Origin of the sequence: Lacrimispora sp. (assembly GCF_031982545.1) — a bacterium.
Classification (GTDB): Bacteria; Bacillota; Clostridia; order Lachnospirales; family Lachnospiraceae; genus Lacrimispora.
Map to the genome: position 1 here is coordinate 1 of NZ_DALYXB010000018.1, position 57671 is coordinate 57671.

The window sequence follows — 57671 nt, forward strand, 5'->3', positions numbered from 1 at the left end:
GAATGTGCATCGGAAAGTCCTGTTTTATTGAGAGGTTATTTCACAGCCCCTTTTTCAATCTTACCGTTATTTAAAATGTATAATCTTTCAGTTCTACTTTATCCGATTCCTGATAGGGAGCCAGGGTAGAAATCATCTTTACGCTGACTTCAAACGGATTGAAGCAGTAATGGGTTTCCGTTGGTTCGATATGTATAAAATCCCCCTGCTTCAGATGGTAAGTCACCCCATCAACAACAATCTTTATTTCCCCTTCCAGAATAAAGAAATTTTCCTCCATCACATCGTGATAATGTGCGGTAAAGTCCTCGCCAGGCTGAAACTGTACCACTGCAAAATTCATACGTGGTCCTTTCATCAGATATTTTGGTCCGCTGTCTCCGAACCGATATTCCCGTTCCGATTCATTTATTATATACATACTGATTCACTCTCCTTATTTTCTGCTTTTTGCTCACAGGCCTGGGGCAGCCCACATGTTTTTGGTTATCCTGCGATCGCACAGCGTTAATTGCGTTTTATAAAATTCTCTCCATGCTTCATAGATTTCCCCATATCGTTTGTGTTTTTCTATATCCGGTGTAATGCGTTCCTCAATTACAACAAGATTCTTGGCTGTCTGCCGGATATCCGGGTATAAATTAATTCCATAACCTGCTATGATTGCAGCCCCTAAGGCTGTGGCTTCCTTTACTTTCGGAATATTAACAGGAATCCCCAGCACATCCGATAGAATCTGCGCCCATAAATGGCTGTTGGCAGCACCTCCCGCGAAGGTTATTTCCTCTGGCAGATTACCGGTGGTGCTTTGTACGAGCTCCAGATGACCTTTTGTGATCAGTGCTGCGTTTTCAAGAATTGAACGGTAAAAAGTATAATGATTAAATTTGGCAGAATCCAGTTCAAAATTGGAAAAAGATGGAGCAGCATGCTTCCATTTCATAAAATTCATAATATCTGAAAATGCACACATCATCCCATAACAGCCTGCCGGTATCTTTTCTGCTTCTTCATTTAACAGATCGTAAACATTTCTGCCGGTTTCTGCCGCCAGCTTTTTTTCAGCACCGCAAAAGCTGTCCCTGTACCAGCGCATCACAAGTCCCGGATTAAATGCCAGCGCTTCGTACTGCCAGAGAGAAGGAATGGCATGGCAGTTAACCCGGATACGGCAGTCCGGGTCCATAATGGGAGTGTCGGTGTTGTATTCATACTGCCAAAAGCTGCCGCCAAACACGGCGGCTTCTCCGGGATTTACCACTCCCACACCAATACACCCAAGCTGGGCATCACCGCCCCCGGCAACCACAGGTATGCCCTCAGGAAGTCCAGTAGAAGGCTGTAACCCGGCCATGGTTTTTCCAATCACCGTGCCGCATTCCTTTACAGGAGGGAACAAGTCGGTCCGTAATCCGCATCTTTGATTAATTTCAGGATTCCATGTCCGGGAGGCCAGGCGAAACAGCCCGGTAGTAGAGCCGTTGCTGGGCTCAACCGCCAGAATTCCCGTTAATTTGTAGATGAGCCAGTCATTAAACATCCCCAGGTATGCAACTCTTTCATATCGGTCCGGCAGCTTGTTTTTCACCCATAAAAGCCTTGGAATGGCATCCAGGGCAAAGGACTGTCCCGATTCCTGATACAAAAGGCGTTCCAGTTCCGGGTCTTTTCGGATTAATTGTTCCACTTCATCATTACTTCTGGCATCGACATTGGCACAGGCCCAGATTTCACGGCCTTCTTTGTCATAAAGAACAATCCCTTCCCTCATACAGGTGGTGGATATTGCGGCGATTTCCCGGGGATTTATATTCGTTTCCCTGATTACCCTGCGGATACAGGATGCGGCAAGTTCCCAGTTTTGTACCCAGTCAAAATCCATGCTGCCCGGATAATCCGGATCTTGTTTGTGTTCCCATTCCTCCTGAACACAGGCGATCTGACTCCCTTTTAAGTCAAACAGTACGGCACGTACACTCCCTGTTCCAGCGTCAATTGCTAAAAGATAATTTGATGACATGCAGACACCTCCATTTTGATTTTTATTATCAACCGGGATCTTCGTTAAGCAGGCTCAGTGCAGTTTCTTCATCGGTAATCAGTGTATTTAAATATCCGCCTTTTAAGGATGCCCGGATTGCTTTCACCTTGCTGCTTCCAGCTGCCACACCAATTACATTGGGCAGTGCACGAAGCGTGGACAAAGGAGTGCTTAACAGCCGCTCTTCAATATCTGTTTCAACAGGATTCCCATCCCTGTCAATAAAATGACTTAAAAGATCCCCCACTGCTCCCTGCATGGAAAGATAGAGAAAGTCGTTTTTGGTGAAAATTCCATTCTTTATAATTGTCGCGTCCTCGTTAATTCCTCCAATGCTGATCACTGTCATAGAAGCCAGATTCACCATCCGGGAGATTTCCTGCATGGATGGCTCATGACTCAGCTGGCTGCACAGTTCTTTTGTTGAAACGATTAAAGGGGCGGGATACAAATACAGTTTTGTATTAAATACGCTGGAAAAAGTATTGGGAAGATAATAGCCGACTCCCCCAGTTAATGAAACCGCGGAGAGAGGGGCTTCTGCCACAGTTGCAAGCTGATTTAAGACGCGGCTTAAGGTGTCGCCGTATCCAATGTTGATATAGGTATTTTCTGTAATCCGGTCGTTAATGTACATGGCAGCTGCTTTGGCAACGGTATCGTTGGCACAGCAATCATCAGGAGAGGAGGGTACCACAAACGCATCCTTTAAATTCCATTTTTTGATTAATTCCTGTTCTGCCTGAAGGTGATGGCTGCGCTCCTGAGAGATCTTAAACTGTATCACTCCGTTCTGCCTTGCCTTATCCAACAGCTTTATTACTTTCATGCGGGAGATGCCAAGTTTATCAGAAATCTTCTGCTGGGTCATATTTTCGATATAATAGTACCATGCTGTCTTAACAATAAGTGATTCTTCGTAATTCATTCTGTTTATCTCCGGTTTCTTAAGATTGTCACAAAAGTTGTTAATAAAATAAAATGTTTGCAACTAAACGTAGTATAGCAATTGGCATATCATCTGTCAATAGTGCTGAAATAAAAATGATCAACCTGATAAAAATCCTATAAAATAAAGTATTATTACTAAATAATATGGAATTTATAAAATAAATTAGTGCAAAAACACCACATATTTTTTGTGAAGCTATTGACAATCAAAATTAGATCATGTATCATCATGAATGTAACAAAAGTTTTGCACACAAACAAAAATATCGTATCAGCGGGTGGGGAGAATCATGAGACAATCAGAAACAGCAAGTCAGGGTCATAGTCTGTTTACTGCAGCCGGAATAACAAAATCCTTTGGTTTCAATTCTGTTTTGAAGGGGATCGATATCAGTGTAGGGGAAGGAGAAGTGCTGGCGCTAATTGGAGGGAATGGTGCCGGGAAAAGTACACTGATGAAAATTATTATGGGGATCTATCAGCCTGATGAAGGAAGCATCTTTGTTGCCGGTGAAAGGATTCATGCTTGTAAGCCGGGTGTATCTCTGTCAAAAGGAATCTATATGGTACCCCAGGAACCTATGCTGTTTCCCAACATGACAGTTGAGGAAAACATTATCATGGGCTTTCATGAAAAACCGGCAAAGCTTCGGAAAAGACTGAAGGAAATCATGGATGAGATTAACTGGGATCTGGATATTTTCAGGAAAGCAATGAGTTTATCCATAGCAGAGCAGCAGCTGGTGGAGATCTTAAGAGGGCTGATGAGACAGGCGAGAGTTCTGATTTTAGATGAACCTACCAGTGCCCTGACATTTGACGAAGTGGAAAGCCTTTTTAAGATTGTAGAAGATTTAAAGAAAAAGGGAATTGGAATCATATATATTACCCACCGTCTGACGGAGGTGTTTCAGATTGCCACACATGTGGCGATTATGAGAGATGGTGTCATTACACTGAAAGGTAAAATTTCTGAATTTACCAGGGATATGCTGGTTAAGGGGCTTTTACCGCCAGACTGCGAAGAGGCAAAAAAACAGGAGACGAATGAGATTGATTATACCGGATTGAAACCTGCTTTTGAACTGATCCATTTCTCGGGATATGGATTTTGGGATATTAATCTGAAAATCTATCCGGGGGAAATCCTGGGTGTGGCAGGACTGGTTGGTGCCGGGCGGACGGAGATGGCGCTTACTGTGTTTGGCAGAGATAAGACCATATCCGGACAGGCACTTTTAGATGGAATGGATGTAACCGGACGTTCCACCAGGGCAATTTTGAAAGCGGGAATCAACTATGTTCCGGAAGACCGCCGTTTAAATGGTCTCTTCACAATCAGCGATGTGGCGGCAAATGTCACATCTTCTCTTGTTACAGGAAAAACAATGGGAAGAATCTTCATAAATAAAAAAGTGGAATACGAAATAGCCAGAAGATATGTGGAAGGCTTCCGAATCCGGATCACCGGTTTAGACCAGCTGTCCGGCAGCTTATCCGGAGGCAATCAACAGAAAATAGTGATCGGACGATCCCTGGCAACTGGTCCGAAACTGGTAATTCTTGATGAACCAACAAGAGGTATTGATGCAGCGGCCCGAAAAGATGTATACGGGATCATACATAAACTAAAAAAACAGGGGGTTGCTGTAATGCTGATTTCTTCAGATATGGAAGAAATTGTGGAACTGTCAGACCGGGCTGTGGTGGTGTATCGGGGGCGCATCAGAGGGGAACTGAAAAAGCGTGAAATTACACAGGCCGGGCTGATGGCAGCATCTTTTGGTGTTGGGGAAGGAAAGCGGGTGGAGATATGAGGAAAATTTTAAAAAGCCGGGAGATAAACAGTTTTTTATTTCTGGCAGGTTTGATTTTTCTGGTAGGTTTAATAAATCCCAGTTTCTGGAAGCCGGCAACCATAATCAATTGCTTTAATGACAGTGTGGTATTTACGTTTCTCTCTGCAGGGATTGCATTCGTTATTCTGACTGGTGAAATTGATGTATCAATTGGTGCAGTGCTTGGGCTTTCTGCGGCTGTAGGGGCAACACTGCTTCGGGATGGTTGCGGAATTGCTGCAGCACTTTTTGCATCGGTTCTCGTAGGAACTGTGGTGGGTGTGATTAATGGAATTGGCGTGGCTGTATTAAATATTCCTTCTCTCATATTTACGCTTGGCGTCAATGGTGTCGTCAGGGGGATTATTTATGTATACACAAAGGGTGCCTGGGTTGAAAATCTCCCTGCTGATTTTACCTTAATGTCAAATCGTTTTCTTACCAAAAATGTTACATACTTTTATGGTGCTGCTGTTTTGGTTGTAATAATAGGACATATCATTCTTACCAAAACACGAAAGGGAAAATATTTTGTGGCTGTGGGAGATAATTCTGCAGGGGCAACGCTGGTAGGAATACCGGCTAATAAGATTAAAATACTGGCATATGTGCTGTGCGGAATATTTTCCTCTTTCGCAGGCATGATTTATGCTTCCAGAATTGGTTTTATTACACCCACTGCCGGAAACGGATATGAAATGAAGGCAATTGCGGCCTGCGTTCTTGGAGGGCTTAGCCTGACAGGTGGAGTGGGCAGTCTTTTAGGCGCATCCATTGGTGCAGTCATAATGTCATCAATCAGCAGAATTCTTGTTTTCCTGGGGTTTTCCTCTGATTATGACAATACGATCACCGGTTTTTTACTGCTGACCATTGTAGTAATTAATACAACAGCCCAGAATCATACAGTCAGGAAAAACCTCCATGAAATTTTATTGGCAAGGACAGCACAAAAAGGAGGGGAAAAAGCATGAAAATCTCCTTTTCACCCAAGCTGAAGCAGGTATGGAAAAAGTGGGAGTTTGTTCTGACTCTTATTATTCTATTGGAAATAATCATTTTTGCATTGAAAAACAGTAAATTTCTGATGCCCAGAGTATTGTTTGGAAGCATGAATGATATTATCTCTATCTGTATCATATCCCTTTTTGTAACCTTTGTAATGATTACGGGAGGAATTGATATACAGGCAGGATCCATTGTAGGATTGTCTTCTATCATACTGGGGGTTGCCTGGCAGGACTTTGGCTTTAATATCTGGGCGGCATCCTGTCTGGCAATGACTGCAGCAGGAGTATGCGGAGGAATATCCGGATTTTTTATTGCCTACTGCGGAGTCCAGCCCATGGTAGTGACACTGGGCGGAAGTTTTTTGTACACAGGAATCGGGCTATTGGTGTCGAAACTTTCTGCAACAGAAAGCTACAAAGGAATCGGAGGGTTTCCGGAAGGTTTTCTACGATTGTCAAAATACAGGCTGTTTGGAATCATTCCATTCCAGGTGATTATATTTCTCATCCTGGCAGTTCTGGCCTACATTCTTTTGCACAAGACCCGGTATGGAAGAGAAGTGTTTCTGGTAGGTGTGAACCAGAATGCGGCGGAATACTCGGGTATTAATACAAGGCTGATCATTATGAGTACCTACATTCTTTCGGCTGTCAGTGCGTCGGTGGCAGGCATCATTCTGACTTCTTATCTGGGGACTGCTAAAAGTGATATTGGAGCTACACTGACGCTGCCTATTATTACTGCGGTAGTTCTGGGCGGCACGTTAAGTACAGGAGGAAAGGGGAGTGTTCCCGGAACGGCACTGGCGGCAGTGGCAATCGGAACGTTAAGATTTGGCCTGCCACTTTGCTTTAAGGTAAGCCAGCAATATCTGGATATTCCCGTGGGCATACTTTTACTGGTAATTATCATTGGACGGGCATTACTAAACCGCCCCGGGTTAAGAGTGAGAACGGTAATAAGAGGGAGAATCCCTCATAAATAAAGCTTTATATAATAAGGAGGAATTTAGTATGAGAAAGGGAATGGCGCTTTTATTGGCAGGAATCCTGGCTGCATCTGCACTGGCAGGCTGCAACGGGGCGGGTGGAGCAAATAAGGAAGCCGCAGCAAAAGCAGAAAAGAAGGCATCTGATATCACCGGAAAGACTGTAGTTTTTATTCCAAAGCTGACGGGAAATGCTTTTTTTGAATCAGCAGCAAAGGGAGCTCAGAAATACGGCAAAGAATGGGGAATTAACGTGGATTACCAGGGAAGTCCCAACGCTGCTGTTGCAGATCAGGTTTCAGTGATTAACAATGCGGTAGCCAGCGGCGTGGATGCCATCTGTGTTTCGTCCGTGGATGCAACAGGCCTTGATTCGGCGCTGAAAGAAGCTACGGCTGCAGGAGTGAGTGTTGTTACCTGGGATTCTGATGTATCCAATACAGCGCGCACCCTGATGGTTTCCCAGGGCACTCCGGATATACTTGGAAAGATGCTGGTGGATATGGGTGCAGATTCATTAACGAAACGTGGAAAAGATATAAAAGCAGATAAAATTAAATACTGCTGGCATTATTCTCAGGCAACTGTTGCGGATCAGAACTCATGGCAGGCAGCAGGAGAGGCTTATATTAAGAAGACGTTTCCAAACTGGGAAAATGTAGCACCGGATAATTACTATTCTGAACAGGATGCAGAGAAAGCTGTTTCCATAGGTGCTTCCATTCTGGAAGCCAATCCGGACATCGACTTAATTATCTGCAATGATTCTACGGCTTTACCAGGGCAGTGTAAGGCGGCTCAGAATAAAGGACTTACCAAAGAGGATGTGACCATTACCGGTTTTGCTTCCCCTATGTCCATAAAAGACTACTGCAATGCAGGAGTCATTGAGCAGTGGGGTCTGTGGGATTGTCAGGTTCAGGGAGCCATTGGCTGCTACCTGGCTGCATACGTAGCTGCAGGCAACCAGTTAAAGGTAGGAGACAAGCTGGACATTCCACAAATCGGGACGGTGGAAGTAATGCCAAATAACTGCCTGGTAGAGGGAGCGGCTACCGCAGAGGTAAACAACGGCGTTGTTCTTCTCCCGGAACGGACCATATTTAACAAAGATAATATGAATAACTATGATTTTTAATTAAATGCTTTCCTATGAATGGAGATAATACATATGGCAGATCTTGATGGTGTAAAAATTGAACACAATTATTATACGGAAATTCCCTTTGGCAATGAGAAGCCATTTTATGTAAAGGGAGCGAATAATTTAGACTGGGGCATGAAAAAGCATCTGTCTAATATCTTTGAAGAAACCAGCCACAATACGGTAATGTTTGCCTTCGACCACGGGTACTTTATGGGCTCTGTGGCAGGTTTGGAACGCCTTGACCTGGTTGTGCCAAAAATCCTTCCCTATGTAGATGTCTTAATGGGCACAAGGGGGGCGATCAGAAGCTGTGTTCCTGTCTCGGGCAGAAAAGGAATTGCCCTGCGTGCAACTTCAGGCTCCTCCATGCTTGACGAAGATCTTTCCAGGGAAATACTGTCGGTGGATATTGAAGATGCAATCCGTATGAATGCGGACTGTCTGGCAATCCAGACTTTTATTGGCGCAGATGGACAGTTGTCCAGTCTTGAAAATCTTTCTAAGGCAGTTAATTTAGGGATGCGCTACAGTATTCCAACCATGGGCGTTGTGGCAGTGGGGAAACAGATGGAGCGTACAGACCGGTTCTTTAAGCTGGCTACACGAATCGTCGCGGAGTTGGGAGCCAATATTATTAAAACCTATTACTGCGAAAACTTCGAAGAGGTGGTTGCAGCCTGTCCGGTTCCTATTGTGGTAGCAGGAGGAAAGAAGCTTCCGGAGAGGCAGGCACTGGAACTTGCTTATCTTTCCATCAGCCATGGTGCAAAGGGAGTTGATATGGGAAGAAACATATTCCAGAGTGAAAATCCGGTTGAAATGTGCGCTGCGGTCAGGAAAATTGTTCATGAAGGCTTTACTGATAAAGAAGCTTTTGAATTTTATGAAGAGATGGCGCATCATTAATTTTTAACATTATTAGATTAGTATAGAGAAAAAAGGCGGCACCCTTCAAATGGTGCCGCTAATTTTATGCAATTCTCATTTAAACGGAATGTCAAAATAAATAATTGTTGCTTTCCTTATTATATGATAGAATATTTCCATTGAATGAAGGAGGGATCATTATGAAGCGACCGGAAACTGACCTCCATCTGCATCTGGATGGGTCTTTATCGATTGACGTGGTAAGACTTTTAGCAGCGCAGATTGGATATGATTTTGAAGGACAGGATATAAAGGATAGTGTATCAGTGGGGGAAAACTGTGAAAGCCTTGTGGATTATTTGAAATGTTTTGATTTACCAGGGCAGCTTCTGCAGACAGAAGAAGCTCTGACACTGGCAAGTGAGGATTTAACCAGAAACCTTGCTGCCCAGGGACTTATTTACAGTGAAATCCGTTTTGCACCTCAGCTTCATATGAGAAAAGGACTTTCAAAGGAACGTGTTTTAGAGGCCGTCATGAAAGGAATGAACAGGGGAATGGAAGGAACTGCTTTAAAAGCAGGGCTTTTGCTTTGTTCTATGGTGAACGGTTCCGATAAGGAGAATGAGGAGACCTTTGAGCTGGCTTCTTCCTATCTTGGCAAGGGCGTTGTGGGTGTTGACATCGCAGGACCGGAGGGTCTTGTTCCAATGGCACATTTTGAACCTCTTTTCAAAAGAGCCGGGCAGAAGAATATTCCATTTACCATACATGCAGGAGAATGCGGAGACTGCGAGAACATTATAAAAGCAGTTTCCTATGGAGCGAAGAGAATCGGACATGGTTGTGCTGCAATTCAGTCAGAATCCTGTATGGACCTCTTAAAAAAGGAAAAAATTACCTTAGAGATGTGCGTGATAAGCAATCTTCAGACAAAGGCAGTTCCTTCTATTGATCAGCACCCATTAAAAGCTTTTTATGACTGGGGGATCCCGGTAACCTATAATACGGATAACATGACGGTATCGGATACGACTCTGGAAAAAGAAGCAGAACTGATTCAAAAACATATGGGCTTTACAGAAGCTGATTTAAGACAGATGAACCGTTATGCGCTGGAAGCTGCATTTATCGGACAGGAAGAGAAAGAAAAAATAATTGCTTTTTTCGACAACAATACGTATAATGTATGATAACTACGTTTAAAAATCGGGGAAAACAATAATGTTACAAAAAGGTGACGGCATATGGCAGATAATCCAATGATGGAGAAAAACAAGGTGACTGAATTCGATAAAGAACACAAGGAAATGAAGAAAGTAGACATTGACCTGGAGGCGCCCGCTGATTTTACAAGTCCGCAAGCCCTTTATGAAGAACTGGTTGCGAGCATAAAGAGATATCACCCATCCGATGATATTTCCATGATAGAAAAAGCTTATCACATCGCAGCCGATGCCCATAAGGATCAGGTGCGCAAATCCGGTGAACCCTACATTATTCATCCTCTTTGTGTTGCCATCATTCTGGCCGATTTAGAGATGGATAAAGAGACCATTGCCGCAGGCATCCTCCACGATGTGGTGGAGGATACCATTATGTCCTTAGATGAACTGAAGGCAGAATTCGGGGAAGAGGTAGCTCTTTTAGTAGATGGAGTCACCAAGCTGACCCAGATTTCCTGGTCTATGGATAAGATGGAGATTCAGGCGGAGAATTTAAGAAAGATGTTCTTAGCCATGGCGAAGGACATTCGTGTCATTATCATCAAGCTGTCCGACCGTCTCCACAATATGCGGACGCTTCAGTACATGAGACCTGAGAAGCAGAAGGAAAAGGCAAAGGAGACCATGGAGATCTATGCTCCCATCGCCCATCGTCTTGGTATTTCCAAAATTAAAATCGAACTGGATGATCTGTCTTTAAAATACTTGGAGCCGGACACCTATTATGAGCTGGCAGAAAAAATATCACTAAAAAAAGATGCCAGAGAATACTTTGTAAAAAGCATTGTTGATGAGGTGGAAGAACATTTAAAGGAAGCTGGTATTGAAGCCAGTGTGGACGGACGTGTCAAACATTTCTTCAGCATTTATAAAAAAATGGTCAACCAGAATAAAACACTGGATCAGATCTATGACCTGTTCGCAGTGCGGATTATTGTTGACAACGTAAAAGACTGTTACGCTGCACTTGGTGTAATTCACGAACTGTATAAACCTATCCCCGGGCGTTTCAAGGATTATATCGCCATGCCCAAACCCAACATGTACCAGTCCCTTCATACAACACTGATCGGCAACAACGGCCAGCCCTTTGAGATTCAGATCCGCACGTATGAGATGCATCGGACTGCTGAATACGGAATTGCAGCTCACTGGAAGTATAAAGAGAGCGGAAGCGGTCAGGTTGCGGCAGGCAAAGAACAGGAGAAGTTAAGCTGGCTCCGCCAGATTTTAGAATGGCAGAAGGACATGTCCGACAACAAGGAATTCTTAAATATGGTTAAGGGTGACTTGGATCTGTTCTCCGACAGTGTTTACTGTTTTACTCCGTCAGGTGATGTAAAGAATCTTCCCAGCGGTTCAACGCCCATTGATTTTGCATACTCCATCCATAGTGCAGTCGGAAACAAGATGGTGGGTGCCAGAGTCAACGGCAAGCTGGTGAATATTGAATATGTCATTGAAAACGGTGATCAGGTGGAGATTATCACCTCTCAGAACAGCAAAGGTCCAAGCCGGGACTGGCTGAATGTGGTGAAAAGCACCCAGGCAAAAAATAAAATCAACCAGTGGTTTAAGACAGAGCTGAAAGAAGACAATATTCTCCGGGGCAAGGAGATGGTGGACCGCTACTGTAAAGCCAAAGGAATTAATTATTCAGAGATTAACAAACCGGAATATCAGGGGAAGGTAATGAAACGCTATGCCTTCCGTGACTGGGATTCTGTGCTTGCATCCATTGGCCATGGCGGTCTGAAAGAAGGCCAGGTCATCAATAAGATGGTGGATGAAAAGGATAAGAAATTAAAGAAAGACGTAACAGACACCACCATATTAAACGACATTGAGGATATGGGCAGCAGACTTCCAATTAAAAGACGTTCCGGAAGCGGAATTGTTGTTAAGGGAATTCACGATCTTGCGGTTCGTTTCTCCAAATGCTGTTCCCCCGTGCCAGGCGATGAGATTGTAGGCTTTGTAACCAGAGGAAGAGGTATTTCCATTCACAGAACAGACTGTGTCAATGTTTTAAATCTTCCGGAAGATGAGAGAAACCGCTTAATCGATGCAGAGTGGCAGGAGCCGGAAGGGGACAATACAAAAGAACGTTATTCTACGGAAATCAAAATTTTTGCCAATAACAGAATCGGTATGTTTGTTGATATTTCCAAGGTATTTACTGAGAGGCAGATTGATATCACTTCCATGAATTCCAGAACCAACAAACAGGGGAAAGCTACCATCACCATGACCTTTGAGACTCATGGCGTGGAAGAGCTTGGAAAACTGGTTGATAAACTGAGACAAATCGAAGGTGTAATTGACATTGAGAGGACTGCGGGATAACGCAGTTTTTCTCTTTTTATTCAGAAAGGTGTTGTGGACCGTGGTATATCCCGTGAAATATCTTCCACAGACAGTGAAAAGTTTAACCAGACTTACCATGCCTGTTACAGGCTTTGAGGAACGGTTTCCTTTTATGCAGATCGATAAAGACAGCTATATCGTGGGTGCGGAAATACAGTCAGGATTAAACTTTAACGTTGCACAAGGGGTTCACTGTGTACAGATCGGGAAGTACTGCGCTCTTGCTGATAAAATTACATTTCTTGTTAATTTAAATCATAATTACAAATCTGTTTTTCAGGGGAGCCCTTCTTTTATGACCACAGCGGTTCCTGACAGAACCAGAAGAAAAGGCTCCGTGCTCATTGGAAATGATGTCTGGATCGGCAATGGGGCGACGATTATGAGTGGTGTTTCCATTCACAACGGAGCGGTGATCGGAGCCGAGAGCGTGGTCACAAAATCAGTGCCTGCCTATGCAATGGTAGGTGGAAATCCGGCTAAAATTATTGGATATCGGTTTGAGGAGGAGCAGAGAAGAGCTTTAAACCGAATCGCCTGGTGGAACTGGACAGAGGAGAAGCTGATAGAAAACCAGAAGGAGTTTCTGCTGTCGGCTGAAGACTTCATTGAGAAGTTTGATCCGAGAGAAGACTGGAATCAGATCAATCCGGTGATTCCAAAAACGGACAGGAAGACGATTCTTCTGATTGCAGATTATTTAAGTCCATTTTCACTCTGGAAAAGGATTTTAACGGAATATGCGGCATCAGGTCCGGCAGATACCAGGCTTTACTTATCTATCAGTCCTTCTGCCGGTGAAGAGGGATACCGGCAGGCTTTAGCGGTGTCAGAGGAACTGAAGGCAGACAGCAGAGAGATAATAGTAAGAATGGGCACAATGGAAGATGATATCAGGTGTCTGTTTGCCGCGGCTGACTACTTCATAACCACAAGATGTGAAGATAATATTCTTTTGATGGAGTACGCAGATTATTATCAGGCAAAGCTTTTGTATGGAACGGATATTCCGGTATTTACTATTTAACGGGCAGATTAATGTGAACGATTGAAACAGGAGATAAGAATATGAGCGATTTCAGAATTAAAACATACCCGGTGGGGCAGATTGGTACCAATTGTTATATTATTTTCCGGGAACAGTTAAAAAAAGCAATGATAGTGGATCCCGGCGATGAAGGGGAATTTATTCTGGAGGAGTGCAGGAAGCTGTCTGTAACACCGGAAGCCATTTTACTCACTCATGGCCACTTTGATCACATTATGGCAGTCAAAGAGATAAAACAGGCGTTTCCGGAGATCGTAATTTGTGCCGGGGAAAATGAAAAAATGCTGTTAAACGATCCGTCCGTGAATCTTTCCGCAAGCACCGGAAGACCGTGTCTCATAGAGGCAGATCGCTACGTGACTGATGGGGAGATCATTGATACCGCAGGGATTTCGGCCCATGTGCTGGCAACTCCCGGTCATACAGAAGGCAGTGTCTGCTACTATATGAAAGAGGAAGACGTATTAATCAGCGGAGATACTCTCTTTTTAGAATCTCTGGGACGTACGGATTTTCCGACAGGAGATCAGTTGAAAATTATAAGCTCCATCAGAGGAACGCTGTTTCCTCTTCCCGGTGATACCATGGTTTATCCGGGACATGGAAGCGTTACTACCATCGGTCATGAAAAATCATATAATCCGGTGGCATTATACAGAGGATAGGGACTAAAAATGATAGGTTTAATATTAGATGATCAATCCTTTGAACAGGATATCAGGGAACTGCTTATGGCATTTTATCCGGGAGAACGTTTCCTTCATGAGGAGAAAACCGAGGAAGATTTCCGGCTCCTTGTCCATGGTGTGACTGGAGATGATTTCTTCCGGTTAAGTCTGGAAGACAAGGAGCAGGGAATAAAAAAAACTTCCGAAACCAAGGTGGACTATTCTGACCGCTTTGAAACCAAAAACCGGATAAAGCGGATGCTTTACGGTATGGCGGGAGAACTGACTGGCAGGGAGCTGCCCTGGGGAACACTTACCGGTATACGTCCGGTTAAAATAGCCATGACAAAACTTCTTTCCGGAAGCAGGGAAGAGGAAGTTTTTGATTATATGAAACATACGTATCTGACCAGTGATCAGAAGGTGGACTTAAGTTTGGAAATTGCGAAGAAAGAGTTGGATCTGCTGTCAGACATTGACTATGAAAACGGATACAGCCTTTATATCGGAATTCCCTTCTGCCCCACCACCTGTCTTTACTGTTCCTTCACATCGTTTCCAATCAGCCAGTGGGAGAAGCGGATGGATGATTACCTGGAGGCTCTTTTTAAAGAGATGGAGTTTACAGCCAGGCGAATGGCAGGAAAAACTCTTGACACGGTGTATATAGGAGGCGGAACACCGACTTCTCTCAGTGCAGAGCATTTGGAAAAGCTGATCTTCAGGCTGAAGAATACGTTTGATTTCACAAATGTAAAAGAATTTACAGTAGAAGCAGGAAGACCGGACAGCATAACACAGGAGAAGCTTGAGGTATTAAAGAAATATGGTGTAACCCGTATTTCCATAAATCCTCAGACGATGAAAGAAGAGACCCTGAAGATCATCGGCCGCCGTCATACTGTGGAGATGGTAAAGGACCGCTTTTTATTAGCCAGGTCATTGGGCTTTGACAATATTAATATGGATTTAATTATCGGACTGCCTGGAGAAGACATGGAGGATGTAAGACGGACCATGGAGGAGATTAAGTCTCTGGGGCCGGACGGCATCACCGTTCATACTCTGGCGATTAAGCGGGCAGCCCGCCTTAATATGTATAAGGAACAATACGGAGATTTAAAAATCACCGGAACTCAGGAGATGGTGGATTTAACGGCAGCCTACGCCCGGAGCATGGGACAGGAGCCCTACTACCTCTACCGCCAGAAAAATATGGCTGGTAACTTTGAGAATGTGGGATATTCAGTGCCTGGAAAAGCCTGTATCTACAACATCCTCATTATGGAGGAAAAGCAGACCATAGCAGCCTGCGGTGCGGGAACTACGACGAAAGTTGTTTTTCCATCGGAGAACCGGTTGGAGAGGGTGGAAAATGTGAAAGATGTAGAGCAGTACATCACCCGAATCGATGAAATGATAGAAAGAAAAGAAAAAATGCTTGCAAAATCAGAAATGTAATTTAAAATAGAAAGCATGATTTGCGATTTCTAAGAAAGATAGAAAATATAATAAACGGAGTGAAAAAAATGTCATTAAAAAAGAAACCGGTTACCGGAATGAAGGACATACTCCCTGCGGAAATGCAGGTGCGGGAATATGTAATGAACCAGATTCGGGAGACATACGGCGGATTTGGATTTAATTCCATTGAAACTCCCTGTGTAGAACACATTGAGAACTTAAGCAGCAAACAGGGCGGCGACAATGAAAAACTGATTTTCAAGATTATGAAGCGGGGAGAAAAACTGAATCTGGAAACAGCGCAGATGGAGAATGATCTGGTAGACAGCGGACTGCGTTATGATCTGACAGTCCCCCTTTCCAGATATTATTCCAACAATGCAGCAGTTTTACCGGCCCCATTTAAATCCCTTCAGATGGGAAGTGTCTGGAGAGCAGACCGTCCCCAGAGAGGACGTTTCAGACAGTTCGTTCAGTGTGACATCGATATCCTTGGAGATCCCACCAGACTGGCGGAGATCGAACTGATTCTTGCGACGACGACTCTCCTTGGAAAGATTGGATTTAAAGGATATACGGTAAGAATTAATGACCGTAATATCTTAAAGGGCATGGCAGCTCACTGTGGATTTTCAGAAGAAGCTTATGATCAGGTTTTTATTATTCTTGATAAGATGGACAAGATCGGTATGGATGGCGTTGCTGGTGAGTTAAAAGAAGCGGGTTATCCGGAAGAGAATGTCAATAACTATTTAGCCCTGTTTGAGACAGTGACCAGAGACGCAGCCGGTATCAGAAGTTTAAAGGAAGTATTAAAAGATGCCATGGATCCGGAGCAGGCAGAGAATCTGGCGGCTATTATTGACAGCGTGAGTGCAATTACCACCAGCCAGTTTAAGATCGAATTTGATCCCACTCTGGTACGTGGAATGTCTTACTATACTGGAACCATCTTTGAGATTCTGGTAGACGGTTTCCCAGGCTCCGTAGGCGGAGGCGGCCGTTATGACAAGATGATCGGCAAATTTACCGGAATGGATACTCCTGCGTGTGGATTTTCCATTGGTTTTGAACGGATTATCACCATTCTTATGGAAGAAGGCTTTACAGTACCTGGCAGTGAAGAACGGTTTGCATTCCTGATTGAAAAGGGTGTAAGCGATGCGGTCATGAATGAAGCAGTGAAAGAGGCCATGAATGAGCGTGCCAAAGGTAAGACAGTCCTGGTATCCCAGATGAATAAAAATAAAAAGTTCCAGAAGGAAAGCCTTATAAAAGAAGGATATACCCAGTTTAAGGAATTTTATAAAGAAGCACTGAAGGAAACGAATTAGGAGGAAATTATGGCAGAGTCAATGTTGGGTTTAAAAAGATCCCATAGATGTACGGAAGTTACAGCAGCCTGTGCAGGAAATGAAGTTACAGTAATGGGCTGGGTTCAGAAAAGCAGAAATAAGGGCGGAATTATTTTCGTTGATTTAAGAGACCGTTCCGGAATTCTGCAAATCATCTTCGAAGAGAGCGATTGCGGAGCAGAGAATTTTGCAAAAGCGGAAAAACTGAGAAGTGAGTTTGTTATCGCTGTTACTGGTGTGGTGGAGAACCGTTCAGGCGGTGTGAATGAGAATCTGACCACCGGCGCCATTGAAGTGCGTGCCAGGAGCCTGAGAATTCTCTCAGAATCTGAGACTCCTCCTTTCCCGGTTGAGGAAAACAGCAAAACAAAAGAAGAACTGAGACTGAAATACCGTTATCTGGATTTAAGAAGACCGGACATTCAGAAAAATATCATGATCAGAAGCCAGGTTGCTACCTTAACAAGAGCATTTCTGGCAGAAGAAGGCTTTTTAGAGATCGAGACTCCGACTCTCATTAAGAGCACACCGGAAGGCGCAAGAGATTATCTGGTGCCAAGCCGTGTTCATCCTGGTTCCTTTTATGCCCTTCCCCAGTCTCCCCAGCTTTTTAAACAGCTGCTGATGTGCTCTGGCTATGACCGTTATTTCCAGCTGGCAAGATGCTACCGTGACGAAGACTTACGTGCAGACAGACAGCCGGAATTTACACAGATCGATATGGAGCTGTCCTTTGTAGATGTGGAAGATGTACTGGCAGTCAATGAAAGACTGTTGAAAAAGCTGTTTAAGGAAATCTGCAATTTCGATCTGGAGCTTCCGATTACACGTATGACCTGGAGAGAAGCCATGGATCGTTTTGGTTCTGATAAGCCGGATATGCGTTTTGGAATGGAACTGAAAAACGTGTCTGAGGTTGTAAAGGATACCGAGTTTGCTGTATTTAAGGGAGCATTAGAAAACGGTGGATCTGTCCGCGGTATTAATGCAAAAGGACAGGCGGCCATTCCAAGGAAAAAGATCGATGCTCTTGTTGACTATGCAAAGGGCTTCGGTGCAAAAGGTCTTGCTTATCTGGCAGTAAACGAAGACGGAACTTATAAATGTTCCTTCTCCAAATTTATGTCAGAAGAAGAACTTAAGACACTGGCAGATGCCATGGATGGACAGCCAGGAGATCTTCTTTTATTTGCTGCAGACAGAGACAAGGTTGTATTTGACGTACTGGGTAACCTCCGTCTGGAACTGGCAAGACAGTTAGAACTCTTAAAGAAAGATGTATTTAAGTTCTTATGGGTAACGGAATTCCCATTACTTGAGTATTCCGAGGAACAGGGACGATTTACAGCCATGCACCACCCATTTACCATGCCTATGGAAGAAGACTGGGCTATGATTGATACGAATCCGGGTGCTGTACGCGCCAAAGCTTATGATATCGTGTTAAACGGTACAGAGTTAGGCGGCGGATCTGTCCGTATCCACCAGGGTGATATTCAGTCTAAAATGTTTGAAGTACTGGGCTTTACCAAAGAGCAGGCAAATGATCAGTTCGGCTTCCTGTTAGATGCATTTAAATACGGTGTACCGCCTCATGCAGGTCTGGCTTATGGTCTTGACCGTGTAATCATGCTCATGGTGGGGGCAGACAGCATCCGTGACGTAATTGCATTCCCGAAAGTAAAAGATGCGTCCTGCTTAATGTCTGAGGCACCGGCACCGGTAGATCCCAAACAGCTGGAAGATCTTGGAATTAAAGTGAGTGAAGAAACAGAGTCTGAATAAATAAAGATAAAACCTCTCTGCAAAGCGAACAAGCTAAGGCAGAGAGGTTTTTTTGTGAAATAAAGAATCAGATAAAAGGAAAATATTAACAAAATAATATGGAAATTTTACATTGATCTGATATAATATAGGAAAAAGCATATGTTAAAGGAGGATTCAAGCAATGAAAGGAAGTACAAAAAGAAGGTTTCTGTCTCTTTGCCTGTCCGTACTCATGGTTTTGTCCCTTGCTACAGGTCTATCATTTCCGGCCAGGGCTGCAGATCAGGATATTGTGATTCTGTATACCAATGACGTTCACTGCGGCATTGATGAAAAGATCGGTTATGCAGGTCTGTCTCTTTATAAAAAAGAGATGAAAGCCCAGACGCCCTACGTGACTCTGATTGATGCCGGTGATGCGATTCAGGGAGCTCCCATCGGAACGCTTTCAGACGGCGGATACATCATCGACATTATGAATCAGGTCGGATATGATTTTGCCGTGCCGGGCAATCATGAATATGATTACGGTATGCCAAGGTTTTTGGAACTGGCAGGCAAATTAAACTGCGGTTACTATTCCAGCAACTTTATTGATTTAAAGACCAATACTCCAGTGTTTGCTCCTTATAAGATGTTTACATACGGCAATACAAAAGTTGCCCTGGTAGGCGCAACCACACCGGAGAGCTTTACCAAGTCAACACCAGCCTACTTCCAGGACGGAAGCGGCAATTATATTTATGGTTTCTGTGAAGATGAAACCGGCAAAAAGCTTTACGAACAGATTCAGCAGTCCGTTAACAGTGCCAGAACAGAAGGTGCACAGTACGTTATTTTAGTAGGCCATCTTGGGGAAAACGGCACCACGGACCGATGGACTTCTGATAGTGTAATTAAGAACACAAATGGAATTGATGCATTAATTGACGGCCACTCTCATGAAGAATACTCAAAAAATATAAAGAATAAAGATGGAAAGGACGTGCTCCTTACCCAGACAGGAACTAAATTAAAGAATATCGGAAAGCTGACCATACGTCCTGACGGTTCGCTTGCCAGTGAGTTAGTAGCTGAAGTTCCTGCAGGTGCAGTATCCAGTACCTACACCGTACAAAAAGGCGATTCCTTAAGCCGTATTGCAAAAAGAGAATTAGGCTCTTTTGACCGCTGGAGAGAAATTTATAATGCAAACAGGGACAAGATTAAGGATCCAAACGTTCTTACTCTGGGAAGTCAGCTGGTGGTTCCGGGCAAAACAGCAGTATCCAAGGATGGAAAAGCCCTGGATTATGATACAGACCAGTTTATCAAGCACATTCAGGCCCAGTATAATGAATCCTTAAAAGTCGTATTGGGACATACTGACGTGGAACTGACCATCAACAATCCGGCTACAGGGGAACGGGCAGTCAGAAGCGGAGAAACCAACTTAGGTGATCTCTGTGCAGATGCATACCGTCAGGTACTTGGAGCAGACATCGGTATTGTAAACGGCGGCGGTGTCCGTGCAGGCATTAAACCGGGAAATATCACATACAACGATACTCTTACGGTACATCCTTTTGGCAACATGGGCTGCGTAGCAGAAGTTACCGGTCAGCAGATTAAGGATGCCCTGGAGATGGCTTCCCGTAATTATCCGAAGGAAAGCGGTGGCTTTTTACAGGTATCCGGTTTAAAATATACCATTAAGACTTCTGTTCCATCCAGTGTTCAGGTAGATGAAAAAGGTAACTTTGTAAAAGTAGGAGGAGCATACCGGGTAGCAGATATCATGATTGGCGATTCTCCTCTTGATACTTCCAAAGTTTATACCGTGGCTTCTCACAATTACATGTTAAAGATGGCTGGTGATGGTATGACAATGTTTAAAAACAGCAAAGTAATCCGTGACGATGTAATGACAGATGTGGATATTCTCTCGGCTTTCATCCGCAATAACTTAGGCGGAAATGTAGGCACTGATTATGCAAATCCGGCAGGACAGGGAAGAATCACGATTCAGTAAACAGATAAACTTAAAGTAATATAACCATGCGCCCTGCCCGTGGTTTCTCCTGCCAGATTAACAGGAGAGATCCGGACAGGGTGCATTTGTCTGCAAATATAAGAAATTTATGATACAATAGATACAAATAATAAAATTAGAACCACAGGAGATAAAAAATGTTAATCAGAGAACCACAGAACCGCTTTGAAGAAATATATTCCATTTACCAGGAGTCATTTATAGATCAGGAAAGACGTACAAAGGAAAGCCAGAAACTTGTGTTTGACAACCCCGCCTATCATACCATGGCTGTGGAAGAAGATGGAAGAATCATGGCGTTTCTGGGATACTGGGATCTGCCTGGATGTGCCTTTTTTGAGCATCTGGCAACTGCAAAGATTTCAAGAGGAAAGGGCTATGGCAAACTTCTGATCGAAGAAGCAGTAAAAGAAATAAAAAAACCTGTATTTTTGGAAATTGAGCCTGTGACGGTGGAAAATCCCGCAACAGGAAAAAGGGCAGTATTTTATGAACGGTTGGGATTTTATGTCAATCATTTTTACTATGAACAGATGCCGTTAAAACCACAGGACAGTCCAATGCAGTTATGGGTTACAAGTTATGGAAAGCCATTTACTGAGGAGGAATTTATGCCTTTTAAGAAAGAGATTTATGAAATCATATACGGAGTCAATCTTTCATAAAGAAACCGAATTGTCTTATTTTTATCACAGGACAGACTGTTTTTGCATATATTGTATCTAGCAATCAGAATATTCTAAAAGGAGATGGTTTGATTGAACCGATATAAGATATGCGTTTATGCAATCAGCAAGAATGAAGAACAGTTTGTGGACCGATGGATGGATGCGGTATCGGAAGCCGATGAAGTGATTGTAACCGATACAGGCTCTACAGACGGCACTGTTGAAAAGCTCAGATCCAGGGGGGCGACTGTATATGAGGAAACCATTTCCCCATGGAGATTTGACACGGCCCGAAACGTTGCTCTTGATCATGTGCCTGAAGATGCAGATATCTGCGTATCCAATGATTTAGATGAAGTATTTATACCGGGCTGGAGAAAAATCTTAGAGTCTGCGTGGAAACCGAAACAGACCCGTGCCAGATATTTATTCACATTTTCCCTGAATTCTGACGGAACACCAAAGAAGCAGTATCCCATGGAAAAGATTCATAAACGTCATGGATACCGTTGGATTCATCCGGTTCATGAAATATTGGAGTATAGTGGATCAGAACCGGAAAAATCAGGTTGGGTGACGGGACTTGTATTAAATCATTACCCGGATAATTCAAAACCGAGAACCCAGTATCTGCCCCTTCTGGAGTTATCCGTAAAAGAAAATCCCTTTGATGACAGGGCCACATTCTGGCTGGGCAGAGAATATGTATACCATGGAGATTATGACCAGGCCATACAGACACTAAGTAAACATCTTTCCATGCCCACCGCCAGATGGATGGAAGAACGTAGTGCCTCTATGCGCTTTATTGCTCATGCCTATGCAGAAAAGGGCAATAAGAGAGAAGAACTTGTCTGGCTGTACCGGGCTCTTGCAGAGTGCCCGGAGGTGAGAGAACCTTATATTGCTTTAGCGAAGTTTGGATATCTGGAATCCAATTGGGCCTTGAGCTTTGCCATGGCTCAAAGGGGACTGACAATTAAAGAAAGCACGGGAAGCTATCTGGTAGACCCGGCAAGCTGGGGATATGCATTATATGATTATGCAGCAATCAGCGCTTACCGGCTTGGAATGTATGAAACAGCCGAAAGGTATGCAGATGAGGCTTTAAAAACAGACCCGGAAAATAAAAGGCTTCAAAGCAATCTTCTGCTGATTCAGCAAAAGAGCAGAAAACCGGCAGCTAAGGAGGAATCCTGATGAGCGGTCTGAAAATCTGTGTTTATGCAATCTGTAAAAATGAAGCATCATTTGTAGATAGTTGGATGGATTCCATGAATGAAGCTGACCTCATAGTTGTCACAGACACCGGATCGGAAGATGATACGGTAAAAAAGCTAAACGAGCGGGGAGCCATAGTCTACGTAGATATTGTAAAGCCATGGCGGTTTGATGTGGCAAGAAATATCTCTTTGGATCACGTACCGGAAGATGTGGATATCTGTGTCTGCACCGATCTTGATGAGCGGTTTGAACCAGGGTGGAGAAAACGGCTGGAAGAAGCGTGGGTAAATCATAAGCCTGTTAATAAGGGAGCTGTTGCCAAGACCGGCCGCTATCTTTACAACTGGAGTTTAAAGCCAGACGGAACACCGGATATACAGTTTTATTATTTCAAAGTGCATCAGCGTAAGGACTTCCGGTGGAAATGCCCGGTACATGAGTTTGTTCAGTACTGTGGAAAATCACCTCTGGAGACAATTTATATTGAAGGAATGGTGTTAAGTCATTACCCCGATCCTACCAAATCCAGGGGTTCCTATCTGCCTCTTTTAGAGCTGGCAGTTGCGGAAGCACCGGGAGATGAACGGATGCGGTACTATCTTGGCAGAGAGTATATGTATAAGAGCAAATGGCTGGAGAGCATTAAAACCTTAAAGGAGTATTTGCTGCTTCCCACGGCAACCTGGTGTGATGAACGGTGTGCAGCCATGCGCTGGATTGCCAGATCATATTATCGGCTGGATAAGATAAAAGAAGCATACCAGTGGTATTTTAAAGCCATTGCAGAAGTTCCAGGCATGCGGGATCCTTATGTGGAGTTTGCCAAAATCTGCTATGAGCTGAGTGACTGGCCCATGGCTTATTATCTGACTCTGGAAGCGCTGAAGATAAAAGAAAAGTCAAGGACCTTTGTAAATATGGGTTATTCCTGGGATTATACCCCAGATGACCTTTGCGCCATTGCCGCTTACCGGCTGGGATTGTATTCTGAATCCCAGGACCATGCAAAAGCAGCTCTTCTTTTTGCCCCCGGCAATGAGCGTCTGAAAAGTAATTTAAAATTAATTCAGGCAGCCATAAAAGAATAAAAACATATTCCCGAAGAAAGACACAGGTTTCAAAACGCCATATTTGTGTCTTTTTTTGGGAATTTTTTTAATTGTTTAAAATTTGACAAATATTTTACAGAAATTTAATAAACTTTCAGTAAACCTCAGTTGCAGATTTTATAAATACCGTGTATGCTAATCCATATTGTATTATATTGCAATCAGAAAGGGGTATTACATGAAGGCACAAAAGAGTAAGAGATTGCAGGTAACAGGAAAGCTGGTTGTATTCGTCAGTGTAATGGTAATGTTAATTATATCCGCTCTGACAACCATTTTTTATATCAGCCTGGACCGGGTTTACCAGAACTGGATCGATTCCAGTTACGAAAGTTATGATTTAAATATTAAAACAGCGACTGAAAGTCTGGTTAGTGTGTTACAGGTTAATTATGACCGCTATAAATCCGGTGAAATTACAGAAAAAGAGGCATTAGACAATGCCAAAGCCATTGTCCGCGATACGCGTTATGACAATGGAAACGGATATTTCTGGGCAGATACTTCCACTGGTCTCTGCGCAGTTCATATGAATCCGGAATATGAAGGGAAAGAACGCTACGATGAGAAGGATCTGAAGGGAGATTACTATATCCGTGAATTTATTAAAAACGGATCCCAGCCCGGAGGTGGTTTCACCGATTTCTACTTTACAAAACCAGGCCAGGAAGGCACATTTGCTAAACGGGCTTATACCATAAAATTTGAGCCATATGACTGGTACATCAGTACGGGAAACTACATAGACGACATAGACAGTGCTGTTGCAGGATATCACAGGGAAAAAATACTAAATATTATACTGCTGGCAGTTGTAGCCTTATTGATCTGCTTCACAGGTTTAATCGTACTTGTCAAGTTCCTGCATAAGATTACTGCTCCATTAAGTCCCATATCTGAGCGGCTTAAACTGCTTTCCGACGGAGATGTTCATACCCCTCCCGTTGAAGTTGTGAATACCGGCGATGAGATGGAGGTACTCTCCCAGGCAACCGATGAACTGATCGGGCAGATGAAAGAAGTAGTGGGTGATATTACACTTCACTTAAAAAATATGGCGGCTGGAGATATGACACTTCCTGTAACCAGGGAGTATGCCGGAGATTTTTCTACCATCCATGATTCTCTGGTTCTGATTTATGAGCAGTTAAACCGGACATTAGGCTTAATTCGTGAGTCGGCCGGGCAGGTGAATTCAGGCTCTTCCCAGGTGGCGGATGCAGCATCTGCACTTGCAGCCGGAGCGACAGAACAGGCAGGAACCATTGACCAGCTTTCTTCTGCCATAACAGAGATTACAGAGAAGGCAGAGCAAAGTTCTGCTCATATCGGTCAGGCTGCCGGCTATGCAGAGCAGACGTTGTCGCGGGTTGAAGAAAGCAACGAGAAGATGAAGCAGATGCTTCTGGCAATGGATGAAATTAAAAACACTTCCGATGAAATCGCAAAGATTACAAAGGATGTAGATGCAATTGCCTCTCAGACAAATCTTCTGGCACTGAATGCAGCGGTAGAAGCGGCACGTGCAGGAGAAGCAGGCCAGGGATTTGCGGTAGTTGCAGATGAAGTCCGCAGCCTTGCAGCAAAATCCGCAGAAGCTGCCAAACGTACTGCGCTGCTTGTGGAAAATGCAGCCCGGGCTGTGACGGATGGTATGGGTACTGCAAAAGAAAATGCCCAGATTCTGGCAGAGGTTATGGAACAGGCAAATCAAGCCAAAGGGCTTATGGAATCAGTGGAGCAGTCCGCAAGAGAGCAGGCCGTTGCTATGGTTAGTGTCAGCAACGGAATTAATGAGATCTCTTATGTGGTCCAGAGCAATGCGGCTACAGCAGAAGAAAGTTCCGCTTCCAGTGAAGAATTGTCAGCCCAGGCCGCACTTCTCCAGAAAGAAGTGGATAAATTTAAAATAATCCAATAAGATGTTGAATTAAAAACTGCCTTATGATACCATGGAGATGGTCAGTTATTTCAAATACAAATAAGGAGGCTTTTTATAAATGGATATTCGTTACTCTGCTAATCAGAAAGATTTTAAGCGTTACACAACAGAAGAAACAAGAGACGAATTTTTAATTGAGAACTTATACGTTGCCAATGAAGTGGTAGCTGTTTACTCCCATGTTGACCGTATGGTAACACTGGGCTGTATGCCAACAACAGAAACCGTTTCCATTGACAAGGGAATTGATATCTGGAAAAACTTTGGTACAGGCTTTTTCCTCGAGAGACGTGAGATCGGTATCTTCAACATCGGCGGATCAGGAAAGATCAAAGCAGATGGAGAAGAATTCAGCATGGGCTACAAAGACTGCTTATACATCACAAAGGGAACCAAAGAAGTATTATTCTCCAGTGATGATGCATCAAACCCAGCTAAATTTTATATGGTAAGTGCTCCTGCTCACAAGGCATGCAAGACTACCTTTATCCCCATCGAAAAGGCAGCCAAGAAGCCACTGGGTGCAATGGAAACTTCCAACAAGCGCGTGATCAACCAGTTCATCCATCCGGATGTACTTGAGACCTGCCAGTTATCCATGGGAATGACCGTTTTGGATCCAGGCAGTGTATGGAACACCATGCCATCTCATACTCACGAGAGACGTATGGAAATCTATATGTACTTCGAGATTCCGGAGAACAATGTAGTATTCCACATGATGGGCGAAGGCAATCAGACCAGACACATCGTTATGCAGAATGAGCAGGCAGTTATCAGCCCATCCTGGAGCATCCATTCCGGAGCAGGTACAAGCAACTATACCTTCGTTTGGGCAATGGGCGGCGAGAATCAGGCGTTTGATGATATGGATACCATTCCTACAACTGAATTAAGATAAGATTCGATTGGACAGGCAGATGCTTTTTACAGGAGCATCTGCCTTTTTTTACTTTTACAGAGGTTAATCGGGAAATGGTGTGAAATCTCTGTGAAAATGTAGATATTCCGCTATCAATTTGGTACAATATGTTTCATAAATACAGGAAAACAGTTGAGATCTGATTTCGGGAGGTTTTTATGGAACAGTTAAAAATATTAGTGGTAGATGACGAGGCCAGAATGAGAAAGCTGGTAAAGGATTTCCTCAGTGTAAAAGGATTTACCGTAGTGGAAGCATCAAACGGTGAGGAAGCGGTAGACATATTTTTTGAGCAAAAAGATATCGTACTGATTATTCTGGATGTGATGATGCCGAAAATGGATGGGTGGGAGACTTGCAAGACCATACGTAAGTATTCCCAGGTCCCGATCATTATGCTGACAGCCAGGACGGAAGAGAGGGATGAACTTCAGGGATTTGATTTGGGAGTGGATGAATATATAGCAAAGCCATTCAGCCCCAAGATCCTGGTTGCCCGTGTAGAGGCCATACTAAGACGCAGCAATGCTGTGAATACGGATTCGGTTGAGATCGGCGGTATCTGCATAGATAAGGTAGCACATCAGGTAACCATTGATGGAAAAGACATTGAATTAAGCTATAAAGAATTTGAGCTTCTGGCATATTTCCTGGAAAATCAGGGAATAGCTCTCTCCAGAGAAAAAATTCTTAATAATGTATGGAACTATGATTATTTCGGTGATGCAAGGACCATTGATACTCATGTGAAGAAATTAAGAAGCAAGATGGGAGAAAAGGGAGATTACATCCGGACCATCTGGGGAATGGGCTATAAATTTGAAGTGACATAATCGTTAGAGGTGAGTGAATGAAGCATTCCATAAAGGCGCGTTTTGCCATCATATTTGTCTGTCTGATGGCATTTGTTCTTCTGACTACCTGGTGTGTGAACAACTGGTTTTTAGAGGGATTTTACACCAGAGCCAAGGTTCGTATCCTGGAAATGGCCTATACAGAGATTGATCAGGTAGTAGCCCAGGCCAATGAAAGCGGAAAAGGAATTATCGAGTATTATCATGATTCCTATGATCCTGATTTCAAGAATGAGGGATCTGTACAGAAGCTGTTCCGGACGATGGGCGAAAAATACAATTTAATGATGATATTAATTGACAGCACAACTGACGAATATCTAATTCCTACAAGCGGTGACCGCCAGTTCTTAAAAAACAGGGTGGAGGATTACATTTTCGGTGAAGACATGCCCCAGGCCAGAGTTTTAAAAAAGCATAACAATTATATTGTTCAAAAAACATATGATAGACGTTCGGATTCCTATTATCTAGAGAGCTGGGGATATTTTTCGGATAATAAAACTATTTTTCTAATCTCCATACCGCTGTCGAGTATCAGGGACAGCGTGGCTTTGTCAAACAGGTTCCTGGCATATGTAGGGTCTATGGCTTTGATTATAGGTAGTTTGTTTATTTATTTCACTACCAAACGTATTACAACACCCATTCTTCAACTGGCGAATTTGTCAGAGAAGATGTCCGGTCTTGACTTTGAGGCAAAATACACAGGTGATGAAAAAGATGAAATCGGTGTCCTGGGCAACAGTATGAATCAGTTGTCCGACCGGCTTAAGGATACAATCGGACAGCTGCGCAGTGCCAATGAAGAACTGCAGAACGATATTGCGGAGAAAGTAAAGATTGATGAGATGCGAAAGGAGTTTATCGCTAATGTGTCCCATGAGCTGAAAACACCCATTGCTCTTATTCAGGGATATGCGGAAGGCTTAACGGAGGGAATGGCAGAAGATCCGGAGAGCAGGGATTATTACTGCGAGGTGATAATGGATGAGGCCAATAAGATGAACAAAATGGTTCGTCAGCTGCTGAATCTGACTGCTCTGGAATTTGGCAACGATGATTTACAGTTGGAATGCTTTGATTTGACGGAGCTTATCCGCGGAGTGATTGGATCTGCCGGGATTTTAATCCAGCAAAAGGAAGCTAAGGTGAAATTGGAAACTTTTGATACCATTCGTGTTTATGCGGATGAATTTAAAATAGAAGAAGTGATCACCAATTATTTAAATAATGCACTTAATCATCTGAGCGGAGAGCGGGAGATTATTATCACTGCCGAAGAGAATGGGAAAGAAGCGCTTGTAACCGTATTTAATACGGGGCAGAGTATTCCAGACGAGGATTTACCCAAGCTGTGGACGAAGTTTTACAAAGTGGATAAGGCTCACACCCGGGAGTATGGTGGCAGCGGAATTGGTCTTTCCATTGTTAAGGCTATTATCGACTCTCACAAGAAGACCTGCGGTGTAAGAAACGTTGAGGGCGGAGTGGAGTTTTGGTTTACTCTGGATTGTTATCAGGAACCGGGAGTATGACTTATCAGTTCCATAAGAAATGTCGATATAATTAGTGTTGAACCATAATTTCTTAAAACATGTGATGTGAAAGGAGAAAGATATGGATATTGCAGCAATGAGTATGCAGTTAAGCTCTTCTAAAATTCAACAGAGTGCCGGATTAAGCGTTGCAAAGAAGGCAATGGATAACCAGGAAATGCAGGCAGCCGATCTTTTAAAGATGATGGATGCGGCAGTCCCAAATCAGATTAAGACAACTGGTTTAGGACAGTATGTTGATGTAAGAGTCTAAGAGTAAAAAGTTAAGGAGCAAAACCGGTTCATTGGTTTTACTCCTTAATTTTTTTGCAGGCCATGATAAAATGAGTGGTTAGCTCTGTTTTTCGCACATTAAGAAAAATCGGTCCAGGTGTTCGGTATAACCGCCCTTTTGTTCTTTGGGTGTTGTGGTATCCAGGATGGCTTTAAGCTGCGTTTTTAAATTCAGTTTGCTGATTAATAACAGAAGAAGCTCCTGGATATTAATTAACATCAGGGAATCTTTCCCGTTTAGCATTCGTTCTTCAGAAAGTTCCTGCTTTAGATGATAGGCATAGGGGTTTGCTACATAAAAATATAGGAATCCACCTGATTTTAAGTGGGTGGAACATTCTGTAATCAGCTCTTTGTAGTCCGGATAAATGGATAAATCCCTGCCCAGGCTGATATAGTTGTAGAGACCCTCCGGAATGTGCTTATGTGTTTCTAATATAGAGGGAGACACAATGACCGGGCTATTAAATGGATTTAAATCGTCTTTCAGGTTAGAGTCATTGATAAGGAATGAAAAAGAATTTTTTTTCTCCAGTCTTCTAAGCTGTGTTTTAAATTGCAGCACATCAGCTCCAAAGCCGGGATCAATGACAAGTGTGGCAACTTCCGTAGACTGCTGTGGAATGGTAAGTAGAATGTGGGATAGCTGATAGGTATCATAACAATAGTTATTTCCCCAGGGATCAATCCCATGTTTTTCTTGAAACAGTAATCTTCCATTTAAGAGGGTTCTGTTTTTAACCTGGTCGTCCTTACCGGTAATGCTTCCATAATGATAGCACCAGGTATCCCGGCAGAGAATCTGCTGAAATCCCGCTCTTCTCGCACGCAGACTGAAATCATCATCCCAGAATTCCATAGTATGAAAATAGCGGTCTGCAAATCCAATGGTATTCACCTTATTCACATCGTATAATGCGATTACAGGCATGAGCCTGCACCGCTCTTCCCAGAGGTACGGGCAGGTACGGTTATGGGCTTTCGCCGTTGTTTCTGTAGTCTCCGGGGTGAATTCTGCCACCATACCCTGCAGGTTGCTGGTGTTTGGCGTGCTGGGAACAGACATGATTGCGTTAGGGTAAAACTGTAAGCAGGTAAGAAGGTTATCCAGCCAGTGTTCTGTAAGAATGGTGTCGTTATTCACAAATGATGCATATTTCCCTTCGCAAACCCGGTATAGCAGGGAAAAGATCATTGTTTTAACATTTTCCTTTAAATTTATGACCTTTGTTATACCCAGACTTTCAAAGTATTCTTCTGTCCCGTCGGTGGACCCGTCATTGAGAAGTATCAGCTCACAGGGATATTTGGCGAGATCTGTGTTGCGGAAGAGACTATCCAGACATCTTTTGGTATATTCCAGTTTGTTATAAACAGGAATCATAATGGAAATAAGATATTTTTCGCCCCTGTTGCTGTAGGTATTTTTGTGGTTTTCGGCAAATTCAGTTTCATAGTATTCGTTCATTTTTTCCTTATCAGGATAGATCAGAGTCCAGAAGTAGGTGTCTTCCAGCCATTCCTGTAGAAATGGAATTAGCTGATATTCGGTTAATGCGGCTGCTTTTTCCCGGTTGTCGTTTAAGATGAGCGATGTTAGCTTATCAATCGTCCAGTTTATGTTGTGATACATGGATTGGAAAGATATCGGGATATTTTGTATTGAAGGATGACTTAATGCGGATTCCAAGTCAGTGGTCAGGGATTTTAGTATCTTTAGCTGGCTGATCAGGAGACAGTTTTCCTGATAGGACAGGGTGGGAAGGAAATTTGTGGCTATATGCAGCAGGAAATTCTGGTTTTGAATCACCCGTATCCAGAAATTTAGAGAGCCGTCGGCAGAAGCTGTATCTAATATTAGAAATTTGTGCGTCATAATAGATTCCTTTTTAGAATGAAGTGCGGCGTCAGGTGTAGAAAAATGATTAAAGACGCTGCCAGGTATGCAGGTATCACTTTATTATATGGCTGCTGAGTGGGTTCTTTGAATCCTGCAAAAAATATTTAAAAATTTACAAAAAATGACTTAACTTTTTAAGTCATCGACTCGATAAAGTATGTGAAAGGAAGATGATGATAAATTACTTTTGCAAAGCGGTTTTAACCTGATTTTGCGGTGTTAATTTATTGGACAGGCTTCTTAAAGACACAAGTGTCAAGTTTTTACGAAACCCGCTAAGCGGCTGGTACCCCGCTGAGGTTTCAAACATCTTAACGCTTATCTGGAAACCAGAAAGCGTCCTATCATTCAGGGAAAAGGATTTCCCTGATACACATTCAAGGAGGAATAAACATATGAGAATTCAGCACAATATCGCAGCTTTAAACTCTTACAGACAGTTAGGAAGCAACAACACATCCGTATCTAAGAACCTTGAGAAATTATCTTCCGGTTACAGAATCAACCGCGCAGGTGATGACGCAGCTGGTCTTGCTATTTCTGAGAAGATGAGAGCACAGATCACAGGTCTTGAGACAGCTTCCAAGAACGCAAACGATGGTATCTCTTTAGTTCAGACAGCTGAAGGTGCTTTAACAGAAGTTCACTCTATGTTAAACCGTATGGTTGAGCTGGCTACACAGTCTGCTAACGGAACCTATCAGGATAACGTTGACCGTGAGAACCTTACAAAAGAAGTTGACTCTTTAAAGAGTGAAATCGACCGTATTTCTGAAGGTACAAACTTCAACGGAATCAATCTGTTAGATGGCAGCCTTGGTAAGGCAACAGGTGTACCAGGTACAGCTATGGTAACTACGGGAACTGACCTTACTGTAGCAACAGTTTTAAACGCATCTGGTGCTTCTATTGCGCCTAATCAGGATGTATCAATTGCCGATGCTGGATCTGGTAAGATTTCAGTTGTAGTTACTAATAATGACGATGGTTCTTCTAAGACTACAGTTATTGATCTTGCAGAGGTAACTAAACGTACAAATGGTGCAAATGCAGGAAAAGCTTTAGGTACAGGTGCACCAGGTACTTTGGCAGCAGGTGAAACAGCTACCATTGATCTGACCAGTGTAGGACTTGGCAAAATAGATATTGTTGGTAATGGTGCGACTTCAACTACTCTTGCTACTAACTTAGCTGGTGAGATTTCGGGTGTGGGAACACCTGTAGGAGGAGGAACTGGAACTGGATTGGCATTGCAAATTGGAGATACCGGTGATGATTTCAATAATCTGACTGTTAGCGTTGGTTCCATGAGCTCTAAGACACTTGGTCTCGATTCTATAGATGTGAGCACTCAAAACGGTGCAAAGAATGCCATTAAGACAATTAAAGATGCAATTAATACTGTTTCATCTACCCGTGGTGATTTAGGTGCTTTACAGAACCGTCTTGAGCATACTATCAACAACTTAGGTGTAACCACCGAGAACATGACTGCAGCAGAGAGCCGCATCCGTGACGTTGATATGGCAAAAGAGATGATGAACTATACTAAGAACAATATTCTGGTTCAGTCTTCTCAGGCTATGCTTGCTCAGGCAAATCAGCTTCCTCAGGGAGTTTTACAGTTATTAAAATAATATAATTGTTTAATTATCTTGATTTATATCCCTCGAAAGGCTTAGTTCCTTTTGGGGGATATTCTATATAAATGAAAAGAGGTTTATCTTTATGATTCGCAATGTGCGGTTATCTCAATGCATGATAGTTAAAAACGAGGAAAAAAACATAAGAAGAGCTCTGGAGTGGGGGAAAGGAACTGTCTTTGAACAAATTGTTGTTGATACAGGGTCTGATGACCACACTGTTGAGATTGCCAAGGAATTGGGGGCTACCGTTTTTCAATTTCCATGGATTGATGATTTTTCGGCTGCCAAGAATTTCGCGATAGACAAGGCGAAAGGGGATTGGATCGTATTTTTAGATGCGGATGAATATTATACATCTGAAAGTGTTGCAAAGATAATTCCCATTCTGATGCAAATAGAAAATGGGCATTATGAAACGGTGAAACCCCATGCAGTAAGAAGCTTGTTGATTAATTTAGATGACCAGGGACAGGCTATTTCAACTGGTCATCAGGAACGTATTTTTCGTAATACTTCTGTTTTGCGTTATCATAACCGAATACATGAATCGTTATATATATCAGATGGTAATGAGTTAGTTATTATAGATGCCTCTAATGATCTAAAAATATGTCATACTGGTTATACGAGACGGATTTATCAAGAAACCGGTAAACGCGAACGTAATATACGAATTCTTCGACATGAGGTGGAGGCGTGCCCGGATAATTATAATGCATGGTCATATTTAGGGGATGCCTTGTTAGCCTTGGAATCATACGGTGAAGCGGAACAATCTTATTTACATGTAATTGAAAATGCGGATAGAGTTCGTTCGAAGGCAAGGCTGGAAGCGGCATTTTGTAATTATCTAAAACTTAAATTTTTAAGTAATACAGGTACGGAAGAGAAAATTATTAATATCTACGATGCGGGTAAAGCAGCTGGGAGCGAATCACCTGATTTGGAATACTGGTTTGGCTATTGGTATTATAAAAGGGATAATAAAGAGAATGCTGTTCTATATTTTGAAAAAGCATTAAAAATGCTAGATCAATATAATGGCGGCAGCTTTTTGGATATAGTGGGCGGTTTATTGGAAGTTTATCAAATGCTTTTTTGTTCTTATAGAGAGTTTGGGATGGTTTCTGAAATGCTGAGGTATGGTGTGCTGGCCCTTAGACTTAATCTATACTTAATGCCTATTATTCAGGATATACTGTATCTTTTTAAAACGGAAAAAGGAGAAATTCTAACCGGAGACATGACTTTTGACTTTTTACTAAAGCTATATCAACCTATTTCTTTGAAAAATAAATTGTTTTTATTGAAAGCATCTAAGATTGCAGATTTCCCTGCTTTGGAGAACAAGATATATGGATTGTTTTCTGCCGAAGAACAAATTGCATTGGAAAAAGAGTGATTTCCTGACGATTATGGTCAGCTTTGCTTATGTCGGTGGTAATGTTTTGTATAACGTTCTTAAACAGCCACTATTATTTTGCTATATATAAACAACATTAGTCATCGAACATAAAGTATAAAATTTACAATACATTTTATTATGAGGAAGGGGATTATGATGTTAACTCCTTATATTTGTAGTAACGATATCTTTAGACTTTTGAAACAACAAAAGGCTAAACGTATCTTGTATATTAATGAATCGGGGAAAAGGAATGATGAATTATTCATTTTCCTGTCAAATAAATTGGGACGTTCTGTCAATGTCGATACAATTTCATTTTCAAATAATGATAGTAAAAAGCTAACGTATGGATGGCATGTTATATTAATCAGAGGTGAAATCCTTAGTAAAAATCAAAATATAAATGAAATATTAAAAAAATTAATATACTACGCCAAACAGTCAGTTATGGTTGTTTCTCCTGTTTATATGTGCGAGAACGGTAAACCTACAGATTATACAAGTGGTATACGTTACTTATATCCAACCCGTTTTCATGAATTTGATTTTACATATCAAGAATATAATGATGAATTAAATGAGAAAAAATGGCAAATATATAATTTTTATACGCAGAATGATATAAAATCACCTTTATCTTTTGACAAGATTTCATATACAGAAGATGCTTTTTTTAATAGAAAATTAAATATAGTATATGCGCTACCGCACCTTAAGCTTACTGGTGGATTAAAATATCTTTTAACTCACGCTAAATTTTTGTTTGAAAGAGGACATAATGTTTATTTGATGTATTTAGGTGGTAGAGATGCAATTCCTTTATGGAGTGGATTAAGTCAAGAAAATATAACTGGACAAATATGTGTATCTACAGATGAAGAAATTTCTGTTTCATTGAAAAAGTATAAGATTGACGCTATTGTAATTGGCTTTTATACACAATTGAACCGGATGGTTAACTTTCAAATACCTATTCTCTATTGGGAACAAGGTTCGGAAAATTTATTTGGTGATTGGGGATCTGTACAATCACATAATAGTCCCTCATTAAATGAAATCCGTAATATATATCATTTGCCAATTGCAATAGCTTCTGTTTCACCTATCGTTACTAGCGTTTTAAAAGCACGCTATGGTAGAATTTCACCATTATTATATACAGGGATCGATACAGAATTCTATAAACCTCTCAATGAAAACTGTGAAAAGCGACATGATGGATTTTTGAAAATTCTTCTTGTAGGGCAACCAGGTCTATTATTCAAAGGATTTTTTATGATAGTAGAAGTTCTAAGACAATTATGGAATAATGGATATAGGTTCCAAGTTACTTGGGCTTCACAAGTTGAATTTACTATAAATGCTCCTTATCCAGTCGAAATTTTAGTAAATACTTCGCAAATTGCTTTGGCCGAACTTTATCGTGAAAGTGATATTCTAATTAGTGGTTCTGTTTATGAATCTTTTTCAATGCCACCTATGGAAGCGTTTGCTTCAGGCACTGCTGTTGCATCAACTGATAATGGGGGTATTCGAGTTTATGCAAAACCAGGTGAAAATATTCTGTTAGCTGAGCAAGGAAATTTTTTTGATTTGTATACGGCTATCGAATATCTGATTAGATATCCGGAAATTAGAAATAAATTAGCTCAAGAAGGAAGAAAGGAATCATTAAAATTTTCGATTAATCATTCAATTGATCAATTGGAAAACATTTTATATCATATTGTATCTTATCACTCTAAAGAAGTTCACTCTTCATCAAGTTTAGAATTTCCTGAGATAATAGAACATTAGTGAATCCCTGCGGTTACCTTAAGTAATGCATGGTATTTGAAAAAAGGGCGACATTTCTATCAACCGTTTACTTTCCGCTACATTTATGGTACTGCTTTTAGGGGCCGTACTGTCCAGCGAATTGCTGTTACGAGTGATATGGATTAAAGGTATTAAAAAGTGGATTCGTGGAAGGGGTCTTGAAGAATATTCAATCAAGAAATTTCTCTGACTACAGCATTAGTTCTGCCGGTTTATTTATATTCTATTACATTAATGATGTCGTATTTTTCGCTTTAATTTCCTACACAATTATCTATACAATTCCAAAGACTTATTATGCGCGTAAAATTAACGTAATTTCAGAGTAAAATTGTTACATATGTTAATAAAACAGTATTATAAACTTAGAACTAGTAACTGAAAAACGAATGAAATGCGCAAAAATTACCAAAGAATTAACCCATATTTACCCAGTCCAACTTAAAAATTATAGTAAAATTTAGCTCTCTCAATCCAAGAAAACCCCGTAAATACGGGGTTTTCTTGGATTTCCTAATTTTTCCTTACGAAAAACCGTGTCGATTTCTTAGAACTTTCTTGACAATATTTGTAATAAAATGTAAAATGAAGTAAGAAAATTACAAAAAATGTAAGATTTTGCATTTGACTGTTAAAATTTAACTATTTTTTCCATTTTGTAACAGTCCGTATACGTCATTATGGCATATTACCGGAAGAAATGAAAGTGAGGAACAGATCCGATGAATTCGATTTTTGGAAACAGCATTTCCATGGCGGAAAAATCTCTGGATTATTTGTGGGCTAAGCAGACGACGACGCTTAATAATATCGCGAATGGGGAAACTCCGGGCTATAAAGCCAAATATGTGAAATTCGAAGATGAATTTCGTAACCGGCTCGCGGCAGCAAGGAAAGGTACTTCGGCAGATATCGGTAACACTATCAGTAACTCCAGATATTTTATACGAAATACCAATGAGGAATCTGCAAGATTAGACGGCAACAATGTAAATGTGGATGTAGAGAACGTGGAGCTTGCAAGGACTACACTGCAGTATCAGTACGAACTGAATTCTTTAAACAGTGATATCAGCAGACTACGTACAATTATTAAAGGTTAAAACGGGAGGCATATAAGATGGAACAGATGTTCATAACGCCCATTCGCTCATTGGACTCCATTGGGGATATAGGAGCAGCTAAGAAGGTTGTATCAGGACAAGACGGAGGATCTGCATTTTCAGATATTTTCAAAGAGGCAGTTCAGAATGTGAAAACAACGGAAGCAGACTTAAACAAACAGCAGTACCTTTTGGCGACCGGGCAGATTGATGATGCACATACCGTGCCAGCTGCAGCGGCAAAGGCCCAGTTATCCGTAGAACTTTTAACAGCACTTAGGAATAAGGCATTGGAAGCTTATACGGAAATAATTCGTATTAGTATTTAAAACAGATAACAGGGCGGACGTACGCGATGGAAAAAATTAAGGAATTATTAGGTAAACTAAGTGATAAGACGAAAAAGATAATTATTGCGTCAGTGATTGGCGTATTGGTTATAAGCGGTGCTGTGTTCGCAGCATTATCCATGCGGCAGAAACCGTATGAAGTTATGTTTACCGGGGTGAGTAGTGAAGAATCAAAACAGATTATTGGGAAACTGCAGGAAGACGGGATAGATTATCAGTATGACAATGGTGACATTAAGGTGCCTACAGAGCAGATGGACACCACAAGAGCCAAGCTGGTATCAGAAGGATATCCCAAAAGCGGTTTTACATATGACGTTTTCAAAAACAATGTTAATCTTATGACTACAGATACAGATCGTCAGACATTTAAGCTGTATGATCTGGAAACAAGAATTGGATCTACGATTCAGATCTTTGATGGAGTAAAAGAGGCATACGTTACCATAGCCCTGGGAGAAACTTCTAAATATGCACTGTCCGAAGATAGCGCGAAGGAAGCGAGTGCCCAGGCTGTTGTCGTTATGAAAGATGGGGGATCGCCGACAGAAGAACAGGCGAATTCCATACAGCTTTTGATTTCCAGAAGTATTCCAGGTATGGTAATTGATAATGTATCTGTCTTTGACGGCAACGGCCGTCAGGTATCAACTAACGCTGGCGATACTGATACAAATTCCGGAAAAGCTGCAGATGAGATAGCAAAGCTCATTGAAGACCAGATCACGGCTAAGGTAATTAATGTACTGGGTCCCATATACGGAAACGGCAATGTGCGTGTATCTGTAAAAGGCACCGTGAATATGGAAAAGCTGATCCGGGAAAGTATTGTTTACAATACTCCGGAAAAGATTGACGAGAAGGATAAAACCGGTCTTACTTCTGAGGAATCCATTTCCAAAGAATATTCAGGGAATGCCCAGACAGCGTCAGGGGTTGCCGGTTCAGAGGCCAACGCCGATATTCCACAGTATAATGCAGGCGGACAAAACACGGATAGTGCATATGCATCTAACAGCCTGAACAGAAAGTACTTATTGAACCAGATTAAGGAGCAGGGACAGGTTAATCCGGGAAGTATCGAGAATCTTACTGTTTCTGTCGTAGTCAATGGCAGCGACTTTGGAACACTTTCCATTGATGATATCCGTAATCTTGCAGGAAATGCTGCGGGAATTGCCCAGGCAGACCGGGCTGAAAAAATTACAGCTGTGGCGGCGCCATTCTACACCATAGAGGTTCCAAAAGAACCGGATAAGCCTGCAGAGGCAAGTACCAATGGTATTTTGATTAACCAGTGGATTCTCATTGGGGCACTGGCTGGAGTACTTCTTCTGATACTTATGATTGTACTCATTGTACGTCGCAGAAGAAAGAAAAGAGCGCTTGCAGAAGAGTTGGAAGAAGATAGTCAGGAAGATGTACCGATTCTGCCTCAGATGCCTTCTAAGGAAGAACAGGAGATTGAAATTCTTGCTCCGGAAGAAGACAGAGGAGCCGAACTGCGTGAAAGCGTTCGGGAATTTGCAGATCAGAACCCTGAGATCTCAGCACAGCTATTAAAGACCTGGTTAAATGGAGGAAACAATAATGACGACTAATCTAACGCCGGAGCAAAAAGCGGCAACAGTTATTGTTTCACTCGGTGTGGATAAGGCTTCCAAAATATATAAGTATCTGAGTGAAGAGGAAATTGAAAAATTAACAGTCGAAGTTGCAAAACTGGGACATGTTCCGTCAGAAACCACACAGGCCGTATTGGACGAGTTTTATAAAACATGTTTAACCCAGAAAGTGGTAACAGATGGTGGTCTGGAATATGCAAGAACTGTTTTGGAAAAGGCATTTGGAGAAAGTACTGCCAACAGCCTGCTCCAGAAGGTTACCCAGTCCCTTAAATCCAGATCCTTTGGCTTTATCCGGAAGAGTGATTCCAAGAATCTTTTCTCAATACTCCAGCATGAGAGGGCTCAGACCATTGCGCTTGTTTTATCCTATACCAATGAAGAGATGACCGCGCAGCTGATCTCTGAGCTTTCTCCCGAGAAGCGCCTTCAGGTTGTGGAATCCATTGCCAGAATGGAAAGCGCATCTCCAGAAGCAATTAAGATCGTGGAAGGTGAGATTAAGAAGAAGTTCTCCGGTATCCTTACAACGGATTATACAACCGTTGGCGGTATCGATTACATAGCAAACGTAATGAACCATATGGACAGAGGAAACGAAAAACTTATCTTCGACGAGTTGGGAAGAAAAGATGCGGAACTGGCCGATACGATTCGGAAAAAGATGTTCGTATTCGAAGATATCATTACGATGGACGACAGATCCATTCAGCGTTTTATCCGCGAATGCGATATGAAGGATATGGTATATGCGCTTAAGAATGCCAATAAGCAGATTACAGATGTTATTTTCAACAATATGTCTACCCGTATGAAAGAAAGCATTCAGTCCGATATGGAAGTTACCGTTAATGTTCGTCTGAAGGATGTAGAAGAGGCACAGCAGAGAATCGTTGCTATTATCAGACGTCTGGAAGAAGAAGGCGAGCTGATCATCAGCAAGGGCGGAAAGGATGATATCATTGCCTAATATTATCAAGGGTTCTGAGGCTGCAAGTCGGGTTCTGGAATATGGTTTTAAACAGAAATTTGAAGATATCGTTGTGAAAAAAGACTCAACCGGATCCATAGAGGAAGAACTGTTTCAGCCTGTTGAAGAAGATGAATATTCTCCGGTTGCGGAGATTTTTGAAAAGGCATCGAATCAGGCACAGGAGATTGTAAATCAGGCAAGAGAAGAAGCTGAAAAAATTCTTGCAGATGCCAGAGAAACCGGTTATCAGGAAGGCTATGAAGCCGGTCTGAAGGAAGGACATGCAGTTGCCTACGAAGAACATAAGACAGAACTTGATTTACATATGAAAGAATTCCGTGAAACCATTAAATCTACTATCGAAAGCGTTACGGAAGAGAAAAACAGGATTCTGGAGACGTATATTGATGATTTAAAACGAGTCACCCTGACCATAGCGGAAAAGGTGATTCAGACCAGCTTGAAATCAAGCGGTGAGATTATTAAAAGAATGATCGTTGCTGCTGCAGGAAAATTGAAAAAGACTCAATGGGTGAAGATCTACGTATCTCAAAAGGATGCCGGTATGATGATCCAGGGAGACGTGGGGCTGCTAAATGAACTTTCTCATATATCCGGAAATATCAAAATAATTTCGATGGATCATTCCGAAGAAGGAACATGCATCATTGAACTTCCGGAAGAAATTATTGATGTCAGCGTAAACACCCAGATTGAAAACATTAAGGGAATCCTTAATAACGCAAGACTGTAGCAGGAGGAATCCGTATGTTCAAAGATTTAACGGAGTTAATCATGAAAACAGAGACCATAGACCATATTGGCAAGATAGAAAATATTGTTGGTATGTCTATGGAAGCCTCCGGAGGAAAGGCCAGCATTGGAGATATAGCTTATATCTACAATGAAGACAGGAAAGAACAGATTCCTGTAGAAGTAGTTGGCTTTAAAGATGATAAGATTCAGCTTATGGCTTATGAAAACATGAGCGGTATTGCAGCTGGAAGCTTTGTAAGAAATACAAGAAGGCGTTTGAAGATACCCGTTGGAGATTTTTTAAGAGGCCGGATTATTGATGCCAAGGGAGAACCCATGGATGGAAAAGGACCTTTTGAAAATCCCAAGTATTATTATGTGGAAAACCCTTATATCAATCCTATGACCCGTCCTCCCATCACAGATCCGCTGGAATTTGGAGTCAAAGCAATTGATGGTATGAATACCATCGGAAAAGGCCAGCGTATCGGAATTTTTGCAGGAAGTGGTGTTGGAAAAAGTACATTGCTTGGTATGATAGCCAGAAACGTAAAAGCAGATATCAATGTTGTTGCACTGGTGGGAGAGCGTGGTCGAGAGGTTAGGGAGTTTATTGAGAAGGACTTAGGCCCGGAAGGTATGAAACGCTCGGTTCTCATTGTGGCTACTTCAGATCAGCCTGCTATGCTTCGAATGAAATGCCCGCTGGTTGCCACTACCATTGCAGAGTATTTTAAAAACCAGGGGAAAGATGTGCTGCTTATGATGGATTCTCTGACCCGTTTTGCCATGGCGCAAAGAGAGATAGGACTTGCCATTGGCGAACCTCCGGTTGCGAGAGGGTATACCCCTTCTATTTATGCTGAATTTCCAAAACTTCTGGAACGAAGCGGTAATTTTAAAGAAGGTTCCATTACCGGAATCTACACAGTTCTGGTTGAAGGTGATGACACCAATGAACCCATTGCTGATACCGTGCGAGGTATTGTAGATGGTCATATTGTACTTAGCAGGAAACTGGCCAATGCCAATCATTTTCCAGCTATTGACGTAAGTGCCAGTATTTCCCGACTTATGACCAATATCGTTTCGGAAGAACACAGGAAAATGGCCTCTGAGATCAGAGATATATTGAGCCTGTATGAAAAGAATGAAGACTTAATTTCAATTGGTGCCTACAAATCAGGAACGAACCCGAAGCTGGATGTAGCCATTGCAAAGATAGAGAAGATCAACAAGTTTTTATGTCAGGGAATCAATGAAAATGACAGCTATGAAGAAATACTTGAGAAGATGAAAGTGATTTTAAAGTAAACTCTGTGAAAGAAGGCTAAAGATGAAAAAATTCAATTTTCCTCTTAATACTGTTTTAAATTATAAAGACCAGGTGCTTGAGAATCTCAAAACAGAACATGCGCAGATTCTCGCAGATGTCGCACAGCAGGAGAGACGGATTGAGGAATTGATGGAGAAGAGCCAAAACGCTGCCATGCGTTACAGAGAAGATACTCAGTGTGGTGTTACTGTCAATATCATGAGGGAATATGAACGTTATATAACATTTATCCAGCAAAGAATTGTGGCAGAACAGGGAGTACTCTTAAAACTTAAGAAAAAAGAAGAACAGAAGCGGGCTGAAGTGATCGAGGCGAAAAAGGAAAAGGCTTCTATAGATAAGTTGAAAGAAAAAAAGCTGGATCAGTACAACAAAGAAGTACTGAAAAGTGAAGAACTGTTTATCGAGGAATTTGTTTCCAATACGATGTCAGTTCGTAGCAGCAGGTAGTCCTGTCGGTTCAAAATCCGGCAGTTACCATAAAAAATAATGCCTGATGGCAGAAAAAAGGAAGGAGGGAGAATGATGGAGATGAAAACAAACAGCGTGGAAGTACTGATCAGGCAAATGCCAAAATCTCAGAAATCAGATGATAAATCAGTAAATGATTTTTCCGGTTTTAAGAAAATGATGAGAGAAAAAGATCTAAAGAAAGACACTGGAAGCAAAGATAAGAAGGATTTAAATAAGGAACTGGAAACAGCAGCTTCCAATGCAGGAATGCCACAAGCACAGCTGAATGAAAAAACCAGTAAAGCGGCAGACACCCCAGACCAGCAGAAAAAAGAGCTGCTGATTGCGGGCATGGAATCCTTAAAGGGACAGCTTCCTGATCCGTTGAATTCAAAAGAAGAGTCAGGAGATACAAAATCCGTGGATTCATTTCAGCTACTTAAGGAGTTTCGACTTAAGAACTGGAATCCGGAGGATGACAGTACCCTGATACAGGAAAAGGAAGACTTCAATGCATTAAACAGTCTGATACCTAAAAAGACGGTGCCGGATTCCCAAATAGGGCTGGTAGCACAGGAGGAAAATACTTCTTCGTTGAAGGATGGAGAAAAGAAAGAAGTAAATGGACCTGGAGAGGCTCTTTTAAAAATGAGCGGACAGGTTAGTTCTGTGTCAGAGAAGATTCATACAGAGTATGGTCCTGGTGTTACAGAGAAAAAACTGGTGCGGACTGATGGGCCAGGATATCGGTTAAAAACGGATGAAAAGGACAGTCAGACTGAAGAAGATACCACACAGTACAAGATCCCTGGAATGTTTCAGGAGAAGCTATTTGCATCAGGACAAATGTCTGAATTAAGTACTCACAAAGCAGAAGCAGCGAATACTGCATTACCAGTACAGAATCTGGAAGAACTGAATGCAAAGCTATCAGAAAAAATTATATCACAGATTGAAACAGGCAAAAAAAGTCTCGAAGTACAGCTGGAACCTCATAATTTAGGTAAGATATTAATTAAAGTTGCATACGAGAAAGATCAGGTGAGTGTATCTGTTGTCTGCACGGAAAGTAAGACATTAAAAATGCTGTCCCAGTCAGCGGGAGAATTAGGAACTATCCTGGAAAACAACTTGGAACGTCCAATTCATGTGATCGTAGACAAACAGCAGCCGGATTATCTGAATAATAACCAGGAACATCAGGGCAATGGGAGAGAACAGCAGGAACAGAGGCAGAACCATTCCGAAGATCTTGGAGACGATTTTATCCAAAAACTGAGACTTGGTATATCAGGTGCTGATTCTGATGAAATCAGTGAGTAATTTACGATAAGGAGAGAAAATGGCTAGTACGGATTCAATAGGCACAGGAAATTTGTTATATAACTCTGCTGCGACAACGAATACTGATTCCAATGTCAGTACGAAAAAAAACAGTGAACTGTCCACGGAAGGTTTTTTTAAACTCTTAGCTGCACAGCTTCAAAACCAGGATATGTCAAGTCCCATGGATAACTCTGAGATGATGACACAGATGACACAGATAGCCATGATGCAGGCAATGGATAACTTCTCCACATCAATGGACGATTTTGCCCAGGTAAATACAATCAATTATGGTACTTCTATGATGGGAAAGTCAGTTTTATTGGGTGTCTTGGATAAAAACGGTAATGTGGAAAAGCATAGCGGAACAGTTACCCGTGTGGATATTTATAATGGTACACCTACCATTTATCTCGATGATGACACAAAAACAGGATATCCAGTGTCTGGTATTATGTCTGTTTACGAAAAAGGACATGAACCGGTGGATGAAACTACAAATAGTACGAATACTGAGAATAACGCTGCGAACAGTACTGACGACAAGGATACAACAGATAAATAATTAGTCAGTATAACTGATAGTATGGCAGTGGTTTGGACCAGAATGAGATGGTTGGTGATTGAAAATGATAGGAAAAATAAACCAATTTGAAGATGTCCGGCAACTGAAACTTCGCAGTGCGGCAGCAGCATCGGAATGCAGCAGCTTTAGTGATGTACTAAACAGCCGGATTGGAGAAGAAGAAAGACTTCATTTTTCCAAACATGCCGCAGAACGGGTGAATCAGCGGGGAATCGAAGTCACCCCTTCATTTTTAGATGATCTGCAGTCTGCTGTGGAAAAAGCCCGTTTAAAAGGGGCGAAAGATGTTGTTATTATTAGTGAAAGAGGAGCGTTTATTGTGAATGTTCCTAATAACACAGTAGTTACAACTATGTCAGGAAATGAAATGAAAGAGAACATTTTCACCAATATTGACAGTGCCGTTTTGTTATAGCCGGACCATTTATGGGGGCTTATCCTGTATGTCTGACTGACATGGGGAGACGGCAGTTTCAAAAGAGAAAGGATAAAAAATATGGTCAGATCAATGTTCGCTGGTGTTGCAGGTCTAAGAGCGCATCAGGCAAAGATGGATGTTATAGGTAATAATATTGCAAACGTAAATACATGGGGATACAAAGCTGCAAGTATGTCTTTTAAGGATGCCATGTATCAGAACACCAGCTCAGGATCTAGTGGTAACACCGAAACCGGAGGAATCGGTGCTGTGAATGCCAACCAAATCGGTTATGGAGTTACTACTGGTTCAATTACTTACGATTTTTCAACTGGAAGTATGTCACCATCCTCAAGCGGTCTGGATTGTATGATTGAGGGAACGGGATTCTTTATTGTTGGTCCTATGTTAAGTGGTGGTTCACTTTCATTAGAAGGCGATGATGCAGTAAAATCAAGCGGTTTGTATTTATCAAGAGTTGGTAAGTTTAAAGTGGATACAAATGGTTACTTAACAGATGACAGTGGTAGTTATGTTTATGGATTCAGTTATGATCAGGACAGTAAAGAATATGCAACGGGATCGCTGGTTCCATTAAAACTGCCTGATCAGTCGGCGATCAATAAGCTGAAAAACGATAAAAATAATGATGCAGTAACTGCGGCTAAGAAAGCTCTTAGTGATGCGCAGGCTACATTCAATAGTCAAAATGCGATTGTGTCAGCAGCAAGACAGGCATATGTAACAGCTCAATCTAATTATCAGGCGAAATATGATTCCATAGAAAATGCTGCAGGTACCATTAAAGGTATTGGTAATTTAGAGGCAGACTTAACTACTAAAGAAACTGCTATGAAAACTGCGTATAATGAGTGGAAGAATGCTACCACAGACCCGAGTAATACTTTAAGAGATGCTTATTATGCAAAGCTTAAGGAATATGAACAGGCAGATTATGAATTAATTGAGTTGAAGGCGCAGCTTGTAGCACCTACTGCGGAAAAAACAATCCCATCTCCTGATAAGTACTTTACGGACTATCAGGATAAATTAGAGGCTTTTCGGAGTACGGATGAATCTCAAACAGATTATGCTGATAAAAAGAAAGAATATGAAGATGCAAAAAAGGCATTAGTTGACTTTAAAAACAAATTGAGTACATTGGAAGACGGTTCTCTTCAAAGTGTTCGAGATGCAGCTAAAATTACTGTGAGTACGGAAGAAACAAAACTTGAGGCAGCCAATAATGCTGTAACTAAGGCACAGGCTAATTTGATCACAGCTCAGACTACTGCAGCATCATCAAACAGTGGTAGTAGCAGTAGTGGTTCAAATACAGAGGACTCTCTGGCCGAGTTTTCCACTTATAAGATTCAGACAGATGGATCCATCGTCGGAACCACCTCAAATGGCGAGTCAATAACAATTGGCAAGATTGCTCTCGGACGTGTCCAGAATATGGGCGGCCTGGAAAAGGATTCCGGATATTATTATACCGTTGGTGCAAGTGCTGGGAATGTAAGTGTATTTGAAGGTGGAGGATCAGATGGTGTTATAAGAAGCAACTTCCTTGAAATGGCCAAAGTTGACCTTGCCACAGAAATGACCGACATGATTACCACACAGAGAGGTTTCCAGGCGAACTCTAAAATCATCACTGTAACCGATCAGATGCTGGAAGAATTGGTTAATATGAAACGATAATTTGTTCCACAACAATCCGGAGAGGCATTAAATCTGTCTCTCCGGACATAAGGAGAGGTATTATATGATTCGACTTACACGGCTGAATGATGAAGAATTCATTATAAACTGCACACAGATTGAACGGGTGGAATCTATTCCGGAATCAAATGTGATCCTGGTAAGCGGGAAACATTATGTAGTTAAGGAAAGTATTGAAGAAATTATAGACCGGGTAATTGAGTTTAATGCTCAGATTTATGCACGCGCACAAAAGAGGAAAGAGTAATCCGGGAGCGGCCTGGATGGTTGGAGGTTATTCATGGACATTTCGTTGATTGTAGGCTGGATAATGGGAATTATCCTCATCGTTTATGGAATTACGTTCAAAAAAATTGGAAATTTTATAGATATACCAAGCGTTATTATTGTTGTAGGCGGTACGATAGCAGCATTGATTGCAAGTTATCCATTTAAAACACTGGCACAAATACCGAAGCATGTTGGTATTATGCTGAATCCCAAACGATATGATGCGGAAAAAGTAATTGATATTATGGTTGACATGGCTAAAACAGCGAGAAAAAAAGGTCTCCTGGTTCTGGAAGAGCAGGCTAATGGCATTAAAGATCCATTTCTTAAGCAGAGTATTATGCTCATTGTAGATGCTATGGATGCGGAGAAAATAAGGGAAATGCTGGAGAGTGAAGTGTCCGCCATGTCTGACAGGCATGAACAGGATGTCAGCTTATATGAGAAAGGAACTTCCGTAGCACCAGCGTTTGGTATGATCGGTACCCTGGTAGGACTGGTAAATATGCTGAAGGGTATGAATATGGACGGAGGAGGAGCAAGCTCATTAGGAGAGGATATGTCAGTAGCGCTTATCACTACATTTTATGGCTGTGTTCTGGCTCATTTACTTTTTGGCCCTATGGCTAAAAAACTCCGAATACGAAACGATGAGGAATTTCTTTATAAGCAGATTATAATAGAAGGTGTTCTGTCCATTCAGGCAGGCGATAACCCGAAATACCTTGAAGAAAAACTTTTATCTTATCTTTCTCAGGCTCAGCAGAATAAGATAGCAAAGAAAAGGTCTGGCGGAGCCGCAACGGAAGCATCTTCCTGATAGACCAGAAAATTATTGAAGCTGTTTTAAACAGGGAAACAGGTGATTAAATGATTAAGAAAGATAAAAAGCCGGAAGAGCTGGGAAGCTGGATGGATACATATGGAGACATGGTTACATTGCTGCTGTGCTTTTTTGTTCTTCTGTATTCAATGTCCTCCGTTGACCAGAACAAATGGAAGATTCTGGTGCAGAGTTTTAATCCCAGCGCTGTTGAATCATCAGATCAGATTGTATTGGATGCCAATGCGAAAGATGGCGAGGGGGAATTAAAAGGGAATCCTCCTGCTGAAGGCGGAGAAAGTACAGATTTTGATGAATTGTATCTGATGCTGAAAAAAGTAGTCGATGATCGGAATATGCAGGATTCTGTCGAAATTACGCGTGGAGACGGCTTCACATTTATCTCATTTCGTGATAAAGTATTTTTTGATGGAGACAGCTCTGTTCTCAGACAGGAAGGGAAAGATGTCTTGAGTGAGTTTGCGGCTGCAATGGCACAGGCCAATGACAACATTAAGGAAGTTCAGGTGTTGGGACATACCTCGCAGGGGAACCCAGAGAGAGCCAATAACATTCGTAATGACCGTATGTTGTCTGCACAGCGTTCCGCAGAGGTTATTATCTTTCTGCAGAGCCAAAACGCTGTTTCACCGGAAAAACTGGTAGGGATGAGTTTTGGGCAGTTTCGCCCTATCGCACCGTTTGATACCGAAGATGGACGTGCAAAAAACCGCCGTGTTGAGATTTTGATAACGAAAAATGATACGGTTGAAAAGTCCCTGGAGGAATATTACAATCAGGTATATCACAATATTCAGAACAAAGCGGGCAATTAAATAAAAAGCGGGAGTGAAACAAATGGCTGAAGTATTATCCCAAAGTCAGATTGATGCGCTTCTCAATTCCTTAAGTGGAACTGATGAGCCTATTGATGAGATTGAGAAAAAGGAAAATGAAGTAAAATACCGGAAATATGATTTTTATAGTCCGAAGAAATTTACCAAGGACAGACTGAAAATTTTAAAGAGTATATTCGATAATTATTCCAGAATAGCAGGCTCCCAGATTAGCAGTATATTTCGGACTTCCAGCGAATTGTCCGTGGTGACAGTTGAGGAACAAAGGTATTATGAGTTTGGCAACGCACTTAGCGATAATGATATTCTTACTGTAGTTAATGTTACCCTGCCCAACAACAGTAAAAACCCTCCCCTTCTTATTAATGCAAGTATGACGCTGATGCTCAATTTAATTGACCGTATGCTGGGAGGTGTGGGAACTGATGTTAAAGTAGATGGATCCTATACATATACGGAAATTGAAATGGCTTTGTATCACAGAGTGATTCAATATATAATCGGTGCTTTAAAGGACTCCTGGTCCAGTTATATCAATTTGAAGTTCGAATTGACAAGGCTGGAAGAAAATCCAAGTATGTTTCAGGAAATTGGTGTGGATGAGACCATTGTTATTGTAGTGATAGATGTAGATATGAAAGAGTGTTCAGGAAGGCTGAATGTCTGCATTCCCGGATCACTGCTCATGAATATTTTTGATATCATGGACAAGCGTAAGCACAGTGCCATGGGTGAAGAGGCGAACAGTCAGGATAATAAGAGAGAGATTATGCAGAGCATTAAATCTTCAGATATGCTGGTCAGAGCTCAGTTGGGCGATACATCAATTTCGCTTGATGATGTTTATAACCTGCATGTTGGAGACGTAATCAACTTGAATACGCCAAAAGATTCTGATGTCAAGCTCTATGTGGAAGGTCAGCCGTGGTTTAAAGGTCAGCTGGGTGTTCATAAGCGGAACGTAGCTGTTAAAATTGATGAAATGGCTATAAATATTGACGATCAGGCTGAAAATGGAAATTACCAGACCAGTGAAAGCTGAGTCAGGGATTACATAAAGAATTATAGGATAATAAAGGAGATGTAGAAAATGGCAAAAATATTATTAGTAGATGATGCAGCATTTATGAGAATGATGATTAAGGACACTCTGACAAAGAACGGATATACCGATCTTTACGAAGCGGCTGACGGCGCTCAGGCGGTTCAGATGTTTACAGAGATCAGCCCTGATCTTATCATCATGGACATTACCATGCCCAATATGGATGGACTGGAAGCGTTAAAGGCAATTAAAGCAAAAGATCCCAATGCAGTAATTGTTATGTGCTCCGCGATGGGACAGGAAAGCATGGTAATCGAAGCGATTAAATCAGGAGCAAAGGACTTTATTGTTAAGCCATTTAAACCAGACAGAATTTTAAAGACAGTTACTGGCATTATCGGCTAAACTGATTCATTGAGGAGGGTACAAATGTCGTTTTTAAGCTCGATGAATATCAGCGCGTCTGCTATGACAGCACAGCGTCTCAGACTTGATATTGCATCACAAAATATCGCGAATATCGATACCACCAGAACGGCTACCGGTGGCCCATACCGCAGAAGAATGGTGGTCCTTGAAGCACAGACTGAAAACAATTTCCGCAGAACCTTAATGAATGCAGCAGGTAAGAGCCGCCAGCAGAGTGCGGGGGGAGTAAAGGTATCACAGGTAGTGGAAGATACCAGCCCTTTAAAATCCGTTTACGACCCGGAACATCCGGATGCAGATGAGAACGGCTATGTACAGATGCCAAATGTGGATCTGATAAAGGAAACAGTGGACAGCATGTCTGCAACCCGGTCCTATGAAGCCAATATAACCGCATTTAATGCCATAAAAATGATGGCTTCCAAGGCATTGGAGATCGGTAAATAAGGTAAAATATGGCATAGAGGGCTAAATGAGTATAAAGGGAGAAAAGTTGTATGGATTCGAAGAATTTTAGCGCATTTGAGATTGATGCCATAGGTGAAATACTAAACATAAGCCTGGGAGCCTCAGCCACTGCAGTATCTACCATGCTCAATGCCAGAGTTGATATCACCACACCTGTAGTACGGGTATTATCTAAGAGTGAGTTTGAAATATCAAACCTGGAACCGGCAGTGGGTGTGGAAATTACTTATCTTGCAGGTCTTAGCGGAAGCAATATTATGCTCCTGAAGAAGCATGATGTTAAGGTTATTGTAGATATGCTGATGGGAACGGAAACCCCGGAAGAGGATTTTGAATTAAATGAATTAAATATCAGTGCAATCTGTGAAGTGATGAATCAGATGATGGGGGCGTCAGCGACTGCTCTCAGCGAGTTTTTAAGCAAAACAGTTAATATTTCCACACCGACTTCTTTTGAAATTGAAGATGTGGGAGATTTTAAAGAAAAATATTATCACGATGAAGATTTAATGGTTGTGGTTGGTTTTAATTTGAAGATAGCAGATCAGATGGCCAGTGAATTTATCAATGTAATGCCACCTGCACTTGCAAAAGAACTGGTGGCGGGATTCTTTCCACAGGTTGGTGGTGAGCCGGAAGAAGCGCCGGTGCCCGAATCTGTTTCACAACCCGCATCCGCTCCAGCTTCATCTGGCGGCATTTTATCCCAGGAAGAAATTGAAAAACTTCTTTCAGGCAGTTCAGCTCCAGAACCGCAGCCACAGCCACAGGAACTTCCGAAGCAGGAATCTTCAGGCGGTATCCTGTCTCAGGAGGAAATAGAGATGCTGTTAAATGGCAGCAAAGCTTCAGAACCAGTGCCGGCAGCGCCAGCTCCTACACCAGTTCCGGCACCAGCACAAACTCCTCAATCTGCAGTTCCCATGCCGGCAATGGTAAGCCAGCCAGCAGTAATGGATAATTCTGCCGTGCAGCAGATGATGAATCAGATGCAGATGCAGCAGCAAATGATTAACCAGATGCAGCAGATGATACTTCAGATGCAGAATTCACAGATGAACGCGCCCAAAAAAGAGGTTTCGGAGCCGAAAACCATCAATGTTAAGTCAGTTCCCCAGAATAACCTTACAGAAGGACCGATAAGCTATGAAGAGCAGGAGGAAAACCGTGAGCTGATCATGGGAGTACCGTTGGAGGTGTCTGTAGAAATCGGCAGAACCAGAAAGCTGGTAAAAGAAATACTTGAATTTACAAAAGGATCTCTTGTTATTTTAGACAAACTTGCTGGAGAGCAGGTGGATCTGTATGTAAATGGAAGATGTATTGCAAAGGGCGACGTAGTAGTCGTTGATGACAATTTTGGTATCCGTATTACGGAGATTATCAAAAAGAACGTTGATTAGAGAGGAAGTGCCTGTAGATGAACAGTGTGATCAGTCTGTTATCAGTTCTTATTATCACCATTCTCATTCTGTACTTAAGCTATATTTTCACGAAAAATGTTGGAAAAGGGATGGGATTAAAACGCGGGGGAAATTATATGCAGATGTTAGACAGGCTTCCCCTTGGGCAGGATAAGGCGATTGCGGTTGTTCGCGCAGGCAGTCATTATTTCCTCATTGGTATCGCTTCTTCACAGATTAACATTCTGGCAGAACTGACGGAGGAGGATATTCAACAAAGCCTGGATATCCAGAATCCTCAAACAGGAAGCGGATACCCTGATTTTATCAGCATTCTGAAAAAATATACGGATAAAAACCGGAAAGACTTGTAGGAGGAGCAGAATGAATACAGATGCCTTAGTTAACATTAATGGAGGCAGGGTGCCGACCCTGGAACTTTTCCTCATTCTGACCATCATATCACTGCTTCCGTCCATATTGGTTATGATGACTTCTTTTACCAGAATCATCATTATCCTATCTTTTACAAGGAATGCACTTGGTGTACAGCAAACGCCTCCTAATATTGTTTTGGTGGGCATTGCGCTATTTTTAACTTTGTTTATCATGGATCCGGTTATAAAAGACATTAATACCCAGGCATACCAGCCTTACATAAAAGAAGAGATTAACCAGTCGGAGGCATTGAAACGGGCTCAGGTTCCCATGAAGCGTTTTATGCTGAAACAGACTGAAACCAGTACTCTGAATTTGTTTGTAGACTTATCCCATACAGAAAAAGCGGAAAACATTGAAGATTTACCCATGACTGTTGTCATTCCATCATTTATGACTTCAGAATTAAAACGGGCGTTCACAGCTGGTTTTATGATTTTCCTCCCATTTATGCTGGTGGATATCGTTGTTTCCAGTACACTGATGTCAATGGGTATGGTAATGCTACCGCCCGCCATGATTTCACTTCCATTTAAGCTGCTATTATTTGTTACAGTAAATGGCTGGGAGTTATTATTTACAAACCTTGTTAAGAGCTTTCATTAATGACGGGAGGAATTCTTATGACAGACGTTGCAATCAGCAGCCTCATGTACGAAATGTTTGGTGCAGCCGTGAAGCTTTCAGGCCCGGTTCTGGTGGTCAGCATGATCATCGGTATTCTCATTTCCATACTGCAGGCGGCGACCCAGATTCATGAACAGACCATAACCTTTGTGCCTAAGTTACTTGTTGTAGGTCTTATTCTTTTGATGATGGGAAGTAATATGATGAAGACGCTTAGTGATTTTACCATACATGTATTCAATACCATGCTGGGATAGCTAGACAGTTGAAAGGAAGAGTTAAATGCCGGATATAGGACAGATGATGCTTTTTTCCCTGATTTTCATGCGGATGTCAGGTTTTATACTTCTGAATCCCATATTGGGAAGACGGAATATACCCGGTTATGTAAAGGGCGGTACAGTTATGGTATTCACCCTTCTGCTGTATTCGTTTTCTTCCGCGCAGGTACCGGAACCGGTTACTTCCGTTGAATATGCAGTGCTTTTGATCAAAGAGTTTGCCATGGGGTATGTGATCGGTTTTGTCATGGAGCTGTTTGTCATGATTATTACATATGCTGGAACAATTATAGATTTTCAGATGGGACTTTCCATGGCCACTGTATTTGATCCCCAGAGCAATGCGCAGGTTGCGGTGACAGGAAGTATCTTTCATGCATATTTTATATTATTGTTCTTTGCAGTAGACGGTCATCTGGCTCTGTTTAAACTTTTAATCCAGTCGTCTGAGATCGTTCCCTATGGACAAGTTGTCATAGGAACAAAAGTTGCATGGGCGATGCTTGAAATATTTACCCAGTGTATTGTTATGGCAATTAAATTTTCTTTTCCTATAATGGCGATTGAATTTATTACGGAAATTGCGGTGGGAATTCTGATGAAGGTGATACCTCAGATTAATGTGTTTGTGGTTAACATTCAGGCGAAGGTTTTGGTTGGTTTATTAATGCTTATATTCTTATTTTCTCCCATGTCTGATTATGTTGGATTTATAATCAGTCAGATGCTGTTGACAGTGGAAAATATGATCAGGATTTTATAGCGCAAAGGATGTGATGAACGGAAATGGCAGATGATTCAAAAACCGAGAAGGCCTCACCGAAAAAACGGAAAGATGAACGAAAAAAAGGTCATGTTGCTGTTAGTAAGGATGTGGTAATGATTGCAACTCTTCTTGGAACTTTCGTGATGTTGAAAGCATTATTTCCGCTCATGTATCGGACCATGCAGGATTATATGATCAAATATGTCAGTCTGGCTCCGCTTGCAGATACCATGTCAGATTATACAACCAGTGTTTTCTGGGATATGGTAATTGCGATTGCCAAAGCAGCGATACCGATTATACTTGTCTCCACTACATTGGCAGTGATTGGAACAGGCGTACAGACAGGATTTCTATTTACAAAAAGTAATATGGCACCTAAGTTTGAAAGACTGAACCCGATTAAAGGGATTAAAAATCTTCTCTCTTTAAAAAATCTGGTAGAGCTTATTAAAAATCTGATTAAAATTATTATACTTTCAGTTATTCTCTATCAGATCATAAAAGGTGATTTAAGAGCAGTAGCCAGAACTATTGATATGAATATAATGGATTCAGCAGTTTATGTTTTGGATTCTATTATGGATATGGTAATGAAAATATCAATTGTATTCCTGGCAATCGCCGGCTTCGATTATTTTTACCAGTGGTGGGATTATGAACGCCAGATTAAGATGTCAAAGCAGGAGATGAAAGAGGAATACAAGCAGACAGAAGGAAATCCGGAGATTAAAGGGCGTATCCGGAACTTACAAAGAGAAAGAGCCCGCAGCAGGATGATGCAGTCAGTTCCTACTGCAGATGTAATTATTCGAAATCCGACCCACTTTGCGGTAGCGCTGCGTTATGATATAGAAAAAGATAATGCACCGGTTCTGCTTGCCAAGGGTCAGGATGAACTTGCTTTAAGGATTGTAGCCATAGGCGAGGAACATGGAATCTATGTGCTGGAGAACAAGCCTCTTGCAAGGGGGATTTTTGCCAGTACCAAAGTGGGGGAACCAATCCCTCCGGAATATTATGGTATGGTCGCTGAGATTCTGGTATACGTATACCGTATGAATAACAAGATCATAGAGTAGAAAATGCGGCATAGATACTTGAAAGAAATGGTGTAAAAAGAATGAAGACTTTACTTAAAAATTCCGTTGTAGTATTTGTCATTACAATTGTGCTTCTTTTGATCATCCCATTGCCTCCATTTTTTATGGATGTAATGATTATAATAAATATTTCCCTATCCATGATTATCCTTCTGATAACCATGAACATTCGGGAGCCGTTGGAATTTTCCATTTTTCCATCGCTGCTTTTGATCACCACACTGTTGCGGCTTGGACTTAACGTTTCTTCCACCCGTAACATTTTAACCAAAATGGGATCTTCTGGTCTCGTTATTAAGGCCTTTGGTGATTTCGTATTGCAGGGAAATGTTGTAGTAGGTTTTATCATATTCCTGATTATTGTTTTAGTAAACTTTCTGGTTATTACAAAAGGTACGGAACGAGTATCGGAGGTTGCAGCCAGATTTACCCTGGATGCCATGCCAGGAAAGCAGATGGCTATTGATGCGGATTTAAGTTCTGGTCTGATCAATGAGCAGGAAGCGAAGCTGAGACGTTATAAAATCCAGAAAGAAGCGGATTTTTACGGTGCCATGGATGGTGCTACCAAATTCGTAAAGGGCGATGCAATCGTTTCTTTGATCATTACCGCAATCAATTTTATTGGTGGTGCGATCATTGGTATTGTTCAGTCCAATATGCCCTTCTCCCAGGTTTTAACCATTTATAGTATTGCTACAGTAGGAGATGGACTGGTATCCCAGCTTCCTTCCCTTATGATCGCAGTAGCTACCGGTATGGTTGTTACCAGAGCCGTATCAGATGGCAGCTTAAATGAGGATGTATCCGCACAGTTTTTGGCTCAGCCAAGAGCCATTATGCTTACGGGATTTGTTTTGGTTGTACTCATGCTTGTTCCGGGAATGCCAAAATTCCAGCTTGGTCTTATGGCAGTTCTGCTCATAGGAACCGGTTATCAGTTGGAGCGTAAAGTGAAACAGTCAGCCTTTAAAGAGGTGGAGCAGTATCAGAATACGTTCATGGAGGATACGAGCCTGCAGACACCAGCAGACGAAGAATCCTATTACAGAGATGTAAATAATGTATATTCCCTGATTAGTGTAGACCCTATTGAACTGGAATTCGGTTATAGTCTGATTCCACTGATTGACGAAGGCAGCGGGGGAAAGTTAATTAACCGTATTGTCATTTTCAGAAGACAATATGCCCAGGACATGGGATTTGTTATCCCATCGGTCAGACTAAGAGACAGTTCCAGTCTGAATACCAATCAGTATGTTGTTAAAATCAGAGGTGAAGAAGTAGCAAAGGGTGAAATCCTGGTAGATTATTATCTCGCCCTGGAACCGCCAGTTCTTTCCGGTGAAGTAGATGGAATTGAAACTGTGGAGCCGGCTTATGGAATCCCAAGTAAATGGATCCGGCCTGAAAATAAAGAAATGGCCGAAATCTATGGATATACAGTTATTGATCCGTTGTCAGTTATGCTGACCCACTTATCAGAAACCATCAGGCAGCATGCATATGAGATGCTTGGCAGACAGGAAATTATGCAGCTGTTAGACAATGTTAAGAAACATTCGCCTGAACTTGTGGAGGAGTTGTTCCCAGGTCAGTTATCCTACGGCAACTTCCAAAAGATACTCAACAGTCTTTTAAAAGAAGGTGTGCCGATAAAAGATATGGAAACTATTTTAGAGACCATTGTGGATGCTCTTTCAACAACCAGGGATATCGATCTTATTACTGAGAATATCAGAATCGCTTTAAAGAGAACCATTACCAGAATGTTCTGTGATGGAGGTCAGATGAAAGTTCTGACTCTGGATGCGGATCTGGAGAAAAATATTATCAGCAGCATGGCGAAAGGGGAGCAGGGCGTTTATCTGGCTCTCAGCCCTGAGGTAATGCAGTCAGTAATCGGACAGCTGGGTGAACAGATTAAGAAATTTAACGATCTGGAACAAAAACCTGTGATTCTAACAAGTCAGGTAGTAAGGCTGTATTTTTACCGTCTGATCGAACAGTTTTATCCCAACGTCTATGTTCTTTCATTTAATGAAATTGCAAATAATATTCAGATCCAGGCAGTCGGAAATATTACCGTTTGACAGGGGATAATGTCAGAAAGGCAGTGTTAATCGGAATGGAGCAGGAGTTAAGCCAATATACCAATGAAGATTTACTAATTAAATATAAGCGTACTAAGGATATTAAAATCAAGCACGAGCTGGTAATGCGTTATATGTATATGGTGAAGAGCATTTCAATTCAAATGCGTGATGTCTATTTAAGCTTTGCTCAAATAGAGGATATCGTTAATGAAGGTGTATTGACGATCATGAATGGGATTGAAAAGTTTGATCCTGATATGAATGTGAAGTTTGAAACATATATTTCCAAGCGAATTCGTGGTATGATTATAGATATGGCAA

Annotated in this window: 53 protein-coding genes (1 of these 53 running past the window's edge); 49 read left to right on the top strand and 4 right to left on the bottom strand. The window is 41.8% G+C overall.

The window, feature by feature from the left end; all coding sequences use genetic code 11:
- Positions 1-70 precede the first annotated feature (70 nt).
- Genes ABS301_RS23185 through ABS301_RS23195 form a run of 3 tightly spaced genes read right to left on the bottom strand, consistent with a single transcriptional unit; the run spans position 71 to position 2969 of the window.
- Positions 71-421, bottom strand: coding sequence for a cupin domain-containing protein (locus ABS301_RS23185; protein WP_349674442.1), 351 nt, complete (start codon positions 419-421; stop codon positions 71-73).
- 33 nt (positions 422-454) lie between these two features.
- Positions 455-2020 carry an autoinducer-2 kinase gene (lsrK, locus tag ABS301_RS23190; protein WP_349674443.1) on the bottom strand — a complete coding sequence of 522 codons (1566 nt, stop codon included), beginning with the start codon at positions 2018-2020 and terminating at the stop codon, positions 455-457.
- A gap of 28 nt (positions 2021-2048) precedes the next feature.
- On the bottom strand, positions 2049-2969 hold the full coding sequence (locus ABS301_RS23195) for a sugar-binding transcriptional regulator (protein ID WP_349674444.1): 921 nt from the start codon (positions 2967-2969) through the stop codon (positions 2049-2051).
- Positions 2970-3282: 313 nt separating this feature from the next.
- On the opposite strand from ABS301_RS23195, the gene ABS301_RS23200 reads away from it, so the two are divergent.
- The 21 genes from ABS301_RS23200 to ABS301_RS23300 all read left to right on the top strand — a co-directional run bounded on the left by ABS301_RS23200 (position 3283) and on the right by ABS301_RS23300 (position 29301).
- Positions 3283-4809: a sugar ABC transporter ATP-binding protein gene (locus ABS301_RS23200; protein ID WP_349674445.1), complete on the top strand. Its 1527-nt coding sequence runs from the start codon at positions 3283-3285 to the stop codon at positions 4807-4809.
- Entirely contained in the window at positions 4806-5804 is a 999-nt protein-coding gene (locus tag ABS301_RS23205; protein ID WP_349674446.1) for an ABC transporter permease, read from the top strand. Before ABS301_RS23200 ends, ABS301_RS23205 begins: the two co-directional genes overlap by 4 nt.
- Positions 5801-6826, top strand: coding sequence for an ABC transporter permease (locus ABS301_RS23210; protein WP_349674447.1), 1026 nt, complete (start codon positions 5801-5803; stop codon positions 6824-6826). Before ABS301_RS23205 ends, ABS301_RS23210 begins: the two co-directional genes overlap by 4 nt.
- A gap of 28 nt (positions 6827-6854) precedes the next feature.
- Positions 6855-7967 (top strand): substrate-binding domain-containing protein, encoded by a 1113-nt coding sequence (locus ABS301_RS23215; protein ID WP_349674448.1) that lies wholly within the window; start codon positions 6855-6857, stop codon positions 7965-7967.
- 33 nt (positions 7968-8000) lie between these two features.
- Positions 8001-8882, top strand: a complete 882-nt coding sequence (lsrF, locus tag ABS301_RS23220; RefSeq protein WP_349674449.1) for a 3-hydroxy-5-phosphonooxypentane-2,4-dione thiolase — start codon at positions 8001-8003, stop codon at positions 8880-8882.
- 161 nt (positions 8883-9043) lie between these two features.
- Positions 9044-10036 carry an adenosine deaminase gene (gene add / locus ABS301_RS23225; RefSeq protein WP_349674450.1) on the top strand — a complete coding sequence of 331 codons (993 nt, stop codon included), beginning with the start codon at positions 9044-9046 and terminating at the stop codon, positions 10034-10036.
- A gap of 72 nt (positions 10037-10108) precedes the next feature.
- Positions 10109-12415, top strand: a complete 2307-nt coding sequence (locus ABS301_RS23230) for a RelA/SpoT family protein (RefSeq protein ID WP_349674514.1) — start codon at positions 10109-10111, stop codon at positions 12413-12415.
- Positions 12416-12455: 40 nt separating this feature from the next.
- On the top strand, positions 12456-13463 hold the full coding sequence (locus ABS301_RS23235) for a CatB-related O-acetyltransferase (protein WP_349674451.1): 1008 nt from the start codon (positions 12456-12458) through the stop codon (positions 13461-13463).
- Between the two features lie 41 nt (positions 13464-13504).
- Positions 13505-14149 (top strand): MBL fold metallo-hydrolase, encoded by a 645-nt coding sequence (locus tag ABS301_RS23240; RefSeq protein ID WP_349674452.1) that lies wholly within the window; start codon positions 13505-13507, stop codon positions 14147-14149.
- 9 nt (positions 14150-14158) lie between these two features.
- On the top strand, positions 14159-15613 hold the full coding sequence (gene hemZ, locus ABS301_RS23245) for a coproporphyrinogen dehydrogenase HemZ (protein WP_349674453.1): 1455 nt from the start codon (positions 14159-14161) through the stop codon (positions 15611-15613).
- Positions 15614-15681: 68 nt separating this feature from the next.
- A complete protein-coding gene (hisS, locus tag ABS301_RS23250) occupies positions 15682-16950 on the top strand; it encodes a histidine--tRNA ligase (RefSeq protein WP_349674454.1) in 1269 nt (422 codons plus the stop codon).
- A gap of 9 nt (positions 16951-16959) precedes the next feature.
- The gene (aspS, locus tag ABS301_RS23255) at positions 16960-18756 is read left to right on the top strand and encodes an aspartate--tRNA ligase (protein ID WP_349674455.1); all 1797 of its coding nucleotides are present in this window, start codon (positions 16960-16962) and stop codon (positions 18754-18756) included.
- Positions 18757-18919: 163 nt separating this feature from the next.
- A complete protein-coding gene (locus ABS301_RS23260; protein WP_502878000.1) occupies positions 18920-20749 on the top strand; it encodes a 5'-nucleotidase C-terminal domain-containing protein in 1830 nt (609 codons plus the stop codon).
- A 158-nt stretch (positions 20750-20907) separates the two neighbouring features.
- Positions 20908-21435: a GNAT family N-acetyltransferase gene (locus tag ABS301_RS23265; protein WP_349674456.1), complete on the top strand. Its 528-nt coding sequence runs from the start codon at positions 20908-20910 to the stop codon at positions 21433-21435.
- Positions 21436-21528: 93 nt separating this feature from the next.
- Positions 21529-22638 carry a tetratricopeptide repeat-containing glycosyltransferase gene (locus ABS301_RS23270; RefSeq protein WP_349674457.1) on the top strand — a complete coding sequence of 370 codons (1110 nt, stop codon included), beginning with the start codon at positions 21529-21531 and terminating at the stop codon, positions 22636-22638.
- Positions 22638-23750 carry a tetratricopeptide repeat-containing glycosyltransferase gene (locus ABS301_RS23275; RefSeq protein WP_349674458.1) on the top strand — a complete coding sequence of 371 codons (1113 nt, stop codon included), beginning with the start codon at positions 22638-22640 and terminating at the stop codon, positions 23748-23750. The genes ABS301_RS23270 and ABS301_RS23275 overlap by 1 nt, the downstream gene beginning before the upstream one ends.
- 199 nt (positions 23751-23949) lie before the next feature.
- Positions 23950-25692, top strand: a complete 1743-nt coding sequence (locus ABS301_RS23280; protein ID WP_349674459.1) for a methyl-accepting chemotaxis protein — start codon at positions 23950-23952, stop codon at positions 25690-25692.
- 79 nt (positions 25693-25771) lie between these two features.
- Entirely contained in the window at positions 25772-26614 is an 843-nt protein-coding gene (gene kduI / locus ABS301_RS23285; protein ID WP_349674460.1) for a 5-dehydro-4-deoxy-D-glucuronate isomerase, read from the top strand.
- A gap of 179 nt (positions 26615-26793) precedes the next feature.
- On the top strand, positions 26794-27468 hold the full coding sequence (locus ABS301_RS23290; protein ID WP_104438812.1) for a response regulator transcription factor: 675 nt from the start codon (positions 26794-26796) through the stop codon (positions 27466-27468).
- A gap of 17 nt (positions 27469-27485) precedes the next feature.
- Positions 27486-29027 carry a sensor histidine kinase gene (locus ABS301_RS23295; protein ID WP_349674461.1) on the top strand — a complete coding sequence of 514 codons (1542 nt, stop codon included), beginning with the start codon at positions 27486-27488 and terminating at the stop codon, positions 29025-29027.
- 82 nt (positions 29028-29109) lie between these two features.
- Positions 29110-29301 (top strand): YjfB family protein, encoded by a 192-nt coding sequence (locus ABS301_RS23300; RefSeq protein ID WP_277409070.1) that lies wholly within the window; start codon positions 29110-29112, stop codon positions 29299-29301.
- Between the two features lie 78 nt (positions 29302-29379).
- On the opposite strand, the gene ABS301_RS23305 is transcribed toward ABS301_RS23300, so the two are convergent.
- Positions 29380-31197, bottom strand: a complete 1818-nt coding sequence (locus tag ABS301_RS23305) for a glycosyltransferase family 2 protein (RefSeq protein WP_349674462.1) — start codon at positions 31195-31197, stop codon at positions 29380-29382.
- A gap of 419 nt (positions 31198-31616) precedes the next feature.
- Between ABS301_RS23305 and ABS301_RS23310 the strand changes: the two genes are divergently transcribed.
- The 28 genes from ABS301_RS23310 to ABS301_RS23445 form a co-directional block, all read left to right on the top strand.
- The gene (locus tag ABS301_RS23310; RefSeq protein WP_349674463.1) at positions 31617-32858 is read left to right on the top strand and encodes a flagellin N-terminal helical domain-containing protein; all 1242 of its coding nucleotides are present in this window, start codon (positions 31617-31619) and stop codon (positions 32856-32858) included.
- Between the two features lie 91 nt (positions 32859-32949).
- Positions 32950-34269 carry a glycosyltransferase family 2 protein gene (locus ABS301_RS23315; RefSeq protein WP_349674464.1) on the top strand — a complete coding sequence of 440 codons (1320 nt, stop codon included), beginning with the start codon at positions 32950-32952 and terminating at the stop codon, positions 34267-34269.
- 156 nt (positions 34270-34425) lie between these two features.
- Positions 34426-36072 carry a glycosyltransferase family 4 protein gene (locus ABS301_RS23320; protein ID WP_349674465.1) on the top strand — a complete coding sequence of 549 codons (1647 nt, stop codon included), beginning with the start codon at positions 34426-34428 and terminating at the stop codon, positions 36070-36072.
- A gap of 743 nt (positions 36073-36815) precedes the next feature.
- The gene (flgB, locus tag ABS301_RS23325) at positions 36816-37196 is read left to right on the top strand and encodes a flagellar basal body rod protein FlgB (protein WP_349674466.1); all 381 of its coding nucleotides are present in this window, start codon (positions 36816-36818) and stop codon (positions 37194-37196) included.
- A gap of 17 nt (positions 37197-37213) precedes the next feature.
- Positions 37214-37525: a flagellar hook-basal body complex protein FliE gene (gene fliE / locus ABS301_RS23330; RefSeq protein WP_349674467.1), complete on the top strand. Its 312-nt coding sequence runs from the start codon at positions 37214-37216 to the stop codon at positions 37523-37525.
- Positions 37526-37551: 26 nt separating this feature from the next.
- Positions 37552-39147, top strand: a complete 1596-nt coding sequence (gene fliF / locus ABS301_RS23335; protein ID WP_349674468.1) for a flagellar basal-body MS-ring/collar protein FliF — start codon at positions 37552-37554, stop codon at positions 39145-39147.
- On the top strand, positions 39137-40141 hold the full coding sequence (fliG, locus tag ABS301_RS23340; protein WP_349674469.1) for a flagellar motor switch protein FliG: 1005 nt from the start codon (positions 39137-39139) through the stop codon (positions 40139-40141). Before fliF ends, fliG begins: the two co-directional genes overlap by 11 nt.
- Positions 40134-40898 carry a FliH/SctL family protein gene (locus ABS301_RS23345; RefSeq protein WP_349674470.1) on the top strand — a complete coding sequence of 255 codons (765 nt, stop codon included), beginning with the start codon at positions 40134-40136 and terminating at the stop codon, positions 40896-40898. Before fliG ends, ABS301_RS23345 begins: the two co-directional genes overlap by 8 nt.
- 14 nt (positions 40899-40912) lie before the next feature.
- On the top strand, positions 40913-42214 hold the full coding sequence (gene fliI / locus ABS301_RS23350) for a flagellar protein export ATPase FliI (RefSeq protein WP_349674471.1): 1302 nt from the start codon (positions 40913-40915) through the stop codon (positions 42212-42214).
- Between the two features lie 22 nt (positions 42215-42236).
- On the top strand, positions 42237-42686 hold the full coding sequence (gene fliJ / locus ABS301_RS23355; protein WP_349674472.1) for a flagellar export protein FliJ: 450 nt from the start codon (positions 42237-42239) through the stop codon (positions 42684-42686).
- A gap of 72 nt (positions 42687-42758) precedes the next feature.
- Complete coding sequence (locus ABS301_RS23360; RefSeq protein WP_349674473.1) at positions 42759-44012, top strand: flagellar hook-length control protein FliK; 1254 nt, start codon at positions 42759-42761, stop codon at positions 44010-44012.
- A 19-nt stretch (positions 44013-44031) separates the two neighbouring features.
- Positions 44032-44580, top strand: coding sequence for a flagellar hook assembly protein FlgD (locus tag ABS301_RS23365; RefSeq protein WP_349674474.1), 549 nt, complete (start codon positions 44032-44034; stop codon positions 44578-44580).
- A gap of 64 nt (positions 44581-44644) precedes the next feature.
- On the top strand, positions 44645-45016 hold the full coding sequence (locus ABS301_RS23370; protein ID WP_349674475.1) for a TIGR02530 family flagellar biosynthesis protein: 372 nt from the start codon (positions 44645-44647) through the stop codon (positions 45014-45016).
- An 81-nt stretch (positions 45017-45097) separates the two neighbouring features.
- Complete coding sequence (locus ABS301_RS23375; RefSeq protein WP_349674476.1) at positions 45098-46723, top strand: flagellar hook-basal body complex protein; 1626 nt, start codon at positions 45098-45100, stop codon at positions 46721-46723.
- Between the two features lie 64 nt (positions 46724-46787).
- The gene (locus ABS301_RS23380) at positions 46788-46991 is read left to right on the top strand and encodes a flagellar FlbD family protein (protein ID WP_277409047.1); all 204 of its coding nucleotides are present in this window, start codon (positions 46788-46790) and stop codon (positions 46989-46991) included.
- A 33-nt stretch (positions 46992-47024) separates the two neighbouring features.
- The gene (locus tag ABS301_RS23385; RefSeq protein ID WP_349674477.1) at positions 47025-47834 is read left to right on the top strand and encodes a motility protein A; all 810 of its coding nucleotides are present in this window, start codon (positions 47025-47027) and stop codon (positions 47832-47834) included.
- Positions 47835-47884: 50 nt separating this feature from the next.
- Positions 47885-48673: an OmpA/MotB family protein gene (locus ABS301_RS23390; protein WP_349674478.1), complete on the top strand. Its 789-nt coding sequence runs from the start codon at positions 47885-47887 to the stop codon at positions 48671-48673.
- A gap of 22 nt (positions 48674-48695) precedes the next feature.
- The gene (gene fliM / locus ABS301_RS23395; protein WP_277409045.1) at positions 48696-49736 is read left to right on the top strand and encodes a flagellar motor switch protein FliM; all 1041 of its coding nucleotides are present in this window, start codon (positions 48696-48698) and stop codon (positions 49734-49736) included.
- Positions 49737-49784: 48 nt separating this feature from the next.
- Positions 49785-50144, top strand: coding sequence for a response regulator (locus ABS301_RS23400; RefSeq protein WP_349674479.1), 360 nt, complete (start codon positions 49785-49787; stop codon positions 50142-50144).
- Between the two features lie 24 nt (positions 50145-50168).
- Positions 50169-50615, top strand: a complete 447-nt coding sequence (gene flgC, locus ABS301_RS23405; protein ID WP_349674480.1) for a flagellar basal body rod protein FlgC — start codon at positions 50169-50171, stop codon at positions 50613-50615.
- Positions 50616-50665: 50 nt separating this feature from the next.
- Positions 50666-52039 (top strand): flagellar motor switch protein FliN, encoded by a 1374-nt coding sequence (fliN, locus tag ABS301_RS23410; RefSeq protein WP_349674481.1) that lies wholly within the window; start codon positions 50666-50668, stop codon positions 52037-52039.
- A 17-nt stretch (positions 52040-52056) separates the two neighbouring features.
- The gene (locus ABS301_RS23415) at positions 52057-52413 is read left to right on the top strand and encodes a flagellar biosynthetic protein FliO (protein WP_349674482.1); all 357 of its coding nucleotides are present in this window, start codon (positions 52057-52059) and stop codon (positions 52411-52413) included.
- A 10-nt stretch (positions 52414-52423) separates the two neighbouring features.
- On the top strand, positions 52424-53083 hold the full coding sequence (gene fliP / locus ABS301_RS23420) for a flagellar type III secretion system pore protein FliP (RefSeq protein WP_170822316.1): 660 nt from the start codon (positions 52424-52426) through the stop codon (positions 53081-53083).
- A 17-nt stretch (positions 53084-53100) separates the two neighbouring features.
- The gene (locus tag ABS301_RS23425) at positions 53101-53361 is read left to right on the top strand and encodes a flagellar biosynthetic protein FliQ (RefSeq protein WP_349674483.1); all 261 of its coding nucleotides are present in this window, start codon (positions 53101-53103) and stop codon (positions 53359-53361) included.
- A 25-nt stretch (positions 53362-53386) separates the two neighbouring features.
- Positions 53387-54148: a flagellar biosynthetic protein FliR gene (fliR, locus tag ABS301_RS23430; RefSeq protein ID WP_349674484.1), complete on the top strand. Its 762-nt coding sequence runs from the start codon at positions 53387-53389 to the stop codon at positions 54146-54148.
- 23 nt (positions 54149-54171) lie between these two features.
- A complete protein-coding gene (gene flhB, locus ABS301_RS23435; protein ID WP_349674485.1) occupies positions 54172-55233 on the top strand; it encodes a flagellar biosynthesis protein FlhB in 1062 nt (353 codons plus the stop codon).
- Between the two features lie 41 nt (positions 55234-55274).
- Positions 55275-57347, top strand: coding sequence for a flagellar biosynthesis protein FlhA (gene flhA, locus ABS301_RS23440; RefSeq protein WP_349674486.1), 2073 nt, complete (start codon positions 55275-55277; stop codon positions 57345-57347).
- Positions 57344-57671, top strand: partial view of a sigma-70 family RNA polymerase sigma factor gene (locus ABS301_RS23445; RefSeq protein WP_349674487.1) — the beginning only. The gene runs 488 nt beyond the window's last position; the window shows 328 of its 816 coding nt (coding positions 1-328); its start codon is at positions 57344-57346; its stop codon lies beyond the right edge, outside the window. Before flhA ends, ABS301_RS23445 begins: the two co-directional genes overlap by 4 nt.

What these genes read in the sequence shown, in the direction of transcription:
- ABS301_RS23185 (WP_349674442.1), bottom strand. Translation starts at nt 421, where the DNA reads ATGTATATAATAAATGAATCGGAACGGGAATATCGGTTCGGAGACAGC.
- lsrK (WP_349674443.1), bottom strand. Translation starts at nt 2,020, where the DNA reads ATGTCATCAAATTATCTTTTAGCAATTGACGCTGGAACAGGGAGTGTA.
- ABS301_RS23195 (WP_349674444.1), bottom strand. Translation starts at nt 2,969, where the DNA reads ATGAATTACGAAGAATCACTTATTGTTAAGACAGCATGGTACTATTAT.
- ABS301_RS23200 (WP_349674445.1), top strand. Translation starts at nt 3,283, where the DNA reads ATGAGACAATCAGAAACAGCAAGTCAGGGTCATAGTCTGTTTACTGCA.
- ABS301_RS23205 (WP_349674446.1), top strand. Translation starts at nt 4,806, where the DNA reads ATGAGGAAAATTTTAAAAAGCCGGGAGATAAACAGTTTTTTATTTCTG.
- ABS301_RS23210 (WP_349674447.1), top strand. Translation starts at nt 5,801, where the DNA reads ATGAAAATCTCCTTTTCACCCAAGCTGAAGCAGGTATGGAAAAAGTGG.
- ABS301_RS23215 (WP_349674448.1), top strand. Translation starts at nt 6,855, where the DNA reads ATGAGAAAGGGAATGGCGCTTTTATTGGCAGGAATCCTGGCTGCATCT.
- lsrF (WP_349674449.1), top strand. Translation starts at nt 8,001, where the DNA reads ATGGCAGATCTTGATGGTGTAAAAATTGAACACAATTATTATACGGAA.
- add (WP_349674450.1), top strand. Translation starts at nt 9,044, where the DNA reads ATGAAGCGACCGGAAACTGACCTCCATCTGCATCTGGATGGGTCTTTA.
- ABS301_RS23230 (WP_349674514.1), top strand. Translation starts at nt 10,109, where the DNA reads ATGGAGAAAAACAAGGTGACTGAATTCGATAAAGAACACAAGGAAATG.
- ABS301_RS23240 (WP_349674452.1), top strand. Translation starts at nt 13,505, where the DNA reads ATGAGCGATTTCAGAATTAAAACATACCCGGTGGGGCAGATTGGTACC.
- hemZ (WP_349674453.1), top strand. Translation starts at nt 14,159, where the DNA reads ATGATAGGTTTAATATTAGATGATCAATCCTTTGAACAGGATATCAGG.
- hisS (WP_349674454.1), top strand. Translation starts at nt 15,682, where the DNA reads ATGTCATTAAAAAAGAAACCGGTTACCGGAATGAAGGACATACTCCCT.
- aspS (WP_349674455.1), top strand. Translation starts at nt 16,960, where the DNA reads ATGGCAGAGTCAATGTTGGGTTTAAAAAGATCCCATAGATGTACGGAA.
- ABS301_RS23260 (WP_502878000.1), top strand. Translation starts at nt 18,920, where the DNA reads ATGAAAGGAAGTACAAAAAGAAGGTTTCTGTCTCTTTGCCTGTCCGTA.
- ABS301_RS23265 (WP_349674456.1), top strand. Translation starts at nt 20,908, where the DNA reads ATGTTAATCAGAGAACCACAGAACCGCTTTGAAGAAATATATTCCATT.
- ABS301_RS23275 (WP_349674458.1), top strand. Translation starts at nt 22,638, where the DNA reads ATGAGCGGTCTGAAAATCTGTGTTTATGCAATCTGTAAAAATGAAGCA.
- ABS301_RS23280 (WP_349674459.1), top strand. Translation starts at nt 23,950, where the DNA reads ATGAAGGCACAAAAGAGTAAGAGATTGCAGGTAACAGGAAAGCTGGTT.
- kduI (WP_349674460.1), top strand. Translation starts at nt 25,772, where the DNA reads ATGGATATTCGTTACTCTGCTAATCAGAAAGATTTTAAGCGTTACACA.
- ABS301_RS23290 (WP_104438812.1), top strand. Translation starts at nt 26,794, where the DNA reads ATGGAACAGTTAAAAATATTAGTGGTAGATGACGAGGCCAGAATGAGA.
- ABS301_RS23295 (WP_349674461.1), top strand. Translation starts at nt 27,486, where the DNA reads ATGAAGCATTCCATAAAGGCGCGTTTTGCCATCATATTTGTCTGTCTG.
- ABS301_RS23300 (WP_277409070.1), top strand. Translation starts at nt 29,110, where the DNA reads ATGGATATTGCAGCAATGAGTATGCAGTTAAGCTCTTCTAAAATTCAA.
- ABS301_RS23305 (WP_349674462.1), bottom strand. Translation starts at nt 31,197, where the DNA reads ATGACGCACAAATTTCTAATATTAGATACAGCTTCTGCCGACGGCTCT.
- ABS301_RS23310 (WP_349674463.1), top strand. Translation starts at nt 31,617, where the DNA reads ATGAGAATTCAGCACAATATCGCAGCTTTAAACTCTTACAGACAGTTA.
- ABS301_RS23315 (WP_349674464.1), top strand. Translation starts at nt 32,950, where the DNA reads ATGATTCGCAATGTGCGGTTATCTCAATGCATGATAGTTAAAAACGAG.
- ABS301_RS23320 (WP_349674465.1), top strand. Translation starts at nt 34,426, where the DNA reads ATGATGTTAACTCCTTATATTTGTAGTAACGATATCTTTAGACTTTTG.
- flgB (WP_349674466.1), top strand. Translation starts at nt 36,816, where the DNA reads ATGAATTCGATTTTTGGAAACAGCATTTCCATGGCGGAAAAATCTCTG.
- fliE (WP_349674467.1), top strand. Translation starts at nt 37,214, where the DNA reads ATGGAACAGATGTTCATAACGCCCATTCGCTCATTGGACTCCATTGGG.
- fliF (WP_349674468.1), top strand. Translation starts at nt 37,552, where the DNA reads ATGGAAAAAATTAAGGAATTATTAGGTAAACTAAGTGATAAGACGAAA.
- fliG (WP_349674469.1), top strand. Translation starts at nt 39,137, where the DNA reads ATGACGACTAATCTAACGCCGGAGCAAAAAGCGGCAACAGTTATTGTT.
- fliI (WP_349674471.1), top strand. Translation starts at nt 40,913, where the DNA reads ATGTTCAAAGATTTAACGGAGTTAATCATGAAAACAGAGACCATAGAC.
- fliJ (WP_349674472.1), top strand. Translation starts at nt 42,237, where the DNA reads ATGAAAAAATTCAATTTTCCTCTTAATACTGTTTTAAATTATAAAGAC.
- ABS301_RS23360 (WP_349674473.1), top strand. Translation starts at nt 42,759, where the DNA reads ATGATGGAGATGAAAACAAACAGCGTGGAAGTACTGATCAGGCAAATG.
- ABS301_RS23365 (WP_349674474.1), top strand. Translation starts at nt 44,032, where the DNA reads ATGGCTAGTACGGATTCAATAGGCACAGGAAATTTGTTATATAACTCT.
- ABS301_RS23370 (WP_349674475.1), top strand. Translation starts at nt 44,645, where the DNA reads ATGATAGGAAAAATAAACCAATTTGAAGATGTCCGGCAACTGAAACTT.
- ABS301_RS23375 (WP_349674476.1), top strand. Translation starts at nt 45,098, where the DNA reads ATGGTCAGATCAATGTTCGCTGGTGTTGCAGGTCTAAGAGCGCATCAG.
- ABS301_RS23380 (WP_277409047.1), top strand. Translation starts at nt 46,788, where the DNA reads ATGATTCGACTTACACGGCTGAATGATGAAGAATTCATTATAAACTGC.
- ABS301_RS23385 (WP_349674477.1), top strand. Translation starts at nt 47,025, where the DNA reads ATGGACATTTCGTTGATTGTAGGCTGGATAATGGGAATTATCCTCATC.
- ABS301_RS23390 (WP_349674478.1), top strand. Translation starts at nt 47,885, where the DNA reads ATGATTAAGAAAGATAAAAAGCCGGAAGAGCTGGGAAGCTGGATGGAT.
- fliM (WP_277409045.1), top strand. Translation starts at nt 48,696, where the DNA reads ATGGCTGAAGTATTATCCCAAAGTCAGATTGATGCGCTTCTCAATTCC.
- ABS301_RS23400 (WP_349674479.1), top strand. Translation starts at nt 49,785, where the DNA reads ATGGCAAAAATATTATTAGTAGATGATGCAGCATTTATGAGAATGATG.
- flgC (WP_349674480.1), top strand. Translation starts at nt 50,169, where the DNA reads ATGTCGTTTTTAAGCTCGATGAATATCAGCGCGTCTGCTATGACAGCA.
- fliN (WP_349674481.1), top strand. Translation starts at nt 50,666, where the DNA reads ATGGATTCGAAGAATTTTAGCGCATTTGAGATTGATGCCATAGGTGAA.
- ABS301_RS23415 (WP_349674482.1), top strand. Translation starts at nt 52,057, where the DNA reads ATGAACAGTGTGATCAGTCTGTTATCAGTTCTTATTATCACCATTCTC.
- fliP (WP_170822316.1), top strand. Translation starts at nt 52,424, where the DNA reads ATGAATACAGATGCCTTAGTTAACATTAATGGAGGCAGGGTGCCGACC.
- ABS301_RS23425 (WP_349674483.1), top strand. Translation starts at nt 53,101, where the DNA reads ATGACAGACGTTGCAATCAGCAGCCTCATGTACGAAATGTTTGGTGCA.
- fliR (WP_349674484.1), top strand. Translation starts at nt 53,387, where the DNA reads ATGCCGGATATAGGACAGATGATGCTTTTTTCCCTGATTTTCATGCGG.
- flhB (WP_349674485.1), top strand. Translation starts at nt 54,172, where the DNA reads ATGGCAGATGATTCAAAAACCGAGAAGGCCTCACCGAAAAAACGGAAA.
- flhA (WP_349674486.1), top strand. Translation starts at nt 55,275, where the DNA reads ATGAAGACTTTACTTAAAAATTCCGTTGTAGTATTTGTCATTACAATT.